56 protein-coding genes (2 of these 56 cut by a window edge) are annotated in these 57,671 nt (G+C 43.0%); 27 read left to right on the top strand and 29 right to left on the bottom strand.

Annotation, left to right across the window (positions count from 1 at the left end; genetic code table 11):
* From BZA03_RS18630 to dusA, 10 genes are all read right to left on the bottom strand, one after another.
* Positions 1–450, bottom strand: the 5' portion of a protein-coding gene (locus BZA03_RS18630) for a phosphoadenylyl-sulfate reductase (RefSeq protein WP_014950717.1). The gene continues 297 nt to the left of window position 1, outside the view; the window shows 450 of its 747 coding nt (coding positions 1–450); the start codon lies at positions 448–450; its stop codon lies beyond the left edge, outside the window.
* Entirely contained in the window at positions 440–2,161 is a 1,722-nt protein-coding gene (cysI, locus tag BZA03_RS18625; RefSeq protein ID WP_101565871.1) for an assimilatory sulfite reductase (NADPH) hemoprotein subunit, read from the bottom strand. The genes BZA03_RS18630 and cysI overlap by 11 nt, the downstream gene beginning before the upstream one ends.
* Entirely contained in the window at positions 2,161–3,984 is a 1,824-nt protein-coding gene (locus tag BZA03_RS18620; RefSeq protein WP_014950719.1) for an assimilatory sulfite reductase (NADPH) flavoprotein subunit, read from the bottom strand. Before BZA03_RS18620 ends, cysI begins: the two co-directional genes overlap by 1 nt.
* A gap of 199 nt (positions 3,985–4,183) precedes the next feature.
* The gene (locus BZA03_RS18615) at positions 4,184–4,939 is read right to left on the bottom strand and encodes a TIGR04219 family outer membrane beta-barrel protein (protein ID WP_110289555.1); all 756 of its coding nucleotides are present in this window, start codon (positions 4,937–4,939) and stop codon (positions 4,184–4,186) included.
* A gap of 3 nt (positions 4,940–4,942) precedes the next feature.
* Positions 4,943–5,935, bottom strand: a complete 993-nt coding sequence (locus BZA03_RS18610) for a DUF2333 family protein (protein WP_014950721.1) — start codon at positions 5,933–5,935, stop codon at positions 4,943–4,945.
* 154 nt (positions 5,936–6,089) lie between these two features.
* On the bottom strand, positions 6,090–6,452 hold the full coding sequence (locus BZA03_RS18605; protein WP_014977415.1) for a hypothetical protein: 363 nt from the start codon (positions 6,450–6,452) through the stop codon (positions 6,090–6,092).
* Positions 6,452–6,652 (bottom strand): PspC domain-containing protein, encoded by a 201-nt coding sequence (locus BZA03_RS18600; RefSeq protein ID WP_110289554.1) that lies wholly within the window; start codon positions 6,650–6,652, stop codon positions 6,452–6,454. Before BZA03_RS18600 ends, BZA03_RS18605 begins: the two co-directional genes overlap by 1 nt.
* Before the next feature lie 61 nt (positions 6,653–6,713).
* Positions 6,714–7,382: a phage shock protein PspA gene (gene pspA, locus BZA03_RS18595; protein WP_039231205.1), complete on the bottom strand. Its 669-nt coding sequence runs from the start codon at positions 7,380–7,382 to the stop codon at positions 6,714–6,716.
* 332 nt (positions 7,383–7,714) lie between these two features.
* The gene (locus BZA03_RS18590; protein ID WP_014977416.1) at positions 7,715–8,002 is read right to left on the bottom strand and encodes a hypothetical protein; all 288 of its coding nucleotides are present in this window, start codon (positions 8,000–8,002) and stop codon (positions 7,715–7,717) included.
* A 192-nt stretch (positions 8,003–8,194) separates the two neighbouring features.
* The gene (dusA, locus tag BZA03_RS18585) at positions 8,195–9,211 is read right to left on the bottom strand and encodes a tRNA dihydrouridine(20/20a) synthase DusA (RefSeq protein ID WP_110289553.1); all 1,017 of its coding nucleotides are present in this window, start codon (positions 9,209–9,211) and stop codon (positions 8,195–8,197) included.
* A gap of 131 nt (positions 9,212–9,342) precedes the next feature.
* Between dusA and BZA03_RS18580 the strand changes: the two genes are divergently transcribed.
* Together BZA03_RS18580 and BZA03_RS18575 are read left to right on the top strand one after the other, a co-directional pair.
* Complete coding sequence (locus tag BZA03_RS18580; RefSeq protein ID WP_110289552.1) at positions 9,343–10,425, top strand: site-specific integrase; 1,083 nt, start codon at positions 9,343–9,345, stop codon at positions 10,423–10,425.
* Between the two features lie 68 nt (positions 10,426–10,493).
* Positions 10,494–11,687 (top strand): site-specific integrase, encoded by a 1,194-nt coding sequence (locus BZA03_RS18575; RefSeq protein WP_110289551.1) that lies wholly within the window; start codon positions 10,494–10,496, stop codon positions 11,685–11,687.
* A gap of 175 nt (positions 11,688–11,862) precedes the next feature.
* Here the strand turns inward: BZA03_RS18575 and BZA03_RS18570 are convergent, their stop codons facing one another.
* Positions 11,863–12,234, bottom strand: coding sequence for a hypothetical protein (locus BZA03_RS18570; RefSeq protein ID WP_110289550.1), 372 nt, complete (start codon positions 12,232–12,234; stop codon positions 11,863–11,865).
* A gap of 907 nt (positions 12,235–13,141) precedes the next feature.
* Between BZA03_RS18570 and BZA03_RS18565 the strand changes: the two genes are divergently transcribed.
* Positions 13,142–14,011, top strand: a complete 870-nt coding sequence (locus BZA03_RS18565; protein ID WP_110289549.1) for a hypothetical protein — start codon at positions 13,142–13,144, stop codon at positions 14,009–14,011.
* Between the two features lie 36 nt (positions 14,012–14,047).
* On the opposite strand, the gene BZA03_RS18560 is transcribed toward BZA03_RS18565, so the two are convergent.
* From BZA03_RS18560 to BZA03_RS18530, 7 genes are all read right to left on the bottom strand, one after another.
* Positions 14,048–14,284 (bottom strand): hypothetical protein, encoded by a 237-nt coding sequence (locus tag BZA03_RS18560; RefSeq protein ID WP_110289548.1) that lies wholly within the window; start codon positions 14,282–14,284, stop codon positions 14,048–14,050.
* A gap of 101 nt (positions 14,285–14,385) precedes the next feature.
* Complete coding sequence (locus BZA03_RS18555) at positions 14,386–14,649, bottom strand: hypothetical protein (RefSeq protein ID WP_110289547.1); 264 nt, start codon at positions 14,647–14,649, stop codon at positions 14,386–14,388.
* Between the two features lie 345 nt (positions 14,650–14,994).
* Positions 14,995–15,846 carry a hypothetical protein gene (locus BZA03_RS18550; RefSeq protein ID WP_110289546.1) on the bottom strand — a complete coding sequence of 284 codons (852 nt, stop codon included), beginning with the start codon at positions 15,844–15,846 and terminating at the stop codon, positions 14,995–14,997.
* Positions 15,843–19,268, bottom strand: coding sequence for a DEAD/DEAH box helicase family protein (locus tag BZA03_RS18545; RefSeq protein ID WP_110289545.1), 3,426 nt, complete (start codon positions 19,266–19,268; stop codon positions 15,843–15,845). The genes BZA03_RS18550 and BZA03_RS18545 overlap by 4 nt, the downstream gene beginning before the upstream one ends.
* Before the next feature lie 23 nt (positions 19,269–19,291).
* Positions 19,292–20,512, bottom strand: coding sequence for a restriction endonuclease subunit S (locus tag BZA03_RS18540; RefSeq protein WP_110289544.1), 1,221 nt, complete (start codon positions 20,510–20,512; stop codon positions 19,292–19,294).
* Positions 20,509–22,155 (bottom strand): class I SAM-dependent DNA methyltransferase, encoded by a 1,647-nt coding sequence (locus tag BZA03_RS18535; protein WP_110289543.1) that lies wholly within the window; start codon positions 22,153–22,155, stop codon positions 20,509–20,511. Before BZA03_RS18535 ends, BZA03_RS18540 begins: the two co-directional genes overlap by 4 nt.
* A 77-nt stretch (positions 22,156–22,232) precedes the next feature.
* Positions 22,233–23,348, bottom strand: coding sequence for a HigA family addiction module antitoxin (locus tag BZA03_RS18530; RefSeq protein ID WP_071959949.1), 1,116 nt, complete (start codon positions 23,346–23,348; stop codon positions 22,233–22,235).
* 537 nt (positions 23,349–23,885) lie between these two features.
* On the opposite strand from BZA03_RS18530, the gene BZA03_RS20440 reads away from it, so the two are divergent.
* The 4 genes from BZA03_RS20440 (at position 23,886) to BZA03_RS20520 (ending at position 26,097) form a co-directional block, all read left to right on the top strand.
* Complete coding sequence (locus tag BZA03_RS20440) at positions 23,886–24,059, top strand: hypothetical protein (protein ID WP_012519784.1); 174 nt, start codon at positions 23,886–23,888, stop codon at positions 24,057–24,059.
* A gap of 257 nt (positions 24,060–24,316) precedes the next feature.
* Positions 24,317–24,592, top strand: coding sequence for a multiubiquitin domain-containing protein (locus tag BZA03_RS18520; protein ID WP_110289542.1), 276 nt, complete (start codon positions 24,317–24,319; stop codon positions 24,590–24,592).
* Positions 24,567–25,745 (top strand): ThiF family adenylyltransferase, encoded by a 1,179-nt coding sequence (locus tag BZA03_RS18515; protein WP_110289541.1) that lies wholly within the window; start codon positions 24,567–24,569, stop codon positions 25,743–25,745. The genes BZA03_RS18520 and BZA03_RS18515 overlap by 26 nt, the downstream gene beginning before the upstream one ends.
* Positions 25,720–26,097 (top strand): DUF6527 family protein, encoded by a 378-nt coding sequence (locus tag BZA03_RS20520; RefSeq protein ID WP_110289540.1) that lies wholly within the window; start codon positions 25,720–25,722, stop codon positions 26,095–26,097. Before BZA03_RS18515 ends, BZA03_RS20520 begins: the two co-directional genes overlap by 26 nt.
* Positions 26,098–26,137: 40 nt before the next feature.
* Here BZA03_RS20520 and BZA03_RS18505 read toward each other — a convergent pair whose 3' ends face one another.
* The gene (locus tag BZA03_RS18505; RefSeq protein ID WP_110289539.1) at positions 26,138–26,530 is read right to left on the bottom strand and encodes a hypothetical protein; all 393 of its coding nucleotides are present in this window, start codon (positions 26,528–26,530) and stop codon (positions 26,138–26,140) included.
* 52 nt (positions 26,531–26,582) lie between these two features.
* Entirely contained in the window at positions 26,583–26,891 is a 309-nt protein-coding gene (locus tag BZA03_RS18500) for a hypothetical protein (protein WP_110289538.1), read from the bottom strand.
* A gap of 108 nt (positions 26,892–26,999) precedes the next feature.
* Between BZA03_RS18500 and BZA03_RS18495 the strand changes: the two genes are divergently transcribed.
* The 9 genes from BZA03_RS18495 (at position 27,000) to BZA03_RS18450 (ending at position 36,277) form a co-directional block, all read left to right on the top strand.
* Positions 27,000–27,326 carry a hypothetical protein gene (locus tag BZA03_RS18495; RefSeq protein ID WP_110289537.1) on the top strand — a complete coding sequence of 109 codons (327 nt, stop codon included), beginning with the start codon at positions 27,000–27,002 and terminating at the stop codon, positions 27,324–27,326.
* An 854-nt stretch (positions 27,327–28,180) separates the two neighbouring features.
* A complete protein-coding gene (locus BZA03_RS18485) occupies positions 28,181–28,465 on the top strand; it encodes a pyocin activator PrtN family protein (RefSeq protein WP_110289563.1) in 285 nt (94 codons plus the stop codon).
* Entirely contained in the window at positions 28,465–28,761 is a 297-nt protein-coding gene (locus BZA03_RS18480; RefSeq protein ID WP_110289535.1) for a hypothetical protein, read from the top strand. The genes BZA03_RS18485 and BZA03_RS18480 overlap by 1 nt, the downstream gene beginning before the upstream one ends.
* Before the next feature lie 145 nt (positions 28,762–28,906).
* Positions 28,907–29,938, top strand: coding sequence for a type IV toxin-antitoxin system AbiEi family antitoxin (locus BZA03_RS18475; protein ID WP_110289534.1), 1,032 nt, complete (start codon positions 28,907–28,909; stop codon positions 29,936–29,938).
* On the top strand, positions 29,922–30,776 hold the full coding sequence (locus BZA03_RS18470; protein WP_181417311.1) for a nucleotidyl transferase AbiEii/AbiGii toxin family protein: 855 nt from the start codon (positions 29,922–29,924) through the stop codon (positions 30,774–30,776). Before BZA03_RS18475 ends, BZA03_RS18470 begins: the two co-directional genes overlap by 17 nt.
* Positions 30,777–31,327: 551 nt before the next feature.
* On the top strand, positions 31,328–31,879 hold the full coding sequence (locus tag BZA03_RS18465; RefSeq protein ID WP_014950727.1) for a hypothetical protein: 552 nt from the start codon (positions 31,328–31,330) through the stop codon (positions 31,877–31,879).
* A gap of 3 nt (positions 31,880–31,882) precedes the next feature.
* Complete coding sequence (locus BZA03_RS18460) at positions 31,883–33,649, top strand: OmpA family protein (protein WP_110289532.1); 1,767 nt, start codon at positions 31,883–31,885, stop codon at positions 33,647–33,649.
* Positions 33,650–33,661: 12 nt separating this feature from the next.
* Positions 33,662–34,147, top strand: a complete 486-nt coding sequence (locus BZA03_RS18455) for a Rab family GTPase (protein ID WP_014950729.1) — start codon at positions 33,662–33,664, stop codon at positions 34,145–34,147.
* Between the two features lie 9 nt (positions 34,148–34,156).
* Positions 34,157–36,277: a bifunctional diguanylate cyclase/phosphodiesterase gene (locus tag BZA03_RS18450; protein ID WP_014950730.1), complete on the top strand. Its 2,121-nt coding sequence runs from the start codon at positions 34,157–34,159 to the stop codon at positions 36,275–36,277.
* A 77-nt stretch (positions 36,278–36,354) separates the two neighbouring features.
* Here the strand turns inward: BZA03_RS18450 and fghA are convergent, their stop codons facing one another.
* Complete coding sequence (fghA, locus tag BZA03_RS18445; RefSeq protein ID WP_014950731.1) at positions 36,355–37,197, bottom strand: S-formylglutathione hydrolase; 843 nt, start codon at positions 37,195–37,197, stop codon at positions 36,355–36,357.
* A 113-nt stretch (positions 37,198–37,310) separates the two neighbouring features.
* On the opposite strand from fghA, the gene BZA03_RS18440 reads away from it, so the two are divergent.
* Genes BZA03_RS18440 through BZA03_RS18430 form a run of 3 tightly spaced genes read left to right on the top strand, consistent with a single transcriptional unit; the run spans position 37,311 to position 40,456 of the window.
* Entirely contained in the window at positions 37,311–38,225 is a 915-nt protein-coding gene (locus tag BZA03_RS18440; RefSeq protein ID WP_014977421.1) for an acyltransferase, read from the top strand.
* Positions 38,222–39,115, top strand: a complete 894-nt coding sequence (locus BZA03_RS18435; RefSeq protein WP_014950733.1) for an acyltransferase — start codon at positions 38,222–38,224, stop codon at positions 39,113–39,115. Before BZA03_RS18440 ends, BZA03_RS18435 begins: the two co-directional genes overlap by 4 nt.
* A 3-nt stretch (positions 39,116–39,118) precedes the next feature.
* A complete protein-coding gene (locus BZA03_RS18430) occupies positions 39,119–40,456 on the top strand; it encodes a mechanosensitive ion channel family protein (protein WP_014950734.1) in 1,338 nt (445 codons plus the stop codon).
* Positions 40,457–40,531: 75 nt separating this feature from the next.
* Here the strand turns inward: BZA03_RS18430 and BZA03_RS18425 are convergent, their stop codons facing one another.
* Complete coding sequence (locus BZA03_RS18425) at positions 40,532–40,723, bottom strand: hypothetical protein (RefSeq protein WP_014950735.1); 192 nt, start codon at positions 40,721–40,723, stop codon at positions 40,532–40,534.
* 346 nt (positions 40,724–41,069) lie between these two features.
* Between BZA03_RS18425 and BZA03_RS18420 the strand changes: the two genes are divergently transcribed.
* Together BZA03_RS18420 and BZA03_RS18415 are read left to right on the top strand one after the other, a co-directional pair.
* Positions 41,070–41,900, top strand: a complete 831-nt coding sequence (locus tag BZA03_RS18420) for a DUF2884 family protein (RefSeq protein ID WP_014980326.1) — start codon at positions 41,070–41,072, stop codon at positions 41,898–41,900.
* Between the two features lie 166 nt (positions 41,901–42,066).
* Positions 42,067–42,879, top strand: a complete 813-nt coding sequence (locus BZA03_RS18415; RefSeq protein WP_075177894.1) for an NAD-dependent epimerase/dehydratase family protein — start codon at positions 42,067–42,069, stop codon at positions 42,877–42,879.
* A 115-nt stretch (positions 42,880–42,994) separates the two neighbouring features.
* Here BZA03_RS18415 and BZA03_RS18410 read toward each other — a convergent pair whose 3' ends face one another.
* The 3 genes from BZA03_RS18410 to BZA03_RS18400 all read right to left on the bottom strand — a co-directional run bounded on the left by BZA03_RS18410 (position 42,995) and on the right by BZA03_RS18400 (position 45,838).
* A complete protein-coding gene (locus BZA03_RS18410) occupies positions 42,995–44,416 on the bottom strand; it encodes a sodium-dependent transporter (RefSeq protein ID WP_110289531.1) in 1,422 nt (473 codons plus the stop codon).
* A gap of 311 nt (positions 44,417–44,727) precedes the next feature.
* Positions 44,728–45,453, bottom strand: coding sequence for an SDR family NAD(P)-dependent oxidoreductase (locus tag BZA03_RS18405; protein ID WP_110289530.1), 726 nt, complete (start codon positions 45,451–45,453; stop codon positions 44,728–44,730).
* Positions 45,443–45,838 (bottom strand): thiol-disulfide oxidoreductase DCC family protein, encoded by a 396-nt coding sequence (locus BZA03_RS18400; protein ID WP_014950740.1) that lies wholly within the window; start codon positions 45,836–45,838, stop codon positions 45,443–45,445. The genes BZA03_RS18405 and BZA03_RS18400 overlap by 11 nt, the downstream gene beginning before the upstream one ends.
* A gap of 224 nt (positions 45,839–46,062) precedes the next feature.
* On the opposite strand from BZA03_RS18400, the gene msrA reads away from it, so the two are divergent.
* Positions 46,063–46,608 carry a peptide-methionine (S)-S-oxide reductase MsrA gene (msrA, locus tag BZA03_RS18395; protein WP_110289529.1) on the top strand — a complete coding sequence of 182 codons (546 nt, stop codon included), beginning with the start codon at positions 46,063–46,065 and terminating at the stop codon, positions 46,606–46,608.
* 89 nt (positions 46,609–46,697) lie between these two features.
* Here the strand turns inward: msrA and BZA03_RS18390 are convergent, their stop codons facing one another.
* On the bottom strand, positions 46,698–47,819 hold the full coding sequence (locus tag BZA03_RS18390; protein WP_110289528.1) for a hypothetical protein: 1,122 nt from the start codon (positions 47,817–47,819) through the stop codon (positions 46,698–46,700).
* A 271-nt stretch (positions 47,820–48,090) separates the two neighbouring features.
* Here BZA03_RS18390 and BZA03_RS18385 point away from each other — a divergent pair, with 271 nt between their 5' ends.
* The 5 genes from BZA03_RS18385 to BZA03_RS18365 all read left to right on the top strand — a co-directional run bounded on the left by BZA03_RS18385 (position 48,091) and on the right by BZA03_RS18365 (position 53,471).
* A complete protein-coding gene (locus BZA03_RS18385; RefSeq protein WP_110289527.1) occupies positions 48,091–49,956 on the top strand; it encodes an alkaline phosphatase family protein in 1,866 nt (621 codons plus the stop codon).
* A 17-nt stretch (positions 49,957–49,973) separates the two neighbouring features.
* Positions 49,974–50,510, top strand: coding sequence for a flavodoxin FldB (fldB, locus tag BZA03_RS18380; protein WP_014950744.1), 537 nt, complete (start codon positions 49,974–49,976; stop codon positions 50,508–50,510).
* Positions 50,511–50,535: 25 nt separating this feature from the next.
* Positions 50,536–51,324 carry a CLCA_X family protein gene (locus BZA03_RS18375; RefSeq protein WP_014950745.1) on the top strand — a complete coding sequence of 263 codons (789 nt, stop codon included), beginning with the start codon at positions 50,536–50,538 and terminating at the stop codon, positions 51,322–51,324.
* A 142-nt stretch (positions 51,325–51,466) separates the two neighbouring features.
* Positions 51,467–51,877, top strand: coding sequence for a biopolymer transporter ExbD (locus BZA03_RS18370; RefSeq protein ID WP_014950746.1), 411 nt, complete (start codon positions 51,467–51,469; stop codon positions 51,875–51,877).
* Positions 51,878–52,058: 181 nt separating this feature from the next.
* Positions 52,059–53,471, top strand: coding sequence for a collagen-binding domain-containing protein (locus BZA03_RS18365; RefSeq protein ID WP_110289526.1), 1,413 nt, complete (start codon positions 52,059–52,061; stop codon positions 53,469–53,471).
* 39 nt (positions 53,472–53,510) lie between these two features.
* On the opposite strand, the gene BZA03_RS18360 is transcribed toward BZA03_RS18365, so the two are convergent.
* The 3 genes in view from BZA03_RS18360 to BZA03_RS18350 are tightly spaced (each overlapping or abutting the next) and all read right to left on the bottom strand, a layout consistent with a single transcriptional unit that may run on beyond the window.
* Positions 53,511–55,934, bottom strand: a complete 2,424-nt coding sequence (locus BZA03_RS18360) for a cellulose synthase subunit BcsC-related outer membrane protein (protein ID WP_110289525.1) — start codon at positions 55,932–55,934, stop codon at positions 53,511–53,513.
* Positions 55,931–57,037, bottom strand: a complete 1,107-nt coding sequence (locus BZA03_RS18355; protein WP_110289524.1) for a glycosyl hydrolase family 8 — start codon at positions 57,035–57,037, stop codon at positions 55,931–55,933. The genes BZA03_RS18360 and BZA03_RS18355 overlap by 4 nt, the downstream gene beginning before the upstream one ends.
* A protein-coding gene (locus BZA03_RS18350) for a cellulose biosynthesis cyclic di-GMP-binding regulatory protein BcsB (protein ID WP_049588724.1) crosses the window boundary here: on the bottom strand, positions 57,031–57,671 show its 3' end. Its footprint extends 1,636 nt past the window's final position; only the last 641 of its 2,277 coding nucleotides appear in the window; its start codon lies beyond the right edge, outside the window; it ends in the stop codon at positions 57,031–57,033. Before BZA03_RS18350 ends, BZA03_RS18355 begins: the two co-directional genes overlap by 7 nt.

Below are 57,671 nucleotides of genomic sequence, written 5' to 3'. Positions count from 1 at the left end.
ACCTGCTTTCAGGTCACGTAAGGCGCGCTGCATTGGCTCAACTTTGTTCATCTTATTGTATTTCTCAATACCTTCGATGCCTTGTTCCCAAAGTCTGCCAAAGCGCGCTTCCTGCCACGCAGAAGACATCTCTGCGCTGTACACATGCAAATTTAAATTGAGCTTTTCTACAAGTTCATCAATAAACTTATATGTCTCAGGAAAAAGATAGCCTGTGTCGGTAAGCACAACAGGAATATCCGGTTGTGCTTGGGTAAGCATATGCAGCATAACCGCCGATTGTGCTCCAAAGCTTGAAGACACAATATGAGTATCAGGCAAGTTGTCCAGCGCCCAAGCTACTCGCTCCTGCGCTGTCATTTTCTCTAACGTTTCATTGATATCAGCAAGGGCTTCCTTACTGATATCAAGCGTTAGTGGTTGCTGCTTAATCGCTGTATTATTCGTCATAGAAATCCCGTGCGGAGTCTACTACTGGTTTTACAACACCAGCGCGAACAACGTAATCACCAAAGGCTTCACCCGCTTCACGATCTTTGGCCCACTGGCCAAACAGTGAATCTAGTTCTGCCATGATTTCCTGTTCGCTTATGTTTTCTCGATACATACGTGGAATACGTGTACCTTCTCGGTTTCCACCCAAATGCAAATTGTATTTGCCTGGGCCCTTACCTACTAAACCAACCTCAGACAACATCGCGCGACCACAGCCATTCGGGCAGCCTGTTACACGGAAGATTACGCTGTCTTCTTCCAATCCGTGTTTGGCAAGCAAACCTTCTAGCTCCGTAACGGCATCCGGCAAGTAGCGCTCAGCTTCTGCCATGGCTAACGGACAGGTTGGCAATGCAACACAGGCCATTGAGTCAAGTCGCTGGTTAGAAATCGATGGCGCTATTAAGCCATGTTCGCGGGCTAATGCTTCAATTTTGTCTTTGTCTTGCGGCGCTACACCGGCAATAATCAAATTCTGGTTTGCCGTTAAGCGGAAATCACCTTTGTGGATCTTCGCAATTTCGGCACAGCCTGTTTTTAGCGTTTTACCTGGGTAATCTAAAATACGGCCATTCTCAATAAATACGGTCAGGTGATATTTGCCGTCAATACCTTCAACCCAGCCAAAGCGATCGCCACGTCCCGTAAATTCATACGCACGGCTGTCTTGGAAAGTCACGCCTGCGCGTTTTTCAACTTCAGCCTTAAAGTTGTCTACCCCAACACGCTCTAACGTATATTTGGTTTTCGCGTTCTTACGATTAACACGGTTCCCCCAATCACGCTGAGTTGTTACAACCGCTGCGGCAACGTCTAGCGTGTTTTCAAGCGGAATAAATCCGAAATCAGACGCTTTTCGTGGATACGTACTCTTGTCGCCATGGGTCATCGCAAGACCACCACCGACAAGCACGTTGAAGCCAATTAATTGACCGTTCTCTGCAATCGCAACAAAGTTAAGATCGTTTGCGTGAACATCTACATCGTTTTGCGGAGGAATCACCACCGTCGTTTTAAATTTACGCGGTAAATAGTTATCACCCAAAATAGGCTCTACAGGTTTTTCAGTCGTTTCAACTTTTTCACCGTCTAACCAAATTTCAGCATACGCGCGGGTTTTAGGTAGTAAGTGTTCACTTATCTTCTTCGCCCATTCAAATGCCTGAAGGTGAAGCTCAGATTCAACCGGATTTGACGTACATAGTACGTTTCGGTTTACATCGCCTGCCGTAGCAATAGAGTCGATGCCTACCTTGTTTAGCATTTGGTGCATGGACTTAATCTTAGGCTTTAACACACCGTGAAACTGGAAAGTTTGACGGGTTGTTAAACGAATGCTGCCGTACATGGTGTGATCGGCTGCAAACTTATCAATCGCTAACCATTGGTCAGGCGTAATAACACCACCAGGTAAACGGGCACGCAACATCACATTGTGAAGCGGCTCAAGTTTCTGCTTTGCACGCTCAGCGCGAATATCACGATCGTCTTGTTGGTACATACCGTGAAAGCGAATAAGCTGGAAGTTATCAGCGGTGAAACCACCAGTAAGATCATCTTTAAGATCGGTAGTGATGGTGCCGCGCAAATTATTACTTTCACGCTTTAAACGCTCGTTGTCAGCCAGTTTGCCCTCAACGATAAATGGTGATTTTTCGTTACTCATTAATAGACATCCTTCTGATAACGTTTCGCTTTACGTAACTCTACAACATAGGCTTTTGCATCGGCTTCAGATTTACCGCCGTGCTCTTGCACAATACTAATTAGGGCGTTCTCTACATCTTTCGCCATGTGCATTGCATCGCCACACACATAGAAGTGTGCGCCCTGCTCTAGCCATTCATACACCTCTTTACCGTTTTCTAGTAAACGGTGCTGAACATATACTTTTTCTTCTTGGTCACGAGAAAATGCCAGCGTAATTTTGTCTAGCAGGCCTTCTTTAACGTAGCCTTGCCATTCCACTTGATATAGAAAATCTTGCGTGAAATGTGGGTTGCCAAAGAACAACCAGTTTTTGCCTTCAGCACCTTGTACGTCACGCTCTTGCATGAACGATCTAAACGGTGCAATACCCGTACCCGGACCGACCATGATCACTGGCGTATTTGGATCAGCGGGCAAACGGAAGTTATCGTTACTTTCTACGAACACTTCTACGTCGCCATTTTCTTCTAGATATTCACACAAAAAGCCAGATGCGCCGCCTTGATGACGATGTCCAAACGCTTCATAGTCAACGTGAGCTACGGTTAAATGTACTTCTTCTTCCACTTCGGCTTGGCTTGATGCTATCGAGTACAAGCGAGGCGTTAGCGGTCGCAAAGCATCTACAAGCTGTTGTTCAGACAACTTACCCGGATGGTCGCGCACAATATCAATAATTTGACGTTCGGCCATGTAGGTACGCAGCTGCGCTTTATCTTCCATCAATGTAGCCAATGATTCAGAGCCTGTCGCCTCTTGATATGACTTAATGAAATTAGGGTAACTTAAAGTTAATTCAAGCTTCGACGTTAATGCTTCGGTGAGTGACATGGTCGCGTCAGCCACAGACACTTCTGTATTGCCGTTTAGTGACAAGATACTAATAAGCTCTGACACTAGAGATGCTGCATTTTTAAACCATACACCAAGCGCATCACCTGGCTTATAGGTAATTCCGCTATCTTCAAGGCTTATTTCAATATGGCGTATATCTTTAACAGAATCACGACCTGTGATTTTTTGTGCGTCAATTAAGGTCGCTTTAAACGGCGCTTTCTTGGTGTAAGTTTGCGCTGCTACACCCTGCACTGCCGCGCCAGTTTGCGCCGCTACCGCTGCTTGCGGAGCTGCACTAAAATCGTCTTTTAGCGAGTCGATGAGCTTGCTCAGCCATGCTTCGGCTTCCGCTTCATAATCAACGTCGCAGTCCAGACGCTCTACAATAGCTTTACCGCCAAGCTTACCTAAGCGTTCATCAAAGTCTTTACCCGTTTGGCAGAAAAACTCGTAACTACTGTCTCCTAAACCCAAAACTGCGTATTTGGTATCAGCAAGCTTCGGGGCTTTTTTGCCAGCCAAGAATTCATGTAGCTCAATAGCATCGTCTGGTGCATCACCTTCACCATGGGTACTAACAAATACCGCAACGTGAGTTTCTGCTTTCAAGTTACGTGGCTTGTAATCTGCCATGCTAACCAGCTTGCTATTAAAGCCCGCTTCTTCTGCTTTCGCTTGACACTGCGCTGCAACACCTTTTGCATTACCGGTTTGTGAACCGTACAAAATAGTAAGCGTTGGCGCGTCACCCGCTACTGCAGGAGTGCCTTGCATCATTGGTGCAACCGAACCACCTTGTGCAGCAGCCATGCCCGCAGCATAACCACTTACCCAAGTAAGTTGATCACGATTTAAGCCTGCAATGGCTTGCGTTATTGCATTCCACTGCTGTTCGTTTAATACCGCGCCTGGCGCTGAGTTCGAATTAGAATCTTGTGACATAGTCTTTTAGCCTTTTATCAATGGCGCTAAGGCTAACGGCTTTCTTCAAGAAGAGAAAAGAATAAATGAAACTTTTTTATTACTGAAAGTGCTAATGACTGTGCGAATAGGTAATAACACAATTGAATTTGGGCGAGAAGCAACAAAAAAGGGCGAGGCTGCAATCGCAGCCTCGCCCTTTAAAATCCGTATTTGAGGCTTAGAAGTGAAGTTCTAGCCCTGCGAATACACCATCGAATTCCATATCAGCGTACACATCATCAAGGTCTTCAATATCTACCGTTACATTTCTGTAACCCACCTGAAGCGTCATATCAACCGCTAAACTTTCAATAAACGAGTACTGAATTGCAGCTTGATAATCACTAAGCTCATGGTCGTCGAACGACAAATAGCTTCCTTCAAAGTATGCTGATAAACCAGTAAACGGTAAACCTAGCTGAACCTTCGAGTAGGCCATTGGAACAATACCAGAGAACTCTGCAGATCCGCTTGTGTCACTCGCTCTATCCACAACGAACAGTGCGCCGTCGATGTACTTCGCATTAACACCTAAGTCAAAGCTCACTAGATCGTTATCAAATAACTCGTAGTACAAAATGAAATCTGTAGCATCAAGCTCTACATCTGTATTAACCGTGGTGCTTTCAGTAAACAGTTCGCCGTCGAAAGTGAATTCAGACTGAAGCGTTGTGGTGCCCGAGTTATCTAATGTCGTGTGATTTACTTTTACGTTAGGTAAAAACGGTACCGGATGCTCAAAGGCAATGTATAGCGCCGTATTGGTCTCATCATCAAAGTTAAAGTCAGCGGTGTTGTTGCTATCAGCAAAACCGCCCTGCGTATCGGTTTGCCATACTTGGGCTCCAACATATACGCCTGCGATAGTGTCTGCTTGAGATGAAACTGAAACTAATGCGCATCCCAATGCGGCAGCTATAAGACCCTTTTTCATTAATTATCCTTGATTAAGAAGTTCTGAAAGTTCAATTAAAGCAGCGTTTGCACGAGAAATATAGTTTGCCATTACCAAAGAATGGTTCGCTAACATGCCAAATCCACTACCATTTAAAATCATTGGACTGAATACCGACTGCTGTGTCGCTTCCAGTTCACGAATAATTTGCTGAAGACTAACCAATGCATTCTTATCTTCCAATACGTCGTAAAATTCAATTTCCACGGCTTTTAGAAAGTGAAGTAAAGCCCACGTAGCACCGCGTGCCTCATAGAAATTATCGTCTAGTTTCCACCAACTCGTTTTAACTACACGCTGGCTGGCTACCGGAGAAGACTGCTTTGCATTCGAGTCACCCGCCAGATCAGTGTTCAATCTAGCTGATCCTACGCTGGCACTAAGTCTTTGTGAATAACTGCCCAACCGTTTTTCTACCTGTTTCAACCATTCGCGCAAGTTGTCTGCGCGAGTATAAAACTGACTGTCAGTGTTTCGGGTATTCGCTAGCTCGTCACGGTATTTTTTTAGAAGCTCTATACCGTCAGAGTAACTCGATTCAGAAGAAGGCAACGCCCAGCTTTTGTGATCCATATTAAACTTAGGGTGAGCTTTTGTAAGGTATGGATTTTCAATAGATTGGGATTGAGAGCGGCTGAAGTCTTTACGCATAGAGAGTGCAAGGTCTCGCACCATTTCCAGCGCACCGAATTCCCATGCGGGCATGTTATCTAAAAAGATGCCAGGAGGCGTAATGTCGTTAGAAAGATATCCACCAGGCTTATCAAGTAAGGTTTCCGACACATCAATCATGGTTGTTGTTAATGTGTAACCCGCAATATTAGTTGGATTCTCAACAGGCGAGTTTTGCTTTAAACGTTGTCTAACATCAAACGTGTCTGGGGATAGGCTCCAATACCATCCTATTAGCCAGAAAAGTAAAACTATCACTACAGCGACAATCGCTATCCGTTTTGAGTTAATAGATTGTCTCATATAACACCAACCTTCCTTTTAAATAACAAATAGCCGACGGAGGTCAGCTATTTGTAGTCTTAATACTATGTGAAAAATGCGAAACCTTTGTGACGGTCGTCTTTATATCACCATCTTTTACTACGTTAACACAACTTAAATAAAATTATGATGATTATACATTATGGTGCATATTTCGGTCATTTTGCTGCTTATAAGCGGCAGAGTTTCGATTTTTCAAAGCATATAGCGCTATCGCGATAAGTATAATTGGCCAAAATGCACTTACTCCCACCACTAATAATGCTAAAAATCCTGCGCCTAGCGCTAAAAGAATTGTGCCCATAACGCTTACAGCAACAACGAAACCAACGATAGCGAGGACTACGCCGACTAGCGATAACACTGCTACGTTTTCCCAAGGACTTAGCAATTCATCTGACATGATTAAGTGCATACCCAACCAGCTATCTACTAAGCTGCCTAAACAATTCACCAAAATAATGGCAATGACCAATGCAATCAGAAAGTTCTTCATTACACTAATCTCGGTAATAAGATAACGGCTGCAATATAAGCCACTAGCGTAATAGGCGTAGCGATGAACAAGCCTGCTATAGCTGCCGCTCTAACCCATACTGCATCTATATCAAAATAACGTGCAACTCCTGCACACACACCTGAAATGATTCCAGAATCAAGGTCTCTATAAATTCGTTTTTGTGATGGTACTTTCATCATCTTCTCCAAAAATGCTTACTTCGATATCTACAATGCGGGCTGCGGCTCTCAAGGTCGCCTACGCGACCTTCTTCTTCTTAAGTTCAGCCAATTCCTTTTCGATAGCTTCATCTGCTTCCATTGCATCGAACTCGGCCTGCAGTGACGTTGCTTCATTCGACTTTGTTAGGTCGTACGCATCAACTTGCGCTTCTAGATGATCAATGCGCTGCTCGTAACTCTCAAAGCGCATCATGGCATCATCAATTTTTCCTTCGTGATCAGCTTGCTTCACTTTTAAGCGTGTTTGCGCTGAATGCTTGCGTTGAACCAGCGTTTTTTGCTTGGCTTTTGCTTCGGCTAACTTACTGTTCAGACGCGCAGTATCGCCTTGGATTTTTTCGATACTCTGTGCAATATGCGCTTCTTGTTCTTCAAGAGAAGCTAGCTTTGCAACATACTTTTGTTTTTCGATTAGTGCGGCTTTAGCCAATGACTCTTTGTCATTATTCATTGCGATCTGTGCTTTGTGCTGCCACCCCTCAACTTCTTTGTTTGCTGATGCCATATGGCGTGCAAGGGTTTTCTGCTGAGCAATAAAGCGCGCTGCATCAGTGCGAACCTCAACTAAGGTTTCTTCCATTTCTTGAATAATCAAACGAATGATTTTTTCAGGATCTTCCGCTTTATCTAACATTGCGTTGATGTTTGCTTGAACAATATCGTTAATGCGCGAAAACATACCCATGATTATTTCTCCGTTAAAAGTAGTGTTGTGGTTTCCAGCACTTATTCTTAGTTACGCTGACCGCTGGTTACCGCTGACTGAGTTCTCCTCAACACTCTAACTATTACAATCACCGTGCCATTTATTTAAAGCACTGTTTTCAAAGGACTTTAATTTAATTCCGGAAATCACCAACTGTTCACCAAGCGACCAAATACAATTTTTTAGCGTATTTAACCAATATATTTGTTAATTTGACCAACCCTGTTTTTTGCATTTTTAATGTCTAAGTCACTGTGCTACACGCACAAAAAAAGCGCCTTTCGGCGCTTTTGCTATATACCAATATCGAATTAGTCGGCATCTTGTTCTGTAGAACTACCTTCAGACGGGGTAGCAACAACTAAATCAGTCACGCTGACCTTACCACTTCCGCGCATTTCTTGTGGGCTTAGCTCAAAGTGATACGTTGCGTTTGCTACTGCTTGGTACACGTCAGCCTTAATTTCCTGTGATGTGGTAGCCACTGCGTTTGAAACCACATTAGTTAAAAACGTTTGAAGCACTGACTCTTCTGCATTTGCTACGCTGCTTGCCATGCTTGCTGTCAGTAAAGTTGCTGCGATTAGTGAAGTTTTCATAATTTCCCTCTGAAGTTAGTCAGTGCAACAACACGCCGTTGTTGCGATACTTAGAGGATTGCGAGAGCTGTGCCAACTCCTTTAAAAACATTTAAGACATTGATATATATAAATTTAAATAAAAAAGCTCGCGAGACAGCGAGCTTTTAAGAATTGAACAAATATTAAACTTTGGTCAAAATTACTAAATCGTTAGTCTTTTTGACTATTAAACGCAGCGACTTCCTTTTGTGCACTTTCTACAGCGTCTAGCGCATTTAGCAGCAGATTGGGATCTGGATTTTTTCCTGTTCCATTTTGGCTTAAGTATCTACGCCAAATACGTCCACCCGCTTGCCCTTGATAAAGACCCAAAATATGCCGAGCTGCATGCCAGGGTTTGAAATAGGGATCGTCTTGGCGTTCAATATACTGCTGCATTTTCAGCACAATTTCTCGGCGTGACATGCTCTGAGCTTCAGTATCTCCGAAAATCTCTTTATCTACGGTAGCCATAATGTAAGGATTAGCGTAAACCTCACGCCCTACCATAACGCCATCAACAAGTTCTAGCTGTTGCTGGGTTTCTTCTAGCGTTTTAACCCCACCATTTATGCTAATAGATAATTCAGGGCGAGCCTGTTTCAGTCTATGAACCCGCGGATAGTTTAACGGCGGAATTTCGCGATTTTCTTTTGGGCTCAATCCCTGTAGCCACGCTTTCCTTGCGTGAACAATAAAGGTATCGCATCCGGCATCTGCCACTGTATCGATGAAACGAGCGAAGTCTTCATCTTCGTCCATATCATCAATGCCAATACGGCACTTTACCGTAACGGGAATATCTACCGCAGCCTGCATGGCTTTGACACAACTTGCTACCACCTCTGGCTGGGCCATCAAGCAGGCACCGAAGCTACCGTTCTTAACTCGATCACTTGGACAACCTACGTTTATGTTAACTTCATCATAACCGCGCGCTTGTGATAGCTCAGCACACTTGGCCATGTCAGACGGATCGCTTCCGCCCAGTTGAACAGCAACAGGATGTTCCTCTTGGTTGTAACCCAGATAGTCACCCTTGCCGTAAATGATCGCGCCTGTGGTTACCATTTCTGTATAGAGAAGTGTGTGCTTAGACATTAATCGTAAAAAGTAGCGACAATGGCGGTCTGTCCAATCCAGCATTGGGGCTACTGAAAATTTGCGGTTGAAAGAGATGCTAGACATAGAATCTAAAGCCTTGATTAATATGTAAAAAAGTAAATCTCATCGCATTTTTACCGATTTCAAAATTAGTGACATTTCCGCTGTATTCCGTCGATTTTTCCCTTTCAGGAACACAATAGGAATACAAAAATATGGCGTTTTACTCAATCAACAAGCGGCTTCGCGGAGAACGAACCGTATATTCTACTTCTGTAAAACAGAAAAACAAAGGCAAGATAGTTTTCTCCAAGTCTAAAACATTCACTTCACGCACATCGGCACTGAAGTGGGCACGCGGACTAATAACGCAACTTGAGGCTGATGAGACAAGCTTGGTCGCAGGTTATAAAGAAGTATCTTTTGGTGAGTTGATTGTCGAGTATGAGAATTACAAAGCGAAATCGAATCGACCTCTTGGCAGAACGGCTAGTTTTACTTATCGCATCATCCGAAACTACCCAATATCACATTTAATTGCCTCCAAAATAAAAAGTCACGACATAGTTCATTATTGTATGGCCCGTAAGGAGTCCGAATCTCAACCAGGCCCTGCAACAATCGCTATTGATGTCAGCCTAATCCGTAAGGTTTTAAGAATTGGAAAGTCATTATTAGGAGTGAATTGTACTCAGCAACCCGTTATTGAAGCGTACCAGGCGCTTTATGATTTAAAGTTAATTGCTAGGTCAACGGCCCGCAAGCGAAGGCTTGAAGGCAACGAATATGACAAGCTGCTCGCTTTCTTTGAGCAGAAGGAGCAGCGCCGCTCAACGGTTATTCCTTATCGCGCAATATTTAAGATTTCTCTTGCTACCTGTTTACGTATTTCAGAGGTTACGTCACTGCGATGGGAGGATCTTAATATTTCAGCATCGACAATTTTAGTACGTGATCGAAAAAATCCAAATGGCTCTAAAGGCAATCATACTGAAATCCCTTTGCTCGGTGAGGCATTACCGATAATACGTTCTCAACCACGCGTGTCAGATTTTATATTTCCGGTAAATCCTCGCTCTGTAACTGCGGGGTTTCAGAGGGCCTGCAAAAAGCTGGGAATAGTTGACTTGCGTTATCACGACTTGCGTAGGGAAGCCGCTACACGGCTCATAGAATTAGGTTATACCGTAGAAGAAGTCGCTACGGTAACGGGTCATAAGGATTTAAATATTCTTTGGCAAGTATACACTCAGATCACTCCTGCTCATTTATTGAAAAAAAATCAAAATATCGTCTAACCAAAATGACTGGGGGTTGATTTATCAACCCTACACTGGTGCTGATTTTATTGAATTGGAGAAAAGTAATGGCAATCAGCACCTACATATCAAAGGTTACCAAGAAGGTTAAACATAAAGTAACGGTAACAAAGAAGAAGCGTGGCAAAGTTATTGCCAGAAAATATCAACAGTTTGAGAGCTTGGAAGAAGCGAAGGCTTGGGAATCATGTATGCGGACATATTTGGATGCCTCTGGCTTTTTAGGCAACCATGTCACTGCGTTTTCTACCGTAAGTGAAGCAGCTCGGGTTTTACAGCAACATGCAGATTGGGGGTTTCTTACTTTATGTAAGACTGAATCCTCCAACCTACGCGTACTTTCTGATCCCGCCTGGGGCCTCGGCGATGTAGCGCTTTGTGACCTTGACAATGAACACATCGAAACCTTCTGCAAATTGCGCCGTGGCGTAAGTACAGAAAATCCGCTTGTTGAACCACAAACAACATGGTCAAATCTTACAACGCTTTCACTTCTATTGAAAACCGCGAGAACCCGATATAAAGCCTCAGTCAGTGAACTCGTGTCAAATGATGCCGATCTTCTTGCTCATTTACGCAGAGAAAATCTAATCAGAAAACCCAAATCTAGGCAACGACGTCTCAGTGCAAATGAGCTTCAGCGTATATTTGACGGTCTACTAGAAAAAGAAAAGCACAAACGAGTGAGAATCCCTTACACGCTAATGTTTCTATTATCTCTTACTACAGCAATGCGTATCGCTGAACTCGTCAATATTAGGGTTGAAGATATAGATTTTGAAAAGAAGGTTATTCGACTCAGGCAGTTTAAAGGCTTTTCAGGAAATCGGTCTGACACACAATATCAGCCGTTGATTAGAAACTCTTTCGAACTCCTAAAGCTTTACGTTGCCAAAAAAGGGATTACCGAAGGTCGCATATTCGACTTTACCGCAGGAGGCGTCAGTAAAGGTTTCAGAGAAGTAGTCCGCGAATTAGATATTGAAGATTTACGCTACCACGACTTACGTAGAGAAGCCATTAGTCAGCTTTTAGATATGCAATTGTCACTTAAAGAGGTTATGAGTGTGAGCAGACATAAGGACGCTAAAGTCTTCGAGGAACACTATTCACAACCAGACATCGCCAACATGGACGACAGGCTTAATGGCAACGACGTGCCTATGTCTTACGAGGTTTTGAACGGCATTAAAAAGCAGTTTCAAAAAAATGCACTGACAACTTCAAGTGTGACCGCCTAGCGTATATATGAAAAATGCCCGCACTATGCGGGCAAACTTTTGAGGACATGAGGAGCGCTGACTACTTGTCAGTCTTAATATTTTTTTCTATCAACCTTTCGATAGCAGGTAGTAGCCAGATAGCCAAAGCCGCAAGAAATAACAACACTAATAAAGCAGTCTGAAATACAGTCATCTACCAATCGCTATCGAACACAGATACGTCATTGCAGCCAAAGTCATCAAAACCATTATCCATCGATGAGTCGTAGCATATCCAATCGGTATCGGAGTGGATATCCATTCCACAGCTCAAAGTATTACCCACTGAGCAATCATCATCTAGAAGGCTTGGTTCAGCGAAGCCTGACAAATCGGTTCCTCTGGGATTTCCCTCGACATCAATAGAACCAGAACAGCCTCTAAGGCCGCTTGATACTAACGGTAATCCGGTAGCTTCATTTATCCCGTATACTTCCATCTCGTTATCTTCCGTAAAATCATAAGCAATAGCCTCCTCACCGTCGTCAGCGCAGTGTCCGAATAATTTCAAACTCAGTAATGACATCACTTTTTCCTCACTTTCAAATATTAACTGCTCTATTGAAAGTTAATGAAAAATGTGGCATTTTCAATTTCATTGACTGCAACGTTCAGCAACAATGATATTGCAGCTTAACTTCTTAAATCCTCTTACCTTCTCCTTTATTTTTTCACCTTATTTTGCTTTTACAGCACAAAAAGCGTCGTCGCGACAACTAGAAATTCAAACGAATTGGAGCAAAAGCGACGTCTTACTTTTGCAGAATACACACTTCGTTTGAGCGAATGTATTGTCTAACAAACGTTGTACACAAAAAAACGTAAATTATGCTTTTAGCTCAAACTGACGTTCTGAAAGCGAAGCGTAAGCATCACAGCGAATTACAAATTCGTCTGTAAAAAACTCGTTGTGAAACAACGTAACAGTTCGCGTAGAAAGACAATTGCGAAGCACATTTGATTACGAAGCAGGCGCATGTTCGCAGCTGCGAACTAACCCCTGTTTTGTTTTTTCCTCAGAAAAAATTTGATAAATGGTGCGACAGCGCTATGAATCAAACTCTTGCTCAGAGCGAAGCGAATGCAGTGAACCCGTATGTATGAAATACATTGACATGAACGTGCAAAACGGGGGTTAGTGCGCAGCACAAGAACATGCGCCATTAGCGTTAGTGCTAGCCGCAATTGCGGCGTAGAGTCACTGCGTTGACGAACGTCAACATTAGCAGTGACGTGCACTATAAGCGTGTTAGCTCACAACGAAGGTTGTGAGCGCAATCCTTAACACCAGTTTTTTATTGGGAGATTAATAAGGGCGAGCAAGCAGTCATTATATCCCGACATAAAAACCAACAAATACATCTTCTACTTCAATATTTCTCGCCCTTTGAGCCTTTTTTCTAATGACTATTTTTAGATTTAAGGGAGAAATCATGTCTGAAAGTCGTATTACTAAAAGTATTCTTGAACGATACGAAATCTACTTCAATATTGATATGCAATATCGACTTGCGCCAAGTAATATTCAACGCAGTCGCAATAAAACACGTTTTGCACTAATAAATGCAGCTCGATTCGGATTTATATCAGCGCTAGTCTGTGAGCAGACTTGGGGAGTAACAAGGGCCAAAGCGCTAGAATTTTTAGGTAAGCTTGTTTCTCAAGGATACCTTGCGTTAGTCCAAACAGAACGCGCTGCGGATAGACGAGTTTATGTTTTAACTCACACAGGTGCTCAGTTTGCATCTGAAATGATGCGGCTGGATGTGCCATTTCGCTCAGCTAAAGAACCGATAACACAGGTGAATCAAAATGCGATAATGCATGACTGCGTTTTAAGTTTTGTTCTGAACGGAGGGATTAATAATAAAACCTCAGAAGGTTTAGCAAAGCCACTTTGGACTTCGTTTTTAACAGAAATGGAATTCAAAAGGTTATATCCATCTTCAAAGGTAAAAAACGTAGATGGCTTGGTATTACTGCCGACTGGAGAAGTCGCTGCTGTCGAGCTAGAAGCTTCTTTTAAACGAAAGAGTCAGCACGAAACGACCCTGTTAAAACTCAAGGATTCGCTTATCAGCGAAAGTCCTCTATACGATAAAGTATTTATCATCACCTGTTCAGAACGCATAAATGCTGACACTCAGCGCTTCTATGGGCAACTATTGGAAGAGCTTCCTCATCGCATCGATAGAAAAACGAAACGGCCGTTGTTAGCTCAGCGTGACGCCGCTTTGCTTCGTGAGAGAATTATCTTTAGAACTAAGTTTATAGCCCCAATCGAGCAGACTTTTTATCGGTAGCAATAGAAAAAGAGCACCATTCGGTGCTCTCAATAATTACTTTTGAAATTTCTTACGAAGCCTTATTTCTTGTAGATAGATTGCAAGAGCTATCAGATATATTAGCAATATATACATAGCCCCCTTAAGTCCAACGAATGGGTATGAGCTATGCGCCTCAAACCCAGTGATCATTTGAAATATCCAAATAACAAAAATTACGTCTCCGATACTCATCAAAAATTTAGTAATCATGTCTAATGACATGATGACGATTTGTTGTTGCTTAGTCATTTGTCCTCCTAAATTGTATATGACTCGCAACAACAAGTAGGAACACACAGGGAAAATTATGGCGATAAAAGCGGGCACTAAGTGCCCGCAATAATTTTGCGTCATTCATCATCGCTCATACAGCGCAGCACTAGTGCCGCAAGTAGAGCAAAAAATGCTGATGCGATTACACAAACGATGTTGTAGTAAAAATAATCATTCAACTCTAAGTTAATCTGTCCCCTAGGCTTCCATCCTAAATAGAAAGCAATTGTGTCGTGTACCAATGGGAACACAGCAAACGCTAAGAATGTGTAACCTAGATTCATAGTGTTTTTCGAAAAACTGATTAGCGTGTTGAATGTAACTTCTTTTTTGATGTTCATATTGATCTCCTTTTAGTCCTGAAACTAAGTAGGAGCAAGAGAGGGGAATTTATCGTTCATAAAAAAACAGACACCGTAGTGCCTGTTTTCTCGTTTTTTTGCTCTGCCGATCATCAGATAATCCGAACAACGCATTCGTGCTGGCATATCAACTAGCGAGCCTAGCGCTAGTCCTTCACTGCTAAAAAAGCTTTATAAGCAGCTGGAGACCTTCGTTGGCATCCAATCTTGAGCCAGGCTCTAGGAAGCCTGGAGTTTGGCATTTTACGAAGTGATGGTTGAGCACTCTTAGAAATCGATAATGTCCACTTCCAATATATAAGCTATTAGAAAGAGAAATATCGTTTATCTAGACAAAAGATTATCGGAACGGGCAAATCTATTTGGGCTTATTTCTTTTAGCGACTTGAAATAAAAATAAAGGTCGTCGCTAACATAAGACTTTGTTGAACTTAGATATTCGGTTGATTGAACTTCTTTTACCATATTATTAAAACGCTCTCTCATCCAAAGATACTTAATTTTAATAGCAGCTCTCGAAGAATGTGAGTTCCTCTTTAAACCATCCGCAATAAGCTTTCTCAAATTATCCACATAAGAAGGAAACTCTTTATCAATGCGATCAAGTGCCATTTGAGCTTTAAAAAAGTAGTCGATGTAATACATCCCATCTGTATCTTTATTAAGTAGCATTAAAAGATCGTCTATTTCTCTATTTTGCTCCGCTTGATCTGTAACATATTCGACACTTTTATTTACCAGGTCTCGATCTAAAATAACTCTCGGGTACAACGCCGCCTTCGATTCTAGAGTATATGCTTCTACTAAGGCTGGCCCAAAAAGATACTGTTCAGTATGAAGTAATTTTCCCCAGCATAGTGCCCCACGACATAGAATTCCTCTCGCAATTAAAGCCATAATTAAGTTTTTCACATCAACTAAAGTCGTGAAAAGTTGAGCTGGCTCTGACGCCTTGAACGAGACCACGATACAATCAGAAAAAATCGAAACCTTTCTCGTATTCAGATCTAAACTTCTCGACTCCGTTTTCCATATATTCTGAATTTCTTCGTAGACGTGAATGATTTCTGTAATTCGCTCAGGAACATCATTGTCTTTTTTATCTATTGTTTTGGTTAGCTTATCTTTAAACCCAAGGATATCTATAAAGCCTACTACGCGCTCTTCGTAATTCATTCCCCTACCGCCCTGCTCTCAATCCCTTTAAGGGTGTCCCTAATACGAATCGCTTCTTCCAAAGAAAAAACGCCTGTTATCCCCTCATAGTGAATGTCACTAAAAGGCGGTTGTGCTAACTGTTTAGCACTCATCACGCCGTTTTGCGTAAGATAATCGATGATTGTGTTGATAAATCGCAGTTGCTGGGCGTTGAATTTTGCCTCGTCTAAATATTCTGCGAAAGCTTCTTTTGCTGCGCCTCTGTCCATTCCAACCAGCTCACGAATGAATACACCAAGGCTCTTATCTGGGTGAATTGTTTCTTGGTACTGCGTGAGGTCATCGATACCACTCACTGCCATCAACTTACTGTCTAATTCGTCTAAATCCAGACGCGTAATAGGCAAGTTTTTGCGAAGTCTAGCGATGGTCAGGTTGTCTTGGTTTTCTTTGATATAAGACTCAACGCGCTTTCTATACAGCTGAAGTTCATTACCACTGGTTGGAACATAGATGCCTTCATTCTCATTAACACCTAAAAGCTCATCTTGAAAGTTAGTGTAAACGTAGCCCGTACCTTCCTTATCCATAAAGCGCATGAGCAGTCGAAGGCGTTTTCTCGTCTGTTCCAACTCATCTAGCGTAAGATCTGTCCAGAAATTGGCAGACTGAATATACTCAAGCCATTCCACTTCTTCAGCTATAGCAGGAACACTAGTCTTGCTTTCAAGCTTCGCTGCAATATTTACTAGTTTGTCGCGGTAATAGTCGCTGATACCTGTTTTCTCAACCATTGCTAATTGCATAGTAAGTAACATGTGGTCGAAACGCAGCGCTAACTCTTCGTCTTTCTCTCGCGGCTCTATTGGTTCCGCTTCAGTGGGTAAGTCAGAAATATGCTTTTGAATCTCGCCCACACTTTCATCTGTTAAGTGCTGCCAGGTCTCTGGCTTCTGGTACTTCTCAACTACCTTTCGTCGAGGTCGAACGATGAAGTTGTCCAGATTCATACCCGCTACGCGGTTTTGTAAATTCTCTACTAGTGAACGTTGTAATTCAGCTCCGTCAGTGCCGAACTGTTCATTGCTTTTCAAATGTTGTGACAGAATAAGGCGCTTTTCAAAAATGGCTTGTGAGAGGGTTTTACTGCCTGAGTCTTTTGCACCCTCGGGCTGCATTTCGAAATACTCAAAGTTTTTGCAACAGTCGAAAACTTTAAAGAAAACCTTATCGTCGCTTGGCCCAAACAAGTCATCACAAAGCCTTGTTCCCCGTCCTAGCATTTGAAGAAACTTCACTTTGGATTTTATTACCTTGAAAAACATCAAATTGACGACTTCAGGCACGTCAACGCCTGTATCCAGCATGTCTACGGAGACCGCGATGGAAAGTGGGCAATTGGGATCGGCAGGCTTCTTCTCGCCTTTGAATTCTTCTATAAGCGAGTCGGCATATTTTTCTTTATAGGTGATAACTCTGGCAAGCTTCCCTTTATATTTGGGGTAGTTTGCATTAATACGGTCTACAACAAATTCTGCGTGTTTATTATTGGCGGCAAAAATAATGGTTTTACCTAACCGCTCTCCTCCAGCTACTCGAATGCCTCGCTCAAATAACACCTCTAGTGCTTTATCCACTGTAGGTTTGTTAAATAAGAACTTGTTTACTTCACTTGGCAGAACTTCATCACGCTCAACAAGCTCTTCTTTACTTTCCCACTCTTCTTTCTCGTCTTTGCTCAGATCGCTGTATTTAATACCTTCGCGAATAAAGCCCAAATCGACAGCAACATCTTTTGGCGGCACTAGCTTTTTATCTGCAATTGCCTCTTCAAGTTCATAAGCGTAGGTGGGGTCACCGTCTGGCTGATCAAAAATGTCATAAGTGTTCTTATCAATATCAGACTTAGGAGTTGCGGTTAAGCCAAGTAACAACGCATCGAAGTATTCAAAAATATATCGATACTTCTTATAAATACTGCGGTGGGCTTCATCAACGATAACTAGGTCAAAATGACCGATACCAAACAAACGATCTCGGGCATCAACACTCAACAAGTTCATCATCGTATTATAGGTTGATAGGTAAAGCCTCCCTCGAAGAGTATCGGTGGCTGATGTGAGGATTTCAGGCGATGTTTTAGGCAAGAGTTTAGAGAACTCTTTCTTGGCTTGATTAACCAGTGCATTTCGGTCTGCCAAAAATAAGACATTTTTCACCCAACCTGCACGCATCAGCACATCCACTAACGCGATAGTTGTTCGTGTTTTACCTGTACCTGTTGCCATTACCAACAGCGACCTGCGCTGGTTTACAGTAAAACGCTCGCACACACTTTGAATGGCGAGGATTTGATACGGGCGATCTTTACCAGCTATATCAGTATTAATAGCAACGTCTGTCAGCGGAACTCGAAGTGCCCGCCTATCAATGATACGCTGCATTTCATCACGGTTATGAAACCCTTGAACAGCTCTTGGAGGCTGTTGTGTGTCGTCCCAAAAGTGAATTTCATAACCGTTGGTGTAGTAAATGAGTGGGCGCTGGCCGTATGCTTTTTCTAAACAGTCGGCATAGAGTACCGCTTGTTGTCTGCCCTGTGTGGCATCAACCGTAGTACGTTTCGACTCAACAACTGCTAGCGGTTTCCCATCACTTCCCCAAAGCACATTATCGACGTACCCAACCCCTTTATTGTTGGGCATTCCTAATACTTTGAATTCCACGGTGTTGGGCTTTGTGACATCCCAGCCTGCTTCCTTCAGGTATTGGTCGATAATGAACTTACGGGTTTCAGCTTCATTATAATTGTGGCTATCTTTAACTTGCTGGTTTTGCTTTTTGTCTTCAGCAACTTTAGCTTTATGGGCTTCCAGCTCTTTTTTTAGCGCTTCATTCTCAGCCAGTAATTGGTCTTGCCGCTCTTTGTGCTTCTCATCACGTTCAGACAGTTGCTTTTGCAAAGCTTTAAGCTGCTTCGCACTATTCATCACCAGGTTTGCATCTACCTGAACAGTGTTTGGAATTTTCGCTGTATCAAAAAGCTGGTCGGTAGGTGGCTTATTAGAGGTATAGGTACGATAAAACCAATACAGGAAGTGATGTAGCTCTTTTAAGGTTTGAATGCTTTCTGCGGCGCTGACTTTACGCTCACTATGTACAGCATTATTTCCTGCACGCTGAACCGCTTTGATTTTAGGAAAAACGTTACTGCCCAGACTGCGTTTGAACTCTGGGTCGTTGATGAGAGTGTTGAGAGAGTTATCGTATTTTGGTTCTTGCAACCAGCTATCGAACTCGAACATCCACTTAACAGTGCGCTCCAGCGTGTAACGGCTGTAGAAGCAGCTGGAACGCGGCTCAGCGTTTACTTGTTGCTCAGCGATTACCGCATGTTCGTGAAGTTGGGGCCACTCTTTTAAGAATTCGAAGTTCGACATCAGCGTTCCTTGCTATTACATCCTTATGCTACATCTTTTAAATCAAGTTCGCCTTTAAAAGCACGTTGTATTAGAGAATTAAAATGAGTATTCGCTTGTTCCTGCTGCTCAAAATTCGCTTCCTTCAAAGCTTTTAGTTCGTCAATAAATCGTAAGAAAGATTGCTGTTTCCCTAAGCTTTCATCTGGAATAGGTAACCCTTTCAATTGTGTAATATTGATGGACGCTAAGTTAGTTGTTTTTTTAGCACACTTTAAAAAATACTGTTTCACAAATGGTGTTTGTAGGTAATAGGCAAAAAACTCAGGAACGTATCTATCACAAAGTCGAACTCTAAACACATGGTTCTGGTGAATGCAATTTGCTATTTGTCCACTCCATATTGCACCTCGCCCCAGCTTGTCGAAGTCGCCGCCCTCAGTCATAAGAACATCTCCAGGTTTTAGCTGGTACTTTTCAAAATCTTTAGCTTTAACAGTTATATCTTTAATCTCTGATAAGTCCAAGTATCCGTCCTGCACATTTGCGACTCGCATATAAGGCACAGTAGTTAATTTATGATCTTCAAGCTTTTGACCTTTTGTAACCCCAGAGCGAACATCTGCGACTTCGCCAAGGCTACTTTTCAATGACATAGCATTTTTTCTATAGTCACCAAACATATCTAAAAACACAGTTTGCGCGAGCAAGTTAAGCTCTCGCTCCATCTGCTGGCTTTGTTGGCGCAAGTTATCTGCTTTTTCGAGAACCGCCGCTATTTTCTTTTGAATGGGCAGAGGGGGAAGTGGGATTTCTAAAGAGTCAATATGCTCATTTTTGAGATTATTTATATTAGCGCCTTCAACAACATTCGATATGTAGTTACGAAACTCAGCGCGTTTAAAAAAGTATCCAAAATATTTGAAATCAACCTTGCCAGATTGAGGTCTTAAAACCTTACAAAATGCTCCAAACGTAACTTTATCCGCTTCGTGAATTTGCAAATTCTTACCTATAGCGCTCTTACTTCCGGTAGATGCAGTCATAAAGACATCACCTTGTTGAAGCAATTGTTTATCTGAAATACAACTCTCACTGACGAAGACTAACTTATTTTCGTTTAGTGAGCCGTCCGAGGATATATTATTGCTACGGTAGAGCTTAGTAAAACCTTCTCTAGGTAAATCAGAAATTTGATCCTTTTTATAAGATACGCCTCGGATTTGATTGCAAATATCCGAAACTTTAACCAACGGCCATTTCACAGCATGGCCTCCAAATCAGCAATCCCTTTTTCCATCTCAGCCTGAAGCGTTTTAATTCGTTCTAAAATCACCTGAGGTGACTCATATTCAACCTCTTCATACACCACTTCTTTGTAGCGATTAATAGAAAGGTCATAGTGATTTGATTGAATGTCAGATAATGGTACGAAGAAGCTTTGTTCAGTGCGCTCACGACCTGTTTCATTTTGCAAATGCTGCCAACGGAACAGCACATCTGGAATGTTATTGAGTTTATGATTTTCAAGCTCTGAAGGTGCCTGGCCCTTCTCAAGGCTTTCACCTTCAGCCGCTTTATAGTCAATCGCATCAGCTTCAGTTGTTAAGGCTTGCTCTTTGATAAGCGGCGTACGCTTATCATCGAGAGAAAAACCGTCAGCCTGCATGTCGTAAAACCATACGTTATCGGTGCCGCCATCATTGGTTTTAGTGAAAAACAGAATAGCTGTTGACACACCCGCGTACGGCTTGAAAACACCTGAAGGTAATGAGACAACCGCTTCAAGCTTGTGCTCTTCAACAAGCGTTTTGCGAATTTCTTTATGAGACTTTGTAGAACCAAATAACACACCGTCAGGCACTACAACCGCAGCACGGCCACCAGGCTGAAGCATTCTAAGAATGAGTGCTAGAAACAACAACTCTGTTTTTTCAGAGGGGCCTTTTTTCTTTTTCTTGTTACCTTCTTCGTCTGTCTCTGTTTTAGCTGCGGCTTTCTTCGGTGTTTTACCTAACGCGGTAAGTAAGTCCGGCGCTAAGTCATCATATGACACGCTGCCTTTAAATGGTGGGTTTGCCAAGATGAGTGTGAATTTGTCTTTGATGTTATGCTCGCCCTGGTCGCTTAGGCTGTCGCGATATTCAACAACTGGGTGCTCCACGCCATGCAACATTAGGTTCATAGCCCCAATTCTGAGCATATGCTGGTCGAAGTCATAGGCATTAAACATTTGGTTATGGAAGTGCTTTGAGTTTTCTGGGCGCATTAGCGCACCACCCTGAGTATTACGCACATACTCTTCAGCTGCCATAAGGAAACCACAGGTGCCGGAGGCTGGGTCGCAGATAACGTCTGACTTATCGCCATCTAGTTTTGGCGCTGTCATTTGAACCATCATTTGGATGATGTGACGCGGTGTTCTGAACTGACCATTCGTGCCTGAGCTTTGTAATTTGCTGAGCATGTATTCATACAAATCACCTTTGGTATCTCTGTCGTCCATGTCAATTTTGTCAATCATGGTAACAACGCGATCCAACAGGCCAGCGGTAGGCACCATAAAAATGGCATCTCGCATGTGTTTTGCGAAGGTTGTATCTTCACCGTTTATCGTTTTAATAAACGGAAACACCTTGTCGCGAACCAACTCGAATATAACTTGTGGATCTTGGTTCTTGAATTTACTCCAGCGATAGCTGTCTTGCTCTGTACCGAAAATAGGCTTGTCGATTTCGGTCTCCATGACCAGCGCGTTTTTTACACGAGCCGTATGTATTTCGTCTAAACGACGAATAAACAGAAGATAAGTGAACTGCTCGATAACTGAGATAGGATTAGTAATACCACCCGTCCAGAAGGCTTCCCAGATTTCATCGACTTGATTTTTTAGTTTGCCTGTTAGCATTACTCGATAATTGCCTTTTACTGATTTGAACTTTAAGAGCTTTGTTAAATTCTCAAATTTTCACGATGTGACTATCGTTAAAAGTCGTATTTCTTTTTCAAATTATTAAGCTGGCTCCAATCTAAGTAACCTCGGCTCTGAAGTTGACCGACAACAATACCTGGAGCTATTCCTTGAGTTTTAGCAAATTGACAGATACTACTTTCACTAAAATCAGAGTTAGAGACAAATAATGAGAAATCCTTTCTGGGTATAAGATAATTTGCAGCGAATTCATCCGCCTCTTTTTCCTTAAACCTATTTTCTTCAGTATGATAACTATCCTCACTCAAGGGATTTGCTTTGCCATTATTGTCGATAAACTGTTCTTTTCTTCCATGCAAAAGAATGTGACCAGCTTCATGATAAAAATTGAACCAAAACTTATCATCGCGTTTACCTCTTAGACTCAGTTGAATCATTGCCTTATTTTTATCCAACCACCGAGCAGCTCCACTTGTAGATACTTTCTTAATCTCAGGCACGCAAACAACTGCAACACCAGCTTCTGCGCAGATTTCTTGCAGCTTTATTCTCATATCGGAAAATTCTTCAACGGTAAGCTTGCGGCAGTTTAATAGGGCATCTTTAAATTTCTTTGCATCAAACGGAGAACATTTAATCTGGTGTGCTAAAAGCTCACCTCTACGTAACCAAGCCAATATATGTAAATGGCTTTGTTGAAACTTTTCAGACGTTCTGTAACTTACTTCTAACTGAGACCAAACTTGAGGAATTTGCTTTTTACTTGCCACACCAAAAAACCGATACAATTCTTTCAATTGCTCTAGCCTGTCAGTAAATTGCTCTATCCATCGCTCTTTTATTAAACACTTCAGATCTAATTCATCCAAAAAGCTAATCTCTTTACTGAGAAGTTCATCATTCTCGACTTTTGCTTTATGAATTTGATATTGAGAATCCAGACCGAGCCAATAGGATGCCGATTTCCCTAATACACACTCTAAAATAACGGCTGTTTCCGAAGATATTGAGGCACTTCCCTTAATAATCGAATTAATCGTTTTCGCTGTAATACCAGATCTTTTCGCAAGCTCAGCTTGAGTCATTCCTTTCACCTCAAGCTCTTCTTCCAGAAATATACCTGGATGGTATGAATAGTCTGGATTGAACTCACTGTGTTGATTTGTCATGCTTTCGCACTCCCAATCTTTTCAATTTTGATACTTGTAATTTTCTCCCAATCATTGGGGTCATTACTTGCTAACGTCAAATCGCACGTGAAGGTGAGATTAAGATCTCTTCCCACCGGAACCTTAAATAGATTTGAATAATTTCGATCACAACTGCATTTCATTGGTGCGCTTCCTTCTGGCGAAAACTCGTTCAAGCTTTCCGCTGCTGCTAGTTGTGTTAATCGCCTACCGAGTATATTTGCTGTCTTAGTGTCGAAACGATTTTCCAGATTTACTTTGCTATTGCACAACTCTCGCAGCTCACTGCTAATAAATTGAATGTTCAATCACTCCTCCAGGACAATAGCCCAACTACTCGATAATATCACAATCCAAATATTTAACAATAATTCCAAAATTAATTTAATAGAAGTGTTTGGTAATTTTTTTGTTGCTAATTGAATTCACCCGATCTAGGATAGATCAAGAATTGCAACATCAGATCCGTAGCCTTGTTGCAATCTCTGATTACTAAACAACTAATGAGGAAAAATTATGGCAACAAATGGTAAATCAGGTGACAACCGCCGACATGGTGCAGTGAGAGACCGCTCTCAAACGCAAACGCCTAGCGGCCATTGGGTTAAACGAGATGCGGATACAGGGAGATTTATGGATGTGAAAACATCAAGCACCGACCCATTCAAGGGCGTAAGGAAAGAAAAGTAGATGAATTATTTCATCTACTTTCTCTGAAGTGTGAATAGCCATCTACCAAATGGCTATTCGGGGCAATACGTCGGAGGATTCATGCCCCCTCAGTCTTGCTTAACATCCTGCAAAGATGAAATTTAAGCATAAACACAGCTACTTCAGATTACAAGAATTTCCTCCTACCCATCGAAGGTTTACGCTTTCGAGAACTCAACTCAAACGGCCACTCGTAACGAGTATTAGCTTAATTTTTATAATTTGGAGGGTGCGCTATGCAACCTAATATTCAGCAAGACCATTCGAAGAAAAAAGATAAGATCTTCGAAATTATTGTGAACGGAAGGATGAAATCTGTAGAAGATAAATTCCTAACATTCGTAGAGATCGTCAAATTGGCATTTGGTGAATTCAAAGAATGTCAAAATCAGATATATACCATGACTTTCAAACGTGGAGTCGGAAAAAAAGAGGGTAGCCTGGTTTTGGGCGATAAAGTCAGGATCAAAGATGGAGTGATTTTCAATGTCACAGCAACTAATAAATCTTAGCCCTGATTTACTCAGGCTCCAAAACGAAGGTTATGAAATAACTGTCAAAGACGCACATGCTGTTATTTCTAACATTCCATACGTCGATAGCAGTAAGCAAATCAGGTTTGGCACTTTAGTGTCAGACCTGACCCTTCGGGGCAACATAACGTGTAGACCTTCAAGCCACGTGATGTATTTTCTGGGTGTCCAACCTTGCAATAAAGATGGTTCTCCAATTCAACAGATAATGCATAGTTGCAGAAAAGTTCGATTGACTACTGATATATCGCCAGACATGTCATTTTCGAACAAACCACGTAGTGGTTATACTGACTACTATCATAAATTCACTCAATATATATCCATAATTACTGCCCCAGCCTACTCGCTAGACCCCAACGTTAAGGCTAAAACGTTCAAGCCTGTACTTACTCCTGAAGAATCTGAAGTATTTAATTACATCGATACCAATTCAGGTAGAGCGGGTATTACTGCTATATCGTCAACATTGAAAGAACAGAAAATCGGCGTTATCGGTTTAGGCGGAACAGGTTCTTACATTTTAGATTTCGTAGCAAAAACCCCAGTGCAAGAAATTCATTTGTTCGATGCGGATGACTTCGTTCAGCACAATGCATTTAGGTCACCTGGAGCGGCATCGCTTTCAGAATTACGGGAAAGACAATCCAAGGTAGACTATCACAAATCTCGCTATCAAAAGATGCACAGGGGAATTGTTAGTCATGCCTGCTTCATTGATGAAGACAATGTAGATATGCTGCGTGGCCTCGATTTTGTATTTATTAGTATTGATGAAGGCTCTGCAAAGAAAGTCATTTTTAATTACCTGACTGCTCAGAAAATTGCTTTCGTTGACGTAGGAATAGGGATTGAAGTTGCTAATGACAAATTAACAGGCATCCTAAGGACAACCCTCAGTACACCTGATAAAAATTCCCATGTTGATAACTATGTTCCCTATCAAACTGAAGAAGAAGACGAATATGCTTCTAACATTCAGATATCTGAGCTAAATGCTCTTAACGCCGTACTTGCCGTTATTAAATGGAAAAAAGTTTGTGGCTATTATCACGACCACATTAAAGAATATAACTCTACGTATACTATAAATGCGCATATGTTAGTTGGGGAGGAAGAATTTGCAGCATAAATTCGTAGACCTCATACCTGACGAGATATCGCCTGATACATTGTTTATATCTCTGGAGTACGGCACTTGTGTTCATTTATGTGGATGTGGTTGTAAAAACGAAGTTGTAACTCCTCTAAGTCCGTCAGACTGGAAGCTTACTTATGATGGGGAAACGATATCGTTGCATCCATCGATAGGTAACTGGTCTTTCGATTGCAGATCTCATTATTTTGTAAAAAATAATAAAATCTCATGGTGCAAAGATTCTGGGGATGCATTGACGCGGAAGGCTCAGCGAGCTTCTGAGCAACCAAAGAATAAATCTGTATTTAGTAAACTCAAGCAGCTATACAACAGATACTTTCATTAGTTTGTAAAAGATAAGCAACTCCAATAGGAGTTGCTTAACTTTATTTGAGAAGCTTTTTCCATCTCGCCTTACACGCGTAAAGCCAAGTTTCAGAATCCAGTCCGAAAATCGTCTCGACTTCATCTGAAAAGAAGCTTAAGAAAGTCTTGATATCGCTATAATAACGCAATAAAACCTTCAGTGCAGGAGCACTTTTTCTGTACTTACCGCCCCCATCTGCTAGTTCCTCTTCTACAGCTTTGCTGATTGAAATACCCAGCCAGCGCCCCACCTGATCCCTATGCAGATAGATGTACCTATCGTAGCTTACAGTTATCTGATCGTTGTCCTCGGACACGGTTGCTAGCAGTAAAATTGTTGAGTCGTCACCATCAAACGGTGAGCGGGACTGCCGTACATATTTTCTTACGATGCTGTGTTTGCTGTCTTTCATGTAAATATTCCTCTTTTTGACCTCAGGAATAATTAGGTATTCGATAAGGAAATTATTCGCCCCCCTTTTCAAACTCAAAATTCATTTGCCCAGAGAAAAAATCAATATCATCTTCTGTCCATTCCGCATAAAACTCCGGTTCGCTCAGTACAACGCCGATGAGTTCACGTATCACGGGAAAATATGCAGGATTCGACACAATGTGATTTTGCAAAATGACATTCATAATAACGTCTTCGATATGCTGATTGTTTCTGTACTGACTTCCATCGAACTCATCTCGATAAGCCATAAATGCATTTGCTAGGTTATTAAAAACATCGGATACGATTGCAGAGCATAGGTATGTATTCGTAGTCATGAATTTTCCTTTTTATTGTTATTCATAATTACTTAGTCTCTCTATCAGAAAAATTTCCCTACTACTGACTTATTAAAAGATAAGACTAACTAGGAAAGGAAATAAGACATGACGCATCTATCAGTTGTTGAACAGCCAAAGCATTGCATCTCAGATGATGAGGACTACATTGCTTTATACGAGAGCGAAGGCTCATATATCTATTACGTGAGAAATTATGCAGCTCAAACTGAGTTTCTGCTGCTCAGCTTGGATTTGATGATGAGTTTGGACGAGAAGTTCAGAACCGTGGCGGGCGTTTATTTCACACCGCACTTCTCGGTTCTGAAACATTTTGAGTCAGAAGTCACGCAGCACGTTCTCGAAAGCGCCGCGTTGCCTCATTTTCATTATTTGTTCAACTGTAGCGTTTCAAAGTTCATCAAGAGACTTTGAACTACTGAAGCCAGCAATTTGCTGGCTTTATTTCAAAAGGGCCAATCGAAATATAATTTATACCCCTCTGGAGGATTCTTGAGTTTGCTTAATATAAACTCTTCCAACTCATCTCCACTATCAGTAAATAGAGCTGCATAGTCAGGCACATCAGTCATATAGCGTTTATGTTTCCTGCAATCAATACATTCACTGTTTTTTGTATTTCTGATCCAGCCCTGCATATGTGCTTGGCTTAGTTTCACTTGAATCAAAACTGGATCTGGGATGTCAACACGTTGCCGCTCAAGACATTTCTCACACTGGTAGGCTGATTTAAAAGTTTCGGCTCCCTCACTTTCCGCAAGCCTTTTACGTTTACCATTTTCTAGCTGTGCTGCACGATTCAGAATTTAGACCTCACAAACTTACGACAAAAGCCCTGTCACCATACCAATAACTTATAAGACGTTACCTGCCATGTAACGGCAGGATTCAGACTTTTTAATTCCGTTTAACTTTTTTCAAAAAAGCTGAATTCTCGTCTAACCGGAACAACTGAAGTTACCTCAGTCTGAGTAATAATTCACGCATCAAAACCAACTATTTCATCAACATTCTGTGGATAACTTGATATGAATACTTTGTATACCTTGATTAACGAGTTCGGAGTAGAAGACATTCCTCTTCGAAATGAAACTATTAAGAGTTGGCTGGGAGAAACCAACGTAGCTCACTTTCAGCAACGACTGAACAAAGAGCCTTCCTACAAACAGATTCGATCAGAATACAAGGGCTGCATTAGCCTTTTTGGCCTTGCCAAGCTGATAGATTTAAAACGAAAAAAACCGAAAAATGAAGTAATGGAGACAACTATGAATTCTACTACCCTTAGCCTACTTGCCCAGTTTGGTAGCGCAATCATCCCATTCACCGATGTAGTGGAGAAGTACATCGAAGTATCCTACGACACTGCTATCAAGCAAGTTAAAGCTGGCGACATCGAACTTAATATCTTTCGCCTTGGCAACCGTCAGAGCAGCCCGTACTTGGTACATGTTGATGATCTTAGCGCTTTGCTTGAGAAAAAACGTAAGAATGCGATGGAGTCGCTTAAGGAGTGTGCCCGAGAATTGGCTTCTGCAAGAAGGAAACGTTAATGGCGTCATCCTTCCACGAATGCTCAATTAAGCGTTTTGAAGCAATGATTTCCCCTTACCCCAAGCTCGCCATATTTTGGCATTTCAATGGTTCGCTCAGCGAACTCACACTTATTGATGATAGCAAGGTTTACATGAACCAAAATGAGCGCCTTCTTTTCCGCTTTTTTAAAGCGGTATGGACGCAAGATGAGAAAGATATTGCTGCATTCAATTATATTGAAGCTGCATACATGTTTGAGGAAAAAGAGCAAAAGCTCTTACTAAACTTTCTAAAGGCTCCCTTTCTGCCCTAAAAAATGATGGACATGGATGTCTTCTTGTTCATTAAGAGTCAGCGTTCATAAAAAGTGAACATTTAAAAATAATGAACAAAGGTTGCAATTCCGTTCATTTTTTCGTACCGTTCAACAATAGTGAACATAAAAGATAAATGAACAAATGGATAACTTACTAGCTGAAGCTGCGAAACTGTTAACCGCAAATACCAAGCTAAATGTCACTTATACGCATCACAATGCCCGAAATGCTGAGCAAACGGACGGACAGCTGACGATCACTCACGGAAACCAGAAACATACTTGGTGTGTGGAAGCAAAGGAGAGACTTACTCGCCACAGACTGCATAAACTTCAGCTAGAAAAAGCAGTTTTTAGAGACGAAAAAAAACTTATTGTTACAACTTTTATCAACGAAAACATTGCCGAGCTTTGCCAGGAATTGCAAATCGATTATCTAGATCTGGCAGGTAATGCGCACCTCAACATACCTCCTTTTTATATCGATATTAGAGGCAAGAAACCACCTAAAGAGCATCAAATACAACACGCGAGAAAGCTAACAGGAAAGGCGTTTCAACCTAAAGGCATGAAACTGGTCATGATGTTGTTATTGAAGCCTGAGCTTGTTAATCAGCCAATGCGGGTACTTGCGGAGCAAGCTGAAATTGCTTTAGGCACTGTAAAACAAGTTTTAGATGACCTTAAGCAACTGACATTTGTTCTCGAAAAAGGGAAAAAGGGACTCGTCCTCAACGAAAAAGATCTGCTTCTAACGCGATGGCTGGACGCTTATCCACACAACATGGAAGCTAAACTGGAGCAGAAGCTATATGTTCCTCAGAATATTGAGCAGCTTCGTAACGCACCACTAGATAAGTACGGAGCACTCTGGGGCGGAGAGGTCGCCGCTGATGCCTATACTCATTACCTTACCCCCAAAACATACCAGATATATGCTGATACTGAAGCACATAAAGCCCTATTAAAAACGTTCAGGCTACGCCGACTACGTGCTGAAGAGACAGACGTTAATATACTGAAAATTGTAGAGCCGCCTGTGGGAATCGATAAAATTAGGGGTGAGTTACCTGGCTATATCGCGCCATTGCTAGTCTATGCTGAACTACTCAACAGCGATGACCCTCGCAACCTTGAAACTGCCAAAAGGATCTACCATGACCACCTCGCTTGATGTATCCGAAAAACTGCCCACAGGGCTTGTCGAGGTATATAGTCAAATCCACGGTATTGCCGCAGAGCTAAGTGTTCCGTTGCTAATTGTAGGGGCTACTGCACGGGATATTATCTTGGTTCACGGCTATAACGCTGCTATCGAGCGCGGTACGAAAGATGTGGACTTTGGTATCGAAGTGCAGAATTGGGAGCATTACGAAGTGTTACGAACTGCACTGATAGAAGCGGGATTTACACCCCACTCGAAGAAGGCACATCAACTAAACACGACTGACAGTGACGGCTTGCCTTGGGAAATCGACTTGATTCCGTTTGGTGGGGTCAGTGACGATAACGACCAGATTGCTTGGCCGCCAAAACAAGATTTTGTCATGAGCGTGCTAGGATTCGATGAAGTTTATCAAAACGCTTGGAACGTTACCCTCATAAAAAGCCCCGAAATTAGCGTAAAAGTAGCATCTCCGGCAGGAATATTGTTACTGAAACTTATCGCTTGGACTGAACGAGGTCGTGAGTATCAGGGAAAAGACGCCATTGATATCTATTATGTAATAAAACACTACAGCAAGATTCCTGCGGTTGTAGATGCGCTTTACGAACAAGATTATATGGATACGCAGGATTACGACATTATGAATGCCACTGCAATGTTGTTGGCGGACGAAGTCGCGGCCATTGCGAATGAGAAAACTATGACCTACATAACGCAGGCTTTGCTAAATAACAATAGAGTCTTAGAGCGCATGAAGGTTGATATAACAAAGTACACTGTCGCAGATTATGACGAAACCAACATACTAATCGAAATTATAAAAGATAGGCTAAATGGAGGATAAAACCATCGGTTGTTTCTGGATATTTCCGTCAATATCCTTACACTGAGGAACACAATAGGAATACAACGAATGTCACTTTTTACCGAAATCCCCATATATATCAAGGCGTTTTAAAATTAGGCGTGACTATCCAGCATTGGAGCGACAGAGAATTTACGATTTAGCGGAGTGATAGACACGACAGGAACCTCAGACACAGTTATTACTTATATACCTCGCGTACGCGCGAGCGGCGTATAGTACCTATGTTCAATAAAAAAACAATGTCGCTTGCCATTATTTGATAGGCCTATTCCAGCCTTAAAAAACAGCTCAAATCGTAGAACGCATAAGTAAATCTTCATAGATTATTCAACTTACTGAAAAGATGGCGTTTTTTGTATAAGGATTTTTGTAGGTATTTGCCACTATTATGCTTTTAGCGTATTTCAAAGTTCACGATTAGCGGCTATTGTATAAGGTAATAACCATAATTATTAGCACAGACAAAAATGTGATTGCAGCTCATTAGCGTGTTCAACGCAAAGAACTGCGCCTTCCGGAGACATTTTATGGCGGACAAGAAGCCGAAGGATCAGCAAGCGCAAGACGTAACTCAAACTGAAGGCGCGCCCAAACCAGCAGACGAACTTGCTCAACTTAGAGAAATTTTGTTTGGTCAAACAAACCGTGCATTCCGTGCAGATCTTTCTGCGTTGGAGTCACGGGTCAACGACAGCTTCTCTAAACTGAATACGCATCTTGATAATCAGTTCAACGATATACGTAAGCTTATTGACCAACAGATCACAGAATTATCGAATCAGTTGGCCAGTGCTAACGACAACCACAGTAACGTGCAAGAGCAACTTCAAAACACCACTGACAAATTGCAAAGTGAATTGGAGATAGCGGAAACTGCTGCAAAGAATGACAACGATGCATTGGAAGCTCATGTGGTTAAAGAACTAGAGTCGCTTGATAATTTATTTAGTAAGCGTCACCAAGAGCTGCTAGAGAAGCTTCAGCAGGTAACCAGTGAGCTTTCAGAAAGTAAAACCGATAGAAAAACGTTGGCAAACTTACTTTCGACTATGGCCACCAACCTCGCTACAGATCATTAATTAATGACTGAAAAAGTGCCGCCGTCGGAGCTATCTGACAACTCTCTAGACAAAGTCAGAGAGCTACTCATTGGAAGGGACGACAAGTTCGTTCAAGAAAAGTTGAATCGCGATGCGAAAGGCATCGTGACAAACGTCGTTTCTGAAGCGCTCTTTGAACGCGAAACAAAGGACGGCTCAGTTAACAAAGTACTTGTTCCTCTTGTAGAGAAGTCGCTTCACCGCTCTATAGAAGCTAATAGCGACAAGATTGTTGGTACACTTTATCCCTTGGTTGGCACGCTGGTAAGAAAGGCGGTATCTTCATTTCTTGTTGAGTTTGTCGAGCGCACTAACGCGCTTATCGAAAACAGCTTAAGTCCCAAAAGCGTATCTTGGCGATTCAAAGCTTGGCAGTCCGGAGTCAGGTATTCTGAATTTGTCGCATCTCAAATTTACCAATACCAAGTCCAACAGCTGCTGGTCATTCATCGAGAGACCGGCACGCTACTTCACAGCATTTCTTCAGATCCTGATAAAGAAAAAGACGCAGACTTAATTTCGTCAATGCTAGTGGCCATTAATGACTTTGTGGCAGATGCGTTTGGCGTTACCAGTACCGAGTCAGAAAACGAGCTCGGCGAGATAAAAACGGAAGACTTTACGCTGCTAATAAAAATTGGGCCACAAGCGCTGCTTGTTGCTGCGGTTACGGGCAGTATTCCTCCAGAGGTACGCGGAAAACTTCAACAGGCGTTGGAAGACTTTCATCAGTTCTATCAACAACCGTTGCTCACTTATGAAGGTGACAATGCGCCCTTCGACGGTTGCGAAACCATTCTTTCAGACTGCTTAATAAGCGAAAGAAAAGAGGGTGAAGGAAAAAAATCAAACCGATTAATAGGCGCACTAGTGCTTCTGGTGATTTTTTTCGCACTTGCAGTGCTGTCTTTTATGCGTTTGTCGCTAAGCATCTTAAAAAGCGACTTACACGAGCTTCCTCCTCCACCTGGAATCATAGTAACTGATACTTATGTTTCCAATGGGAATGTGCACGCTAAAGTCCTTCGCGACCCAGTCGCTACCAGCATCGAACAATGGTTTAGCGATAATAACATCGATGCAGAAAGAGTTACTGTTATTGAAGAACCCTTTGTTTCTTTAAAACCAAGTGTGGTTGAACGCAAACTTGAAAAGCTCGTGAGCGACTATCCACTCAGCGAATCAGAAAGCCTATTAGTTAAAAAAGGTGATGACCATAGCTTTATTATTTCAGGAACCGTATTCACCCCAACCGCAATTAACTTTACTCAGCAAATAAACGCTATTCCTGGTATTTCGACAGTTAACGTTGATACCACCGCGCTAAACGTCAAAGCAGCCTATCAAATTGACAATGCTGAGCTCCAGAAAGCCGCATTGAACCGATTAGTTAATAAGGTTTCCTCACAAAATGTACTTTTTGCTACTAACCAAGAAGCGCTTTCTGAAGTACAGTTAGCAAAATTAGAACCTCTGGCAAACGACATAAAACAATTGTTAACCCTTGCTGACAAGACAAAAACTGTTGTCAGTATTGTTGTAATGGGTGCCAGTGATAATTCAGGCTCAAGCGCACGAAATCGCGCATTGAGTCAAAAACGAGCAGAGAATGTTGTGAATTCATTAATTTCACTTGGCGTAGAAAGTGATATTCTTATACCTGTAAGCTTAGGAGAGCTACCATTGCAGAAAGCATCAATGGGGCGTTCAGTCATGTTAAACGTTTTAATATCCAGTGAGCAGCAGTAAGGAAGCTTTGCAGTGATACAGAAAAAAGTATGTATTTTAGGGCCCACTGGTGTTGGCAAAACAAGCCTGATAAAACAGTTCGTTGAAGGTATTTTCTCCGAAAAATACAAGACCACTATTGGCGTAAAAATAGACAAGAAACAAGTCAATAAAGACGGACGCGGCGTTCAGCTTCTACTTTGGGATTTAGAAGGTATCGACAGATACTGTGGCTTCAACCCTCGCTACCTTCGCGGCGCAAGCGCCTACATTATTGTAGTTGACCAAACTCGGTCTCAATCCTTGCTTGAAGGCATGGAAATTCTAGAACTCGCACGCGAACACTACCCCGATATCCCCGCATTTTTTGTTGTAAATAAAACCGACCTCCCCACAAGTTGGCACTGGAGTGAGGAAGAACTCAATTCTTACGCTCAAAAATTCGCTTCACTAACGAAGACCAGCGCAAAGACCGGTGAAAATGTAGAGAATTTATTCAGTACAATTGCGTTTTGGTAGGAGATTGCCATGGATATTCATTTATTAAATGCATTAGGCATTACTAACTGCGCGCTATTTAGGTGTAACTCCGAAAGCGACATTGAATGCTTAACGCCAGAACTTCCATGGCTAGCAAATGTTGTGACGATTGACGAAAACAACAAACTGCAAAAGAAGCATATCCCCTCCATTTTTTTAGACGACTTTTTTCTCGATGCCGACGAGGTATGGAAAGGCGAAACGTCATTTACACTTTCATCTGGCTTTTGGACGGAGCACAATGAGAGCCAAGTACTTCGCTTAGAAGCATTGGCAATCAATAGCGAATCGGGTTCTCGCTATCTGGTCGTTAAAAACGTAGAAGAGCAATTTGACGAAAAACGTAAAACGCTGCAAGCCGCGCGGGAATTATTGCTAAGCCATCACGAAATTGTAGGTCAGCATGAGTATATTAGGCACAAATTAAATGGTGTTTTACGCAAGAACACCCGACTTCAAAAGCTCGTTCCGCCCATTCAGCAAGCTATTCACAACCTGGAAACCGGCGTTGTCATTTTAGACGACAAAGGCGGATTGATATTGGACAACAAAGCGTCTCATAGATTGCTGCTGTGTAATAGCACAACGCCAAGCTCTATTCGCGTCAACGAGCTTCTTACTGATATTGATGCGCCGGCAACGTTTCTTCCCGCACTAGTGCAGCGAAAAGCCCCCTGGCAAGGTGAGCTTTATTGGCAACCTGTTGACGATTATGGTGTGTGGCTTCAGGTTACCATTCACCCTGTATTACAAGGGGATGAGTTAACCCATTGGGTTTACCTACTTACCGATATTACCCATATCCACAATAAAGAAGAGAGCGTATTAACTGCCAGTGGAATGGACTCGTTAACAAAGGTAGCCAATCGCAATTTGTTTACCGATACAGTAAGAAGACTGGTTCAGGAAGAAATCGCATTCAAGTTGTTCATCATAGATATATGCGACTTTAAAAAGATAAATGAATCACTTAGCTATCAGTCGGGTGACGAGATCCTTAAATCGTTCGCACTGCGACTGCAGACCTTTGTCGGCAACAGCGGGTTTATAGCGAGAATAGGCAGCAATGAGTTTGCATTGGTGAAACGTGAAGATACCTTTAACGAACTTATCAGTGCCGAGTATATTGAGCAGCTAGTCAAAAAGCTCACTCAAACCTATACCGTTCTCAATGGCAGCGAGCCGAATTTAGGCATAAATATTGGCGAAGCGAACTTTCCCCGACACTGCCCGTCAACCGAATCACTTCTTCAGTGTGCTGACATCGCCTTGCAGGCCGCTAAATACCAAGGTCGCAATGTGGTACTTACCTACAGTGAAGAACTACACAAACAACATCATGCAATTAGCGAGCTTGAGAGTCAGCTACGTTCTGCCATCGAAAACAATGAACTCAAACTCTTTTTGCAGCCTATTGTCGATTTAGAGACTGGCAAAATTGTTAAATGCGAGGCATTGGCAAGATGGATAACGCCGGAAGGTAAGTTTATTTCCCCAGAAGTGTTTATTCCTCTTGCTGAAAAAAGTGAACTCATTTTCCCTTTCGGCGAGTGGCTTATCAATGAAGCTTGTGATGCTATAGAAGCGTTAAAGGCTTCTAATTTAGACATTAGGTTGGCCATTAATATCTCTGGCCGCCAAGTGTCAGATTTAGCACTACTAAACCAAATTAAAAACGCATTGGAAGATCACCAACTCCCCGGCTCAAACTTATCTATCGAGTTAACCGAAAGCGTGTTTGTGGAAAGCTTGGATACCGTTTCAGTATTACTCAACGAGCTTCGAGCAATGGGGATCACCGTGTCGATTGACGATTTCGGTACAGGTTTTAGTTCACTGGTGTATCTGAAGAAACTGCCTATCGATGAGCTTAAGATTGACCGTTCCTTTGTCAGTGAACTTGAGAAAAACACCGACGACCAAGCTATCGTTCAGGCTATTCTTGGACTGGCGAGCAACTTAAACATTAAGATTATTGCAGAAGGTATTGAAACCCAACAGCAGCAACAGTTTTTGCAAAATCATCGGTGTGCTTATGGTCAGGGTTACTTATATCAGCGCCCCGTTGCCATACCTGAATTTATAACTTTAGCGCAAAAGCTAAAGTAAGCTTAAGCAAAGCTTCATCAGCCATAAACAAAAAAGCCGGAGTACGATCCGGCTTTTTTACAGTTTGTATTTTACGCTTAAATTAGCCCCATGTGTCCTGCATGGAACTCCAAGTGCTCTTCAATAAATGATGCAATAAAGAAGTAACTATGATCGTAACCTTCATGCATGTTAAGCGTAAGTTGCGTATCTGACTGTTGCGCAGCATGAACAAGTGACTGAGGTTTCAGCTGCTCGTGCAAGAACTCATCTTTTGTCCCTTGCTCTACTAGTAGAGGTACACTGTGTGTTTTGCTTGCTAATAGCAACGAGGCGTCGTAATCCTGCCAAGCTGCCTTGTCATCGCCTAAGTATCGACCTAAGGCTTTCTCGCCCCACGGACAATCTGAAGGATTTGAGATAGGGCTAAAGGCCGATACCGATACAAACTTATTAGGATTACGCATGCCAATAACTAAAGCACCGTGTCCGCCCATTGAGTGACCGCTAATAGCGCGCTCTTTGGTTACAGGGAACTCGCTTTCAATAAGCGCAGGTAGCTCGTTCACAATATAGCTATACATTTTGTAATGCTTATCCCACGGCGCCTGCGTAGCGTCAACGTAGAAGCCTGCCCCAAGGCCAAAGTCATAAGATCCTTCTTCGTCGTCAGGAACGTTCTCGCCACGGGGGGATGTATCGGGCGCAACAATAGCCATACCTAATTCCGCCGCTAGCTTCATTGCACCGGCTTTTTGCATAAAGTTCTGGTCGGTACATGTCAGCCCTGACAGCCAGTAAAGCACGGGCACAGGCTTTTCTTTCGAGGCGAAAGGGGGAAGAAAAATTGCGAAGGTCATATCGCATTGTGTTGTTTCAGCTTTATGGGTATAGCGTAAATGCCGTCCCCCGAATGCTCTATTTTCGCCAATAAGCTCCATTTCAGCTCCTTAAATACGTAAATTTGCACCTTTATTGTGGAATCAGTAAAGGCTCTATCGGATTTTAGATCAAGTTCGTTTACACTAAGCGCCTAATTTTTGAGGTAAGTACAATGGTAAAAGCACTGTTGCATCATATTGTTGGCACTATTTCGGTCATCTGCTATTTCGTCAATACGGTAGTGTGGTCAACGCCTATTTTCATATTGGCTATTTTTAAACTTATACCTATTGCGCCGTGGCGACGATTCATTTCTTATTTACTCGACGCATGCGCGACTGCGTGGATCGGCGTTAATAACCTGAATCAGCGCATCAGCGGACGCACCAAATGGCAAGTAAACGGACTAGAAAAACTCACTCGAGATGATTGGTATCTCGTTGTTGCTAACCATCAATCTTGGGTCGATATCTTAGTTCTTCAACGTGTATTTAACCGAAGAATCCCATTTTTGAAATTTTTCCTCAAAAAAGAGCTTATCTATGTTCCCATTTTAGGTCTGGCTTGGTGGGCACTCGATTTTCCATTTATGCGCCGATATTCCAAATCATTTTTGGCTAAAAACCCGCATTTGAAAGGAAAGGATATGGAAACCACGCGCCAAGCGTGTGAGAAATTTAGAAATAAGCCTGTAAGTATTATGAATTTTGTTGAAGGCACCCGCTTTACGCAAGCCAAGCACGACAAGCAGGCCTCGCCTTTCACTCATTTACTTAAACCTAAAGCAGGTGGCATAGCATTCGTTTTGTCTGCAATGGGCGATCATTTGCATAAGCTTATTGATGTCACAATTGATTATCCGAACGGCGTACCGTCTTTTTGGGACTTCGTTAGTGGTAAGGTTCGTGATATTCGTGTGAATATCAACGTAATGCCCATCAAAGACATTATGGAAAACGGCATTTTCAGCGACAATTATTTTGATGATCCGCAAGTTCGAGCCCGTTTTCAGACGTGGTTGAATGAACGCTGGCATGCCAAAGATCAACTTTTAGATTCACTAAACGCAACACAGAAACCATTATGATTCGCGCAGTACTCGCTCCTTTTATTTTCGTATTACATACTTCACTACAAATCCTCAATCTTGCGTTGTGGGGAGGCTTAATTATCTTACTGGGTTTGGTAAAACTTATTATGCCTAACGGAAAGATAAGAACGGCATGGAATAAAGTGATGCACGGGCTAATGTTTAGCTTCGGACGGGTCAGCGTTCTCATGATACGCTTGTTTAACCGCGTCGATATTGAGTGTTCGGTACACGGCGAACTGTCAAAAGACCGTTGGTATCTGATTATTGCCAATCATTTAAGCTACCTCGACATTATTCTGCTCATTGAATTCGCAACGAACCGCATTCCTGCACCCAAATTTTTCCTTAAGAAAGAGCTTATTTGGCTGCCATTTGTCGGACTGGGTGCCTGGGCACTTGATATGCCGTTTATGCACAGATACACCCGTGCGTATTTAGAAAAGCACCCAGAGAAAAAAGGAAAGGATCTCGAAACCACCAAAGCGTATTGTGAGAAGTTTAGAACGGTGCCCACAACGGTCATTAACTTTGTAGAGGGAACTCGATTTACTTCATTGAAGCATCTGTCAAAGCAAAGTCCCTATGAAAACCTCCTGCCCCCCAAAGCCGGCGGCGTTTCCTTTACGCTCTCAGCTATGGGCGAATTATTTACCAACGTGTTAGATATCTCGCTGCTTTACCCGGAAAATAAGCGTCATCCTATGATGGCAATGCTTAGCGGTCAGATGACAAAAATCGTGATCGATGTGAACGTTACGCCGGTACCTGAATTACAACAGCATTCAGAACGCACTGAGTCTGAGTTTCGTCTTTATTTCCAAAACTGGTTGAACGGTCTATGGGAAAATAAAGACAACCGTATAAAGAAAATGTTGGAGTCGTAATTAATGGAAGTCAGTGCTTCAGTACGCGATAACTTTATTCACATAGTTAATGATATTTTCCCGAATCTTACTACTGAAGATCCGCTGTATAACGTCATCGCACTAAGTAGTATTTTAGTGGTGTCGGCGGTAATCTATATTATCGCAAGGCTATTGGTGCGCCCCCAGATAGCCAGTTGGGTATACAAATCCAATAACCTCTGGGACAACGCCTTGCAGCAGCACGGATTTTTCCGTCGCTTAATGCACCTGTTTCCTGCCCTGTTTATTTACTTAACCACACCGGTACTTATTAGCGATGAAGCCGTGATGCACGGTATGGTGATAAAGAGCGCTCAGCTATACATGCTATATAGCGGCCTTCTTGCCTTATATGCCATGTTGAGCACAGTGGAAGACGTTTATAACGCCTCAGCGCTTGCTAAACGCGCACCTATCACTGGCTTTATTCAAGTTACCAAATTGGCATTTGCTATTGTCACCATACTATTAAGTATCTCTTTAATTGTAGACAGAAGCCCGCTACTTATTGTGTCTGGCTTAACCGCCATTGCCGCTGTTTTACTATTGATATTCAGAGACACCATTCTGGGCTTTGTTGCCGGCATTCAAATAGCCGCTAACCGCATGTTTAATACGGGCGACTGGATTGCCATGCCTAAGTATGAAGTAGATGGTGAAATACTCGAGATAGGCCTTACCAACGTCAAAGTACAGAACTGGGATAAAACCATTTCTACGCTGCCGACTTACAGCCTTACTACAGAAGCAGTTAAGAACTGGCGCGGTATGCAAGAGTCTGGCGGACGCAGAATTAAGCGCGCCATTTATATTGATGTGCACTCTATTAAGCTTTGTGACAACGATATGCTAGAGCGCTTTTCGAAAATTCGCTATATCAACGAATATATCGATAAGAAGAAAAATGAGCTCCGCGCTTATCACCGAGATTACTCCATTGATGAGTCGGATCTGCTAAACAGCCGTCGCCTTACCAACATCGGCACTTTTAGAGCTTATTTAGAGGCATACTTGCGCAAGCACCCGGATATAAACCAAGAACTGACCCTAATGGTTAGGCAGCTACCGCCTAATGAGCTTGGTTTACCTTTAGAAATTTACTGCTTCAGTGCACAAAAGGAATGGGTGAGGTACGAAAAAGTACAGGCGGATATTTTCGACCACGTTATGGCTATGCTGGATTTGTTCGATTTACGTGCTTATCAACGTGATGGACATTTGTCGCTGCTTGCCCATCGCGAACAAAGCGCTTATAGAAATAGTCCCGAAAGCGACAATGCGCCTGAGGATGCTCAGGAGAAGAGCGAACCTAATCGATAAGGCAGTGATGAATAAAGACTTGTTCAAGACGAAAAAAAACCGGCTGAGATAGCCGGTTTTTTTAATGCTTATCGCTTAAGCCAATGCGTAGGCCATCAGTAAGCAAAGTACTAAACCAGTAACGCCAAAAAAACCGTACTCGATTTTTTCCTGCATACCTTCAGCACCTGCTTTAGCAGTCATAAAGCCCATAACGATGCTGCTTAGCCCTAGCGTAAAGGCAATTAGCGCAACACCAAACATAATTGCATTAATCCAATCAGCCATTGTGATAACCCCTTAAAAATATTGGCGGTATTATGCACCAATAAATAAGATTTAACCATGCTTGGATTGGCTTAAATGTACCGCTATTGGTATTAATTGATCTTAGTCAAAACTACTAATTAGTTGGTAATCTCACTAAATAGTGTATTTAGCAGAGCATAAAGAAATCATCAAATATTACTAACCATTTGAAAGATATAGACTTTAAATATTGGCAAGGCCATTGCTCTACCTTAGGTATAACAGCGAGTATCGTTAGCGTCTATCTGACAGTGACACTACAACGCATTGCAGTTTGCTTCGAGCACTTTCGTTAACGCGTCACACGTAAATTAAGGAATGAACAATGTCTAAGAAACTATTACTTTCAGTTGCCCTTACCAGTGCTTTAATGAGCGGCCACGCATTTGCGCATGACAGCAGCTTTCAAAACAACAGTTGTGACATGGAGCTTGATGGTCATATTCAATATTACCAAGGTGACCTAACGGTACAGATGGACAATGGCTCAGTGATGACGATTGACTCCCATCACAATATGACCATTAACGGTGAATCAGTATCGCTTGACAGCGAACAACAGCGCTGGGTAAGTGAATATTACAACAACATTGATATCGCCATCCCTATGACCTTGAATATCGCCAGTGAAGGGCTGCAAATTGCCAACGTGGCAGTGACTGAAGTGTTTACTGAACTGTTGGGCGGCGATCAAATGGGTGACGATTTTCGTGAACTGTTCGACTCACTTGAAACCAAACTAAACACTTCATTCTATGATGACGCAGGCAATATTCGCGTTGATTCAACTAAATTCGATGAGCCAGGTTGGTTTGACGAAAGCTGGGAGCAAGAATTCGAAGCGCAAATTGAGTCTTTAATCAGTGAGTCTATGGGTAGAATACTTATTGCCGTAGGAACACAAATGTTGTGGGAAGGCGGTGATATGTCTGAGTTTGAGCAAAAGATGGAGCGCTGGGGTGAAGATTTAGAATATCGCTTAGAAAGCCAAGCGGCTGCGCTAGAAGAAAAAGGCGATGCATTGTGTAAGGTACTGAAGAAAGCGGATTATGCCGAAGGCAAAATGCAGGCATCCATATCTGGGCTAGATGACTTGAACCTGCTAGATATTGATCAAGACAATCACCATGACCACAACGACGAAATGAAAATGTAGTTGGAGCATTTAGCTAACTAAACGCGCAAAACGAAACGACTTGCAACTCTAACCACTCACCTTAGAAAACCGACTGTAACCCAGTCGGTTTTTCATTTTTACAGTTAACGACAACCGCCCTCCAATTAATGTACTCTTAAGCCCTAAACAAAGGGGTATTTAATCGATGACTCAAAATGTAGTAATTAGTGGCTACGGCTGGTTAGCCAGCTATGTGGGCAACGCACTTTCAGGCAAGGTCAATATTGTTGGCACCACTCGAAGCCAACAGAAACGTCTCGCGTTAAAAGACCAAGGTATCACCGCAATTGAATATGCCCTGGGCGAAGATACATCAGCGCTTTGTAACCATTTGCCAAACGCTACCTTGTTGCTAAATATTCCCCCTGGCAGGAGAAACACAGATCTCGCGTCATACACCAACAATATGCTGCAGTTGATAGACGCAGCCATCAGCGTAAAGGTGGCGCATATCGTGTTTATCAGCACCACGTCGGTTTACGGCGATGCAACAAACGAGGTAGTGTCCGAAGTTAGCACTACACAGCCGCAAACAGCCTCGGCCAAAGCCCACGTGACTATTGAAGACTATTTATTGTCTAAGCGAGGTAAGGTTGATATCAGTATTGTTCGCCTAGCCGGTTTAGTAGGCCCAGACCGTCACCCCGCCCGCTCGTTAAGTGGAAAACAGTTAGATGCAGGAAATAAGCGAATAAACCTTGTACATGTGTACGACATTGTATCTGCGCTGACGACCATCATTTGTGGCAAGCCGCTTAACGATGTTATTCACCTTTGCAGCTTGTCTCATCCTAAGCGCGGTATTTATTACGTGGATGCAGCGAAGGCGATGGATATTGATGCTCCTCGCTTTTCTGATACTGAAGCAGAACCTGCTGGCAAAGTGATTGACGCCGCACAAAGCTGGGCAAGGCTAAATATTACACCAGAGTATAGCGACCCCTATCGCATGTTTTAGGCTTTACACTTAGTGTAAAATACACACTCTGACACAAACAAAAACGGCAAGCTTTAGGCTTGCCGTTTTTAAGTTGAGCTCACTGCTAGCTCACGTCATTTCTTGTAAAACCTGACTATCCGAATAGGCTCAACCCGAAGTATTTTACCGCTACCGTGTTTACAAAAATCACGAGTAAAATAAGCGGAATAAAGGTTTTAAGCGAAATATCCACGTACTTTTCAAACCAGCTGCCTTTGTAACCACTGCTGCCCTCTTCCAAAGAAGCATTGAAGTTTGCACTCTTCCAACGATAAATAACAAACAAACAAATTAGCAAGCCGTTTAAAGGCAAAATCGTGTCGTAGAACACATCGTAAATGACATCAAACAGTGATTTATCTGTGCCAGCGTAGTGCATAAACGACGTAAGCATATCAACTTTACCGAATGACAACGCACTTAGGATGGCTAGCAAAATCATAATACTTCCTAGCGACCCAAGCGCCCATTTACGGCTTACACCTTTTTCATCCATAAGCGCCGCAACAGGTACTTCAAAAATAGACACTAGCGACGTAATTGCCGCAAAGAACACTAATAAGAAGAACAAGCTAGCGACAATCGATGCGCCCATATATCCAATCGAATCTTGTAACGCTAGAAAGATACTAGGTAGATAAGTAAAAATCATACCCACTGACGATTCACTTAAATCATCAGGGTTAATGTCTGGGTTAAAAGAGAAGATGGCAGGAAGGATCATCAAACCGGCTGTGAACGCCACGGCCGTGTCTGTTAACGCCACCAGCTTGGCAGCGCTCGGTACATCTGCACGCTTATCAATGTAGCTACCATAGGTAATAAGAATACCCATACCCAACGATAGAGAGAAAAAGGCCTGCGATAGCGCACCATTCACCACTTCAGCAGTGATTTTTGAAAACTCAGGAACGATGTAGAACTCAACGCCAGCCATCGCATTTTCGCGGGTTAATACGAAGATAACGAGACCGATAAGCATCACGAAAAGCGCAGGCATGAGCAGCTTTGCCGCTTTTTCTATCCCTTCTTTTACACCGCCTTGAAGGATGAGGTAGACCACACCAACAACGGCCGCCATATATAAAAAGATGGCTTCTGAGTTAATAAACAGCCCAAAGGTTTCTGGGTTAGCTAACTTGTCTAGATTTCCGCTTACTGCTTCGAACAAATAGCCGAAAAGCCACACAGTAATAACCATGTAGAAAACGGCAATCATGAACGGCGTAGCAATAGCTAGCCACCCCGCGACTTTCCATTTCTTTTCATTACCGCTTATATCACTGTATGCACCAAGCGGGTCTTTTTTAGCATGGCGACCAACTGACATTTCCGCCAGCATTACCGGTAAACAAATGGCAAAAACGAAAATAGCGTACATTAAAAGAAATGCACCACCGCCATTTTTAGCTGCACCGACAGGAAACCCTACCAAATTACCTATGCCTACCGCAGAACCTGCAGCAGCCAAAATAAAACCTATGCGCGATCCGAACTGTTCTCTGGCCCCGCTCATATCCCTTCCTCTTGTTGAGTTATTGTTATAGCAGTTCGCCGTATCACGCCTTGTGATGCACAAACACGTCGTGTGCTCACAATTTATGCTGGTTGTCGGTACTTACTATTCGTAAGAATCAAGCCGAGCGAACTGGTATTATTTATTATCAGGATGGCGTTTGTTGTTATGACTCACGTGTGGCGTCAACGCGTTGTATTGCTACCTCTATGGGCTTATCAATACGCTGCACCATTCCCAAAAATAGCATGGTAACAGCAGTGAAATAAAAAGTCTTGATGTTGGACTTGCTGAAATGATGTTAGACCGTATCACCAAGTTACCACTTCGCCATTCCAGTCGATAAAATGACAAGCTTGGTCTCGATTAAGCGCAGAAAGGTGGTGAATGAGCTGTTTAGCGGTAAACTCAGGCGTGAACAGTTTCTTGGCGGCGACGTTCTTTTGAAAAGGCTTAGAAAGCCCCGTATCAACCGTCCCAGGGTGATAACAAACAAGCATCACGTCTTTCAATCTGCGCTTGTATTCTACTGACGCCGTTTTAACCAACATGTTGAGCGCCGCTTTCGACGCGCGGTAGCCGTACCACCCGCCAAGTCCATTATCTGAAATACTCCCTACTCTCGCGCTTAAGCAAACAAGGGTTGAGCCTTCTTTACTCATAATATTCACCAAATGCTTGAGCCACATTGCGGGAATAATGCTGTTAGTCGAAAAATAAGCCGCTAAGGCCTGCTCGCTGACATCTTCCAAACGTTTCTCAGGATGAATGCCATCGCTTTCGCGGTGTAGAAAGCCTGTTGTGATAACTACCGTAGTTAACACAACCTGCTGTTCAGCCAGCTGTTCAACAAATTCGCTTATGTGCCTATCGTCCTGTTCGGCTAGCTGATGATAGGTAACATCCCCAGAATGACTGGTGTCAGATATAGGGGCGCGACTGACCGCGAACACCCTAGCACCTTCACTGCTATATTGCTCAATAAGCGCAGACGCAATACCCCCCGACGCGCCCACTATTAGGACGTTATTTTTCACTGGCTTCTCCTGGTATGCAGCGATCGCACTGGCGTTTTTTACCTGTTAACAGGTATGAAATGGTGTATCTATGCTTTGCGAATACATTGTAGAAAGCATCGGCTACATAACGAATAACAGGCCAGCGAAGCGGTGCATATAGCCAACCCATGCCCACGGCTTTCCATGCTTCATGAGTGACATCAAGGCCAGTTATCAACGTCCCGTCTTCACGAAGTCCGTGAATTCTTGCATTGAGTGCATGCCAATCCATGGTTGGATAACGGTTCGAAAAATCGGGGGCCTGAATATCTACCAATGTTAATTTGTTGTGCTTGTCTCTTTTTCTTAAATGACGCATTTCAGCGATACACAACGGACAATACCCGTCATAGAAAATAATCACGACTGAATACCTCTGCCAAATTTTGAACACGTTTATACACATTCTTACCAGTTGCAAACTGCTTGAAAGAAAGCAGCTAACTTCACATGTTAAAACCTTTCACTTAGCTCGCACATTATTCTTATTTAATATTCGTTTATACGATAAAAAAACACGCTTGGATGACTTGTGTTGTGACCTACCCGCACCCACACTACAGACAAAGATTAAGAGAGGTTTTTACTATGGCAAATTTACAAGTCGCCACATTGGCAGGCGGATGCTTTTGGTGTATCGAATCAGCGTTTAATAGCGTTGAAGGCGTGGAAAAAGCAATTTCTGGCTATGCTGGAGGCGAAAAGGCCGATCCAACCTATGAAGAGGTATGCAAAGGAAATACTGGCCATGCTGAAGTGGTACAAGTGACATTTGATGCCGACAGCATTAGCTACCGAGAGATACTAGAAATTTTCTTTGCGCTGCATAACCCTACACAGCTTAACAGACAGGGCAATGATGTAGGAACACAGTATCGCAGCGCGGTTTTCTATCACGATGATACACAAAAAGCTGAAGCAGAAAAAATTATCGCAGAAATCACAGAAGAAGAGATTTGGCCCGATCCCGTAGTGACTGAAATAGTAGCAATAAATAACTACTACGACGCCGAAGACTACCACCAAGATTACTTCAAAAATAATCCACAAAACCAATATTGCTCTATGGTGGTGGCACCTAAACTTGCGAAGTTCAAAAAAACCTTCGCTTCTCGACTTCGCAGCGACGCATAAATAAAACAGCGATATTAATAGCGTTAGCCAACAATAAAAAGGGTTGCTTAAAAGCAACCCTTTTGTTTTTCAATCTATTCGTTTTCTTATTATTCAAACCAAACGCTGTTAATTTCTAGTGGAAATAATAAAGGCGCTAAGTCTTCATAACGCTTCTTATGCGCTTCACACGTCGCGTTTTTAAGGTAGTTTTTCTCCCAAGGATCGTTAATGATCCACAAGGTATTTTCAATGGTCACTAATCCTTCCATCGACGAATTATCCATTGTGTACTGTTCGCAACTCTGATCGCCGGCAACGTCGAAAGTAATAGGGATACGCTTTGTTGGCTTACTGCCACTCACATCAATTACCCACAGTTCATTGTCGTTTCTTGCTGCGCCAAACAAATAGGATGCGCCCGTTGAATGAGTATATAACGCCAGTCCATTGATAGGATGATTACCTGAAGTAAACGAAGGAAGTTGAAGGTTAGGCTCGCTCACTGTGGCAAAATCATTCGACGAGAAAAAGTCTTCATCAACAGCCAATGTAAAAATTCTTGGCTGTCCTGCTTTATCTTTCTCTAGCGCCAGATATAACGTGCCGTCTTCAGCCATCGTCAACCCTTCAATGCCGTCGTTAGGAAAATTACCTACTTCAAAATCGTTGGGAAACTGAAGAGGTCGCACATCCGACATTTCAACCGAGCCATTATCTTTTCGTGTCAATTTTACCAACAAGGTAGGGTAATCTGTTGACCCTGTTTCCTCGTATTTGGTTTCACAGCGAGGGCTTAACGCGCCGGTACGGGTAGCATCTTCGGTAACCGTATAAATTACGTTAGTATCTCTGGGGTCTACGGCTAGCGCTTCTAAATCAGGCTGCTCACTCAAATAGCTATAAAAGCAGCTTCGGCGCACGGTGTTGGAAAATGAAAAGCGTTCGCTCGATGCGCTCAGCGTTGCGGTATCTGGTGAAATGCTATGAAGTTTCAACTGTTGAGTGGTATCAGCGCTAGCATCTGCGATAGTGACAAGTTGACCGTCTAGCACCACTAACCCTGAGGTTTGAGGATCAAACATAACGTTGCCTTTTTCATCAAGGATCCATTTACCCACAGCGACTTCTGTTAAGTCTTGAGGTTCAGGAGTAATAACAACGTCTTTCGGCTCGCTACAGGCGCTTATCAGTAAAGTGGTTAGCACAGCACTGGTTAAATATTTTAGCATAGTGTGAAGTCCTCTCTCCGTTTATTAAGACGAGAGCAAAAGGTAAAACTGAAAAAATTGTAAGGGAGTATATCGAGCATACCGTTTATTCACAAAAAAGAGTAAGGTTATGCGATAGACATCAGGTTTGCTGAGTACATATATGATTTGGCAACGTTAAATAGTCGTGCTGTCATCATGTTTTCGATTAATGTGCAGCATATTTAGTTAACACGCTTACGTGTATTAATATTGACGAAAATTAAAGGAGAGCGTCATTTCTACGCAGCACTTGCCCCAAGTTATTGCAGGTCCAATAGTAAGAAAGGTGACATCTACAGAATGTCATATTTGGGTAGTAACCAGTAACGCCGATTCACCTGCGCTAAATCTATCTGCAAATGAAGTCGTCGTCAGCGGCAATTGTCAACGCGAAACCATACGCGTAGGTAAGTACGCATTTATACACTTGCTCTCTTTCACTTCGTCAGAGCCCTTCGAAGATACTGCGCGGATAGGTTACTCGCTATCTTTTAGCGACGATGCTCAGCAGGTTTCATGGGAAAATGAACAACGCGGGCTTCTTTACGATGGACAGTCTTTCTTATGTTTCCACTACACCGAGACTCCCGAGACTATATTGCACGGCTCATGCCGTAAGCCTCACTTTCACAGTGATGATGCCCTAGCACAAGTAGATGTACTCCATAAAAATGCGTTCAAAAAGCAAAATGATTTTCCCGATCTCCTGTTGATGACGGGCGATCAAATTTACGCTGATGATGTCGCAGGTCCTATGCTTAAAGCCATACACAGCGTGATTGACCGTTTAGGTCTTTATCATGAAGCACTGGAAGGGGCAGTAGTAACGAACACTAATGAACTTGCCACACATGAACATGGGTATTACGAACGAGAGCAGCTTCTGCCACAAATTGCGACCAATACGGTACTGTCTTCAATATTCTTTGGTGCTAAGAAAAAACCGGTATTCACATCAGTAAACGCGCAAAACCATTTGATTGGCAGTGCGGAGATCATCGCTATGTATTTACTGGTGTGGTCCGACACGCTTTGGGCTGATATCAATATAGATAAAGATGGGATCCCCCCAAAATACCACGCTATTTTCGACAAAGAACACGAGGCGCTTAACGGCTTTGTAAAACAGCTACCGCAGGTACGTAGGGCCCTGGCACACATTCCTACCTATATGATTTTTGACGATCACGATGTTACCGACGATTGGAACTTAACCCGGGGCTGGGAACAAGAAGTCTATGGAAACCCTCTATCAAAACGCATGATCGGCAATGCGCTTATCGGCTACTTGCTTTGCCAAGGCTGGGGAAATGCTCCAAAAAAAGTAGCGCCATTAATTGCTAAAGTACAAGAATCAATGGGAGAAAGCGGTTTAAACTCGCACGATGAAATCATTGATGATCTGTTGGATTTTGATCAGTGGCATTACCGTTTAGATACCACACCACCTATTGAGGTTTTAGACACCCGCACGCAGCGTTGGCGCAGTGAATCTAATATGAATAAGCCCTCGGGGCTAATGGACTGGGAAGCACTGTGTGATTTTCAGCATTCTATAATTGGCAAAGAATCTGTCATCGTCGTCTCTGCCGCTCCCATTTATGGTGTAAAGGTTATCGAAGCCATTCAAAAGGTGTTTACGTTTTTTGGCAAGGCGCTTACTGTTGATGCTGAGAACTGGATGGCCCACAAAGGCACCGCGAACGTTATATTAAACATATTCAGGCATTACAAAACGCCCCCCGATTTCATCATTCTATCTGGCGATGTGCACTATTCCTTTGTATACGATGTACGCCTGCGCTTTAGGCGCAACAGCCCCCACATCACCCAGTTCACCTGCAGCGGATTAAAAAACGCCTTTCCGGATGGATTGATCAAATGGCTAGATAGATTAAACCGCGTGCTTTATCGCTCTAAATCGCCTCTAAACCTTTTCACAAGACGTCGAAATATGTCAGTAAAAGCGAGAGAACCAAGTTTGGGCTATGGCGAATTATTCAACGGTTGCGCCATTGGTGTATTAAAAATTTCACAGAAAACCACCGATGTTCAGTGCAAAGCTTTGTTGAGCAACGGTAAAGAGGTAGAATTCCCAGCTTCTAAAGACGATTAGTTCAAAAGAGGTATCTAATGAGTGATAGCGCACTGTCCATCGGATTATTTTACGGCTCAACAACCTGCTATACCGAAATGGCAGCAGAAAAAATCCAAGCGCAGCTCAATAGCCTTTTCGACGAAGATATTGTTGACCTTCACAACATTAAAGACGTTAACCTAACGCGCACGGCCGAATACGACATTATCATTTTTGGTATTTCAACGTGGGACTTTGGCGAGCTCCAGGAAGATTGGGAGTCTCATTGGGAAGAAGTGCACGGTTTGGATTTATCAGGGAAAACCATCGCCTTATTCGGACTTGGCGATCAACTCGGTTACGGTGAATGGTTTCAAGATGCACTAGGCATGCTTCACGATGCAATATTGCCATCAGGCTGTAAGATCGTGGGTTATTGGCCAAACGAAGGATACGAGTTTACCGCCTCAAAAGCGTTAACCGAAGACAAAACTCAGTTTGTTGGCCTGTCTCTTGACGATGAAAACCAATACGACAAAACAGACGCGCGCATCGAAGCATGGTGCGAACAGTTATTGGTCTCGATGGCTTAACGCCTATAAATTTCGGATGTCAGTGTTGGAAAGTAAAGGCCGTATTCATCAGCAGTTTTATCGCAACGGCCCAAGCCACAGGGACGGCGCTGATGTTTCATTTCAAGATATTCGCAAACTGTTTAATTTCGCTACGATCACTGTGGGTAGATGGGTAACAGCAGAAGAACAACAGATCGCTGCTAACCTCTTTTTCGATGCGCTTTACGATCTGGTCGCGATCTTAAATATCAATGAACAGGTGTTATCGTTAAACGGATCCCTGTCACTGGCTTTTGGCAGTGGCGGTCAAAAACACAGCAGTGCCCACTACAACAGTGCGAAAAGACAGCTTGCGCTAGCAAAAAATGCAGGAGCCGGAGCGCTAGCCCACGAATGGTTTCACGCTTTCGATCATTATATTGCGCCGCGCATGTTCGACGGTATTGCTGCCGGTAGCTTTGCCACACAGGCCTGGCTCGACAATGCCCCGATGAATCCTCATCCGTTGAATCAAAAATTGAGCGATTGTTTCTCGCTATTGTTCCTAAATGATCAAAAAAGACCAAATGAGTACTTTGTGCGATCCGTAGAAGCTGATCGCGCGTTAAAAATGTATTATTATGCTATGCCTCAGGAGATGGCTGCCCGCGCATTTGAAGCCTGTATTCAAGATCACGAGATCAAAAACGCATTTTTGGTGCAGGGGACAAAAAAATCAACGGAAGCTAGACTTGGCATTTATCCTCATGGTAACTTGCGTACATCACTCAATCAGGCATTGATGTTGTATTTTTACCAATTAGGTGTCGCTATTTCACATAAACAAACCTAGTTTGTTGTTTTATTACTGTGAAACTGAGTATTTTTTCAACAACAAGTGTTAATGAGCACACTGTTTTTGTACAAAACCCTGTATATTTTTGTAACAAGCAGTATACTAAAGCGCTCGAACGTAACAGAAGAAAGAAGACGAGATGAAAAGAAAGAAGCATACCTCGGCTGAAGACGAGGCTCAGATTGATATGACCCCCATGTTGGACATCGTGTTCATCATGTTGATTTTCTTCATCGTAACGACCTCGTTCGTGAAAGAGAAAGGTTTGGACGTAAACCGTCCTGAAGATAATCAAGCGAAAAACGATAAGCCTTCAAAAGCGCTTTCTATCCGTATTGATGCTGATGGCACAATTATGATGGGCGGCCGCGAAGTTGATATTCGTCGTGTGGTTGCAAACACGCAAACATACCTAGCGGAAAACAACACGGATTCAGCTGCTATCCAGGCTCACGAAGACAGTGAGCACGGTACTGTGGTAGAAGTTATGAACCAAGTTAAAATTGCAGGTATTGATAAAGTATCTGTTTTGGTTAAAAAGAGCAGCTAAAACGCCTTTCTGACCACGCAAATTAAAGAAAGCCACCTTCGGGTGGCTTTTTTCGTATAAGACCTTATACCAAAGTATCTCTTGTGCTATCGCATGAATTTTGTTCAGATCGTACCATTCGGTGTGTCTGGAAAATCCATGTTGAAACTCGGTTCCAGACTCTGATGTCACTGGAGCCATTATGCACAAAAAAATACTCTATACTGCTGTACTTGCAGCGGTTATGTCAGCACCACAAGTGTCTGCCGCCAAAATTGAATTAAGTGAAGCGTTTGAATACAACGCATTCATCTTCGATAGCTTTACCGGCCAATCTTCCGATGTTGAAGGAAGACTAGCTGTCGGTGGCGAAATGAACGTATCCGATTTCAATGTCGGCTTACTGCTATCGCCAGATATGTCTGAGTCTGCTCTTGCCGTAGGCGGTAACCTTCATTTCACGCGCGGTGATGTTCACGGTGGTTCAACTACCGTTTCAGGTATGGTGTTTGGCTCTGAACTCACATTCGATAAAGCGGTTAACGCTCAGCAGACTGTAAATCTCATTAATTCTACGGTGAAGTCTGGCGGTATCTCATCGAAAGGTGATGTCAAACTAGGTAACTCAAATGTTGTATCAGGTGATGTGCACGCCAATACTGTGAAACTTGGTGGGCCTAATAGTGTTTACGACAGTGTGAGTAACCCTACTTTATATGGCTCCCAAGTTGAAAACGGAAACGTATTTGCTGAGTCTAGTGTTGAACTTGATAGCAGCGAAGTTAACGGTACCGTAACGCTTAACGACGTTAACAATTACACCGCTATCAATGGTTCGACAGCAACATCTGTAGAACAGGGCAGCGTGAGTAAGGCTGACGTTAACAATATTGACTTTAATGCTATTGCTGCCGAAGTAACAGCGCAGTCTCAGGAGTTTGCGTCAATGTCGGTGAATGGCACAACAACATTGTCGTGCACTGACGCTAACGATTCGGATCAAGCGGTTGCTTGTACCGACGCTAGCAAGGATGTATTAAATACCATTACCTTCTCTGGCTCTGATGACATCAATATCTACAATATTGACGCTAGTTGGTTCAGCGCTGCTGATAAAGGCATTGTTTACGATTTCTCAACCAGCAGCTACAACATCATCAATGTGTACGGTGAATCAGTTGAGTTATTTAACACTGGCTTCTTTAATACAGCCTTTACGCAGGAAAATGAATATTTCAGAGAAAATGGCCAGTACAGAGACAATGACAACAATGTAGGTCAGCGTCATGATGGCCTTTATACCAACAACATCTTGTTTAACTTTGTTGATGCTGATTTTCTTACACTACATAGTGTGGGTGTTAAAGGTAGTGTACTGGCGCCATATGCAGAGCTAAGTTTCTACAATGGTCATGTAGACGGTAACGTCATTGCTAATAGTTTGGTCACTCCGTTGGTGCAACTGATTAATGACGACGGCGAAACCTACAATGCGCCGACAGGCCAAGTAAATAACTATCAGTTCGGCGCTATCAACGTAAGTGAACCTGCATCAATCGCCCTCTTATTTGGCGCTGGATGTTTCATGCTAGCTAGACGTAGAAAAGCGAATTAACGCTTTAAAAAGAGAGTGAATCTTCAGGCAAAAGCGGCTTTATAGTGCAAAGCCGCTTAATCTTGGCGAAGACAGCAAAAGCTCATCGCTTGTTACACCAGCATCTCGCCCTTCTCGCCACCTTATCTGAATACCCGCTTCAAATGCTTGGTACTCAACCGCAAATGCTTTTCCTATATACCCAGCTACAATCCAGTTGTGATTGATTCGATACTGACCTTCAGCCATAAAATTTCCGCTTAAACCCGTATCTGAGCTTTCACCAAGGGTCGCGTTCTCGTCTGCCGTAGGAAATGCACCTCCAATCGGAAAGCGCAGATCATCGTCTTGTTCAACACGTGAAAGCGCAAGCGAACTTCGAAGTTTAACTTGCCAGTTTAGCGCCTCAAGCGTTAACAGCTCTGAATAGCCCCCGATGCTGACAAACTGACTGGGGCTAAAGTAACCACCATTGCCGACCGTAAAGCCGCTTAAATTTTTATCATAGCTTGTATAGCTCAAGAATGGCCCTACACGCCAATAGTCAAGCTTTGGAGATATCATGGTAGCAATATCGTAACTTACATCCCCCCGTAGAGAGAACGCGCTATTATCGGCAACCTGCTCGCCTTCTAAGCGACTAACCTGAGCAGTACCTGCAACAGACCAGTTGTCGGCCACTGCATGCGCTACTAACCCTCTTATGCCACTTTCTATCACGTAGCCCCAAGGTTTCGCATGATCAGCATTGAAGGTTCCGGTTTGGCTTAATAAGCTGTCTTCTTTTGCCTTTCTAAACAAGGTTGCAGCTACCGTTGTACTGGTAAGAAATTTGGTTGCAGATATCTGCCCGGTTACTTTAGCGCCAACGGGTTGATCGAACATGGCATATTCAAGGTTAGCGTAAAAATTGAAATCAGGTGCCTGATAATGCGCTTCGGCGCGAAGCCCCTTATCTTCGAAGCCGCTTATTCCCGAAAATGCTCCACTCAATTGTTTGTTACCAAACCAGTCTCCAACTTGAGGGCGACCGCTGTAGAATTGCTTATAGTCGAGTGATACTTGCCACAGCCAGTTTTCATAACCGCTGCCAATACCAATATATTGCGACAGAACATCGAAATTACCGAGCCCCTCACTTCCGCTTCGACTGCGAGTATTAATACCGTAGACTGCACTTAGGCCACCTTTAGTTTGTGCTGTAACTCCCCGCGCATCGCGATTTTGATAGGCTAGCCAAAACTGTTTTCTGGGCCAGGCGTTACGTGTGGTGCGTTCTTGCAATATGCTTTTTACCGCACTGTATCTCAGCTCCAATCGGTTCAGAGTGGCTTCGTCGTCTTGATTAATTGTAACCAATTCATTGGCAATTACCGCATCGGTTGGCGTCTTCGCGAGCACTCGCTCGAACGCTGTGGTGGCGGTTGTGGTGTCTTGTATCTCTTTAGCAGCCCACCCAATTAGTGCTTGCTCATCTACACTTAACGGTCTCAAGCGGGCGAGTGCTTCGCCTGACTCAATACTTTGCTTGTAGCGCCGTGTATCGTAAAACTGAGCCTGTCGGCTAGCCAGACCATCAGCACAGCGTCGAATGAAAACCTCAGTATTGATACTACATGCTAGGTCGAACGCGCTTTGCTTGGCCGTGTCGCTGCTTTGCGCGCTAAGTGACAAATACCTACCTTCGTAATCGTTCACCAAACTAAATAGCGCGTCAGCAAAGTCGTAATTTTTCAAGTCGTATTGTTGCCATGCCGCGCCCTGCAGCACTTCTTTCACGTAGCCGCTGTTATCAGATTTGAGAAATTGCTCCAGCGTTGTCGTATCGCGCAAAGACAATGCCTGCTGTAGCTTAATACCAGTGACACTGTTAAGGCCTTGTTGAGCGGATTGTTTATCGATATCCCGAACTGCCGATTGTTGGGCCTGAGAGAACTGCTGCGTTGCCATTTCTAACATGCCTTTATCAATGGCGGTCCAACCCATAAGCAAGTAAAAATCAGTACGCTTAATTTGATTGCTCAATGCAATAAGCGTTTCTACTTTTTGCTTCGGCGTATTTGCTCTGGCTTTCGGCGTTAACTGAGCAAATTGTTCGAGCGGGAGGGCTTTAGAAGCGGGCTTATTAGGCTGCTTTTTTAAAGCCTGAAGCGATTCTCTTGGCTCTGACACTACAGGCTTGATAGTACCTTTTAAGCGGCCGTTTATTCTGTTTAGTTCGGTTTCGACTTCTTGTGGCACCTGCCACGTAGGGTAACGAGCTTTTAAGCGCGTAAACTCTTCATTGGCTTGCTGAATCTGTCGCTCATTAATATGGTACCAAAGCCCTGTTAAATCCGGCTGATCTTGTTGTGCAGGTAATATACCCAGATCTTTTTCTTTGTACGTTGTTTTAGCTTGTCCGTATGCCTGCACCGACACAAGTGACGTGGCCAAAGCGCCTAGTGCCAGATACAAAGACGTGCGAGTAAACCGAGTTTTCACGATGCGTTATCCAAAACTGCTAGCATAGAAAGCAGCGTTAAACTTGCCGAGTAATAATCCATGTTTCGATTGATCTCAGGCCACTCTGGCCTTTGCTTTTCTTCTGATTTCATCAAGCGGTTTACCGCCATCTGCACTGAACGCATTCCCTTAGACATTTCGTACTCAGCGGTTTCCTCGTTTAACAGGTTGATGGTAGCTGGCGTAGGCGTTATCGCCCACCATGCATAGTAGGGAGAAAGTAGCTTCTCAGTTAATCTAGCGTTTTGGCGAAAACGTGGGGACCATGCTAGCTGAAGCGGTATACGGATCGCATTAAAACCAAACTCAGGCGATATCACATTATCTAAACTTAACGCACCAATCTTACTGTTATCGGACTCAGCACTATTAGGGGTGAAACGCACCCAATCACTGGGCAATTGGTAGGTAGAAAACTGCATATTCGACAGCAAGATCAAGCCCGACTCGAATAGGCTTTCCCAACGTGACGGAGTATCCGACAGCGAAGACAGGTCAGTTATGGCGGGAAAAACCCAATAGGACAGATTTAGCTGAAGGCTGCTATTTCCTGTTTGGTCAGATGCAAATCCGTATTCCCCTGGCAAGAGCACTACACTGTTATTATTCACCACCAGAAGTTTCTGCTCTACAGCACGTACAATATTCCTGGCGGCCTCCTCATACTTACTAACGCCCCACTTTTCACTTGCACGCAATAATGCCCACGCAATAAGAATCTCACCATCAGAGGCATTATTAGGGTCATCGATACAAGAAGATGAATTATCCACACAAGGTCGGTAGCGCCAGCTAAAGAGCCCGTCTTCGCGCATGAGCGTACGTTGGGTCCAGTGCCATAATGCATCAAAGGTGTCTTTATCGTTGGCGGCGACGGCAAAGAGCATACCGTAGCCTTGCCCTTCACTGTGAGACACATCATCATTTCCTGTGTCTACCACGCGCCCGCCGTCAACAAACAATGCCTTATACGCTATGTACTGAGACTTGAATTCGCTATCTTCCTTGGTAGAGCACGACGCCAACAGGAACAAAAAACCTATCACTAGCGTCGCTTTTGTTGCGTAATGCAGCTTTACCATGAGTCTTGCACTTGTTTATTTCTGCGTTTAAGCAACAGGTAAATAAGTAGGCTTACCACAAATACAACCAATATAAAGCCTATTAACCAATACCACGGGTTGTTAGACAGCCATAGTCGTAAATGCAGCCAGCTGTCGTCGGCTTCACCCACTTCATATTTATCGCTTACCTGCATGATGAGTGATGGCGAAAGACCATCTTTCCATGCGAAGAAATCTCCTGCCATCTGCCCCCACATCGACAAACTAACCAGATCCTCGACTCTAGCTTGAAGAAGTTCCGGCGTCTGCGCTGCAACAATGAACAAGGTATCGGTTTGTGATGAAACAGGGTGTGCCTGTGCAGTAAGTACTGCTTGCTCACCTAAGTCACTTTCTTGAACGGTATGACCGTCTATGCGCATTTCTTTGAAAGACTGATCGTCAGTCAGGTTTCTTACGCGATTGTACAGATTGTTCTGTAACCGATAAGACCAGCGTTTCGTTGCCTCAATGGCCGTACTGAATTCAGACTGCTCAATATTCGTTAAGCTTTCAGGGGTACCTAGAACAATCACAGAACCTTCGGTTGTAATGTCGTTTCCAGTTGCTATTTTCACGTTCAATAAAGGCACTTGGGCTACTTGCGCTAATT

Source organism: Alteromonas sp. I10 (assembly GCF_003201515.1).
Classification (GTDB): domain Bacteria; phylum Pseudomonadota; class Gammaproteobacteria; order Enterobacterales; family Alteromonadaceae; genus Alteromonas; species Alteromonas macleodii.
Note: the sequence above shows the minus strand (reverse complement) of the source record. Positions and strands in the feature narration are given on the sequence as shown.

What these genes read in the sequence shown, in the direction of transcription:
- cysI (WP_101565871.1), bottom strand. Translation starts at nt 2,161, where the DNA reads ATGAGTAACGAAAAATCACCATTTATCGTTGAGGGCAAACTGGCTGAC.
- BZA03_RS18620 (WP_014950719.1), bottom strand. Translation starts at nt 3,984, where the DNA reads ATGTCACAAGATTCTAATTCGAACTCAGCGCCAGGCGCGGTATTAAAC.
- BZA03_RS18615 (WP_110289555.1), bottom strand. Translation starts at nt 4,939, where the DNA reads ATGAAAAAGGGTCTTATAGCTGCCGCATTGGGATGCGCATTAGTTTCA.
- BZA03_RS18610 (WP_014950721.1), bottom strand. Translation starts at nt 5,935, where the DNA reads ATGAGACAATCTATTAACTCAAAACGGATAGCGATTGTCGCTGTAGTG.
- BZA03_RS18605 (WP_014977415.1), bottom strand. Translation starts at nt 6,452, where the DNA reads ATGAAGAACTTTCTGATTGCATTGGTCATTGCCATTATTTTGGTGAAT.
- BZA03_RS18600 (WP_110289554.1), bottom strand. Translation starts at nt 6,652, where the DNA reads ATGAAAGTACCATCACAAAAACGAATTTATAGAGACCTTGATTCTGGA.
- pspA (WP_039231205.1), bottom strand. Translation starts at nt 7,382, where the DNA reads ATGGGTATGTTTTCGCGCATTAACGATATTGTTCAAGCAAACATCAAC.
- BZA03_RS18590 (WP_014977416.1), bottom strand. Translation starts at nt 8,002, where the DNA reads ATGAAAACTTCACTAATCGCAGCAACTTTACTGACAGCAAGCATGGCA.
- dusA (WP_110289553.1), bottom strand. Translation starts at nt 9,211, where the DNA reads ATGTCTAGCATCTCTTTCAACCGCAAATTTTCAGTAGCCCCAATGCTG.
- BZA03_RS18580 (WP_110289552.1), top strand. Translation starts at nt 9,343, where the DNA reads ATGGCGTTTTACTCAATCAACAAGCGGCTTCGCGGAGAACGAACCGTA.
- BZA03_RS18575 (WP_110289551.1), top strand. Translation starts at nt 10,494, where the DNA reads ATGGCAATCAGCACCTACATATCAAAGGTTACCAAGAAGGTTAAACAT.
- BZA03_RS18570 (WP_110289550.1), bottom strand. Translation starts at nt 12,234, where the DNA reads ATGTCATTACTGAGTTTGAAATTATTCGGACACTGCGCTGACGACGGT.
- BZA03_RS18565 (WP_110289549.1), top strand. Translation starts at nt 13,142, where the DNA reads ATGTCTGAAAGTCGTATTACTAAAAGTATTCTTGAACGATACGAAATC.
- BZA03_RS18560 (WP_110289548.1), bottom strand. Translation starts at nt 14,284, where the DNA reads ATGACTAAGCAACAACAAATCGTCATCATGTCATTAGACATGATTACT.
- BZA03_RS18555 (WP_110289547.1), bottom strand. Translation starts at nt 14,649, where the DNA reads ATGAACATCAAAAAAGAAGTTACATTCAACACGCTAATCAGTTTTTCG.
- BZA03_RS18550 (WP_110289546.1), bottom strand. Translation starts at nt 15,846, where the DNA reads ATGAATTACGAAGAGCGCGTAGTAGGCTTTATAGATATCCTTGGGTTT.
- BZA03_RS18545 (WP_110289545.1), bottom strand. Translation starts at nt 19,268, where the DNA reads ATGTCGAACTTCGAATTCTTAAAAGAGTGGCCCCAACTTCACGAACAT.
- BZA03_RS18535 (WP_110289543.1), bottom strand. Translation starts at nt 22,155, where the DNA reads ATGCTAACAGGCAAACTAAAAAATCAAGTCGATGAAATCTGGGAAGCC.
- BZA03_RS18530 (WP_071959949.1), bottom strand. Translation starts at nt 23,348, where the DNA reads ATGACAAATCAACACAGTGAGTTCAATCCAGACTATTCATACCATCCA.
- BZA03_RS20440 (WP_012519784.1), top strand. Translation starts at nt 23,886, where the DNA reads ATGGCAACAAATGGTAAATCAGGTGACAACCGCCGACATGGTGCAGTG.
- BZA03_RS18520 (WP_110289542.1), top strand. Translation starts at nt 24,317, where the DNA reads ATGCAACCTAATATTCAGCAAGACCATTCGAAGAAAAAAGATAAGATC.
- BZA03_RS18515 (WP_110289541.1), top strand. Translation starts at nt 24,567, where the DNA reads ATGTCACAGCAACTAATAAATCTTAGCCCTGATTTACTCAGGCTCCAA.
- BZA03_RS18505 (WP_110289539.1), bottom strand. Translation starts at nt 26,530, where the DNA reads ATGAAAGACAGCAAACACAGCATCGTAAGAAAATATGTACGGCAGTCC.
- BZA03_RS18500 (WP_110289538.1), bottom strand. Translation starts at nt 26,891, where the DNA reads ATGACTACGAATACATACCTATGCTCTGCAATCGTATCCGATGTTTTT.
- BZA03_RS18495 (WP_110289537.1), top strand. Translation starts at nt 27,000, where the DNA reads ATGACGCATCTATCAGTTGTTGAACAGCCAAAGCATTGCATCTCAGAT.
- BZA03_RS18485 (WP_110289563.1), top strand. Translation starts at nt 28,181, where the DNA reads ATGAATTCTACTACCCTTAGCCTACTTGCCCAGTTTGGTAGCGCAATC.
- BZA03_RS18480 (WP_110289535.1), top strand. Translation starts at nt 28,465, where the DNA reads ATGGCGTCATCCTTCCACGAATGCTCAATTAAGCGTTTTGAAGCAATG.
- BZA03_RS18475 (WP_110289534.1), top strand. Translation starts at nt 28,907, where the DNA reads ATGGATAACTTACTAGCTGAAGCTGCGAAACTGTTAACCGCAAATACC.
- BZA03_RS18470 (WP_181417311.1), top strand. Translation starts at nt 29,922, where the DNA reads ATGACCACCTCGCTTGATGTATCCGAAAAACTGCCCACAGGGCTTGTC.
- BZA03_RS18465 (WP_014950727.1), top strand. Translation starts at nt 31,328, where the DNA reads ATGGCGGACAAGAAGCCGAAGGATCAGCAAGCGCAAGACGTAACTCAA.
- BZA03_RS18460 (WP_110289532.1), top strand. Translation starts at nt 31,883, where the DNA reads ATGACTGAAAAAGTGCCGCCGTCGGAGCTATCTGACAACTCTCTAGAC.
- BZA03_RS18450 (WP_014950730.1), top strand. Translation starts at nt 34,157, where the DNA reads ATGGATATTCATTTATTAAATGCATTAGGCATTACTAACTGCGCGCTA.
- fghA (WP_014950731.1), bottom strand. Translation starts at nt 37,197, where the DNA reads ATGGAGCTTATTGGCGAAAATAGAGCATTCGGGGGACGGCATTTACGC.
- BZA03_RS18440 (WP_014977421.1), top strand. Translation starts at nt 37,311, where the DNA reads ATGGTAAAAGCACTGTTGCATCATATTGTTGGCACTATTTCGGTCATC.
- BZA03_RS18435 (WP_014950733.1), top strand. Translation starts at nt 38,222, where the DNA reads ATGATTCGCGCAGTACTCGCTCCTTTTATTTTCGTATTACATACTTCA.
- BZA03_RS18430 (WP_014950734.1), top strand. Translation starts at nt 39,119, where the DNA reads ATGGAAGTCAGTGCTTCAGTACGCGATAACTTTATTCACATAGTTAAT.
- BZA03_RS18425 (WP_014950735.1), bottom strand. Translation starts at nt 40,723, where the DNA reads ATGGCTGATTGGATTAATGCAATTATGTTTGGTGTTGCGCTAATTGCC.
- BZA03_RS18420 (WP_014980326.1), top strand. Translation starts at nt 41,070, where the DNA reads ATGTCTAAGAAACTATTACTTTCAGTTGCCCTTACCAGTGCTTTAATG.
- BZA03_RS18415 (WP_075177894.1), top strand. Translation starts at nt 42,067, where the DNA reads ATGACTCAAAATGTAGTAATTAGTGGCTACGGCTGGTTAGCCAGCTAT.
- BZA03_RS18410 (WP_110289531.1), bottom strand. Translation starts at nt 44,416, where the DNA reads ATGAGCGGGGCCAGAGAACAGTTCGGATCGCGCATAGGTTTTATTTTG.
- msrA (WP_110289529.1), top strand. Translation starts at nt 46,063, where the DNA reads ATGGCAAATTTACAAGTCGCCACATTGGCAGGCGGATGCTTTTGGTGT.
- BZA03_RS18390 (WP_110289528.1), bottom strand. Translation starts at nt 47,819, where the DNA reads ATGCTAAAATATTTAACCAGTGCTGTGCTAACCACTTTACTGATAAGC.
- fldB (WP_014950744.1), top strand. Translation starts at nt 49,974, where the DNA reads ATGAGTGATAGCGCACTGTCCATCGGATTATTTTACGGCTCAACAACC.
- BZA03_RS18370 (WP_014950746.1), top strand. Translation starts at nt 51,467, where the DNA reads ATGAAAAGAAAGAAGCATACCTCGGCTGAAGACGAGGCTCAGATTGAT.
- BZA03_RS18365 (WP_110289526.1), top strand. Translation starts at nt 52,059, where the DNA reads ATGCACAAAAAAATACTCTATACTGCTGTACTTGCAGCGGTTATGTCA.
- BZA03_RS18355 (WP_110289524.1), bottom strand. Translation starts at nt 57,037, where the DNA reads ATGGTAAAGCTGCATTACGCAACAAAAGCGACGCTAGTGATAGGTTTT.